The organism is Acinetobacter sp. 22301 (genome assembly GCF_052045285.1).
Lineage (GTDB): Bacteria > Pseudomonadota > Gammaproteobacteria > Pseudomonadales > Moraxellaceae > Acinetobacter > Acinetobacter pittii.
This window is the reverse complement of record NZ_JBQEOR010000012.1, coordinates 1-56754: the sequence shown is the minus strand read 5'-3', so window position 1 is coordinate 56754 and position 56754 is coordinate 1. Positions and strand designations below refer to the sequence as shown.

62 protein-coding genes and 1 tRNA gene (1 of these 63 only partly in view) are annotated in these 56754 nt (G+C 37.9%); 45 read left to right on the top strand and 18 right to left on the bottom strand.

What is annotated here, in order from left to right; genetic code table 11:
* The 14 genes from ACTJJH_RS15660 to ACTJJH_RS15595 all read left to right on the top strand — a co-directional run.
* On the top strand, positions 1–82 hold the end of the coding sequence (locus tag ACTJJH_RS15660) for a major capsid protein (RefSeq protein ID WP_057065992.1). The gene continues 869 nt to the left of window position 1, outside the view; only the last 82 of its 951 coding nucleotides appear in the window; the start codon falls outside the window, past its left edge; its stop codon occupies positions 80–82.
* 42 nt (positions 83–124) lie between these two features.
* Positions 125–451 carry a HeH/LEM domain-containing protein gene (locus ACTJJH_RS15655; protein WP_407323680.1) on the top strand — a complete coding sequence of 109 codons (327 nt, stop codon included), beginning with the start codon at positions 125–127 and terminating at the stop codon, positions 449–451.
* Positions 452–454: 3 nt separating this feature from the next.
* The gene (locus ACTJJH_RS15650) at positions 455–835 is read left to right on the top strand and encodes a hypothetical protein (RefSeq protein WP_440601403.1); all 381 of its coding nucleotides are present in this window, start codon (positions 455–457) and stop codon (positions 833–835) included.
* Positions 835–1203 (top strand): glutamate 5-kinase, encoded by a 369-nt coding sequence (locus ACTJJH_RS15645; protein ID WP_440601402.1) that lies wholly within the window; start codon positions 835–837, stop codon positions 1201–1203. The genes ACTJJH_RS15650 and ACTJJH_RS15645 overlap by 1 nt, the downstream gene beginning before the upstream one ends.
* A 41-nt stretch (positions 1204–1244) precedes the next feature.
* The gene (locus ACTJJH_RS15640) at positions 1245–1841 is read left to right on the top strand and encodes a hypothetical protein (RefSeq protein WP_057069641.1); all 597 of its coding nucleotides are present in this window, start codon (positions 1245–1247) and stop codon (positions 1839–1841) included.
* A 189-nt stretch (positions 1842–2030) separates the two neighbouring features.
* Complete coding sequence (locus ACTJJH_RS15635) at positions 2031–2384, top strand: hypothetical protein (RefSeq protein ID WP_081038649.1); 354 nt, start codon at positions 2031–2033, stop codon at positions 2382–2384.
* Positions 2385–2694: 310 nt separating this feature from the next.
* Positions 2695–3531, top strand: a complete 837-nt coding sequence (locus tag ACTJJH_RS15630; RefSeq protein WP_440601401.1) for a DUF4882 family protein — start codon at positions 2695–2697, stop codon at positions 3529–3531.
* Positions 3532–3590: 59 nt separating this feature from the next.
* Positions 3591–3959, top strand: a complete 369-nt coding sequence (locus tag ACTJJH_RS15625) for an HK97 gp10 family phage protein (RefSeq protein ID WP_320124951.1) — start codon at positions 3591–3593, stop codon at positions 3957–3959.
* 1 nt (position 3960) lies between these two features.
* Positions 3961–4359, top strand: coding sequence for a hypothetical protein (locus ACTJJH_RS15620; protein WP_440601400.1), 399 nt, complete (start codon positions 3961–3963; stop codon positions 4357–4359).
* A gap of 37 nt (positions 4360–4396) precedes the next feature.
* A complete protein-coding gene (locus ACTJJH_RS15615; protein WP_320124953.1) occupies positions 4397–5059 on the top strand; it encodes a hypothetical protein in 663 nt (220 codons plus the stop codon).
* 104 nt (positions 5060–5163) lie between these two features.
* Entirely contained in the window at positions 5164–5517 is a 354-nt protein-coding gene (locus ACTJJH_RS15610) for a hypothetical protein (protein ID WP_440601399.1), read from the top strand.
* Positions 5517–6458, top strand: a complete 942-nt coding sequence (locus ACTJJH_RS15605; protein ID WP_440601398.1) for a phage tail protein — start codon at positions 5517–5519, stop codon at positions 6456–6458. The genes ACTJJH_RS15610 and ACTJJH_RS15605 overlap by 1 nt, the downstream gene beginning before the upstream one ends.
* A gap of 52 nt (positions 6459–6510) precedes the next feature.
* Positions 6511–7428, top strand: coding sequence for a phage tail tube protein (locus ACTJJH_RS15600; protein WP_320124986.1), 918 nt, complete (start codon positions 6511–6513; stop codon positions 7426–7428).
* A 70-nt stretch (positions 7429–7498) separates the two neighbouring features.
* The gene (locus ACTJJH_RS15595) at positions 7499–8008 is read left to right on the top strand and encodes a hypothetical protein (protein WP_320124985.1); all 510 of its coding nucleotides are present in this window, start codon (positions 7499–7501) and stop codon (positions 8006–8008) included.
* Positions 8009–8337: 329 nt separating this feature from the next.
* Here the strand turns inward: ACTJJH_RS15595 and ACTJJH_RS15590 are convergent, their stop codons facing one another.
* Positions 8338–9201 carry a hypothetical protein gene (locus tag ACTJJH_RS15590; protein ID WP_440601397.1) on the bottom strand — a complete coding sequence of 288 codons (864 nt, stop codon included), beginning with the start codon at positions 9199–9201 and terminating at the stop codon, positions 8338–8340.
* A 147-nt stretch (positions 9202–9348) separates the two neighbouring features.
* On the opposite strand from ACTJJH_RS15590, the gene ACTJJH_RS15585 reads away from it, so the two are divergent.
* The 9 genes from ACTJJH_RS15585 to ACTJJH_RS15545 all read left to right on the top strand — a co-directional run bounded on the left by ACTJJH_RS15585 (position 9349) and on the right by ACTJJH_RS15545 (position 21379).
* A complete protein-coding gene (locus ACTJJH_RS15585; protein WP_440601396.1) occupies positions 9349–13689 on the top strand; it encodes a tape measure protein in 4341 nt (1446 codons plus the stop codon).
* 157 nt (positions 13690–13846) lie between these two features.
* Positions 13847–14287 (top strand): TonB family protein, encoded by a 441-nt coding sequence (locus tag ACTJJH_RS15580; RefSeq protein WP_440601395.1) that lies wholly within the window; start codon positions 13847–13849, stop codon positions 14285–14287.
* Positions 14288–14354: 67 nt separating this feature from the next.
* Positions 14355–14753 carry a hypothetical protein gene (locus ACTJJH_RS15575; RefSeq protein ID WP_440601394.1) on the top strand — a complete coding sequence of 133 codons (399 nt, stop codon included), beginning with the start codon at positions 14355–14357 and terminating at the stop codon, positions 14751–14753.
* Positions 14753–15259, top strand: coding sequence for a DUF1833 family protein (locus ACTJJH_RS15570; protein ID WP_057069587.1), 507 nt, complete (start codon positions 14753–14755; stop codon positions 15257–15259). Before ACTJJH_RS15575 ends, ACTJJH_RS15570 begins: the two co-directional genes overlap by 1 nt.
* On the top strand, positions 15256–15618 hold the full coding sequence (locus ACTJJH_RS15565; protein ID WP_240283041.1) for a hypothetical protein: 363 nt from the start codon (positions 15256–15258) through the stop codon (positions 15616–15618). Before ACTJJH_RS15570 ends, ACTJJH_RS15565 begins: the two co-directional genes overlap by 4 nt.
* Positions 15611–19042 carry a host specificity factor TipJ family phage tail protein gene (locus tag ACTJJH_RS15560; protein ID WP_440601393.1) on the top strand — a complete coding sequence of 1144 codons (3432 nt, stop codon included), beginning with the start codon at positions 15611–15613 and terminating at the stop codon, positions 19040–19042. The genes ACTJJH_RS15565 and ACTJJH_RS15560 overlap by 8 nt, the downstream gene beginning before the upstream one ends.
* 117 nt (positions 19043–19159) lie before the next feature.
* A complete protein-coding gene (locus ACTJJH_RS15555) occupies positions 19160–19549 on the top strand; it encodes a hypothetical protein (protein WP_057069867.1) in 390 nt (129 codons plus the stop codon).
* A gap of 118 nt (positions 19550–19667) precedes the next feature.
* Positions 19668–20441 carry a DUF4882 family protein gene (locus ACTJJH_RS15550; RefSeq protein ID WP_440601392.1) on the top strand — a complete coding sequence of 258 codons (774 nt, stop codon included), beginning with the start codon at positions 19668–19670 and terminating at the stop codon, positions 20439–20441.
* A 392-nt stretch (positions 20442–20833) separates the two neighbouring features.
* The gene (locus ACTJJH_RS15545; RefSeq protein WP_440601391.1) at positions 20834–21379 is read left to right on the top strand and encodes a glycoside hydrolase family 108 protein; all 546 of its coding nucleotides are present in this window, start codon (positions 20834–20836) and stop codon (positions 21377–21379) included.
* 98 nt (positions 21380–21477) lie between these two features.
* Here ACTJJH_RS15545 and ACTJJH_RS15540 read toward each other — a convergent pair whose 3' ends face one another.
* On the bottom strand, positions 21478–21744 hold the full coding sequence (locus ACTJJH_RS15540; protein WP_440601390.1) for a hypothetical protein: 267 nt from the start codon (positions 21742–21744) through the stop codon (positions 21478–21480).
* A gap of 81 nt (positions 21745–21825) precedes the next feature.
* Here ACTJJH_RS15540 and ACTJJH_RS15535 point away from each other — a divergent pair, with 81 nt between their 5' ends.
* Together ACTJJH_RS15535 and ACTJJH_RS15530 are read left to right on the top strand one after the other, a co-directional pair.
* Positions 21826–22608 carry a restriction endonuclease gene (locus ACTJJH_RS15535; RefSeq protein WP_440601389.1) on the top strand — a complete coding sequence of 261 codons (783 nt, stop codon included), beginning with the start codon at positions 21826–21828 and terminating at the stop codon, positions 22606–22608.
* A gap of 536 nt (positions 22609–23144) precedes the next feature.
* Positions 23145–23651 (top strand): hypothetical protein, encoded by a 507-nt coding sequence (locus tag ACTJJH_RS15530; protein ID WP_440601388.1) that lies wholly within the window; start codon positions 23145–23147, stop codon positions 23649–23651.
* A 125-nt stretch (positions 23652–23776) separates the two neighbouring features.
* Here ACTJJH_RS15530 and ACTJJH_RS15525 read toward each other — a convergent pair whose 3' ends face one another.
* The 3 genes from ACTJJH_RS15525 to cysS all read right to left on the bottom strand — a co-directional run bounded on the left by ACTJJH_RS15525 (position 23777) and on the right by cysS (position 26566).
* Positions 23777–24790: a tyrosine-type recombinase/integrase gene (locus tag ACTJJH_RS15525; protein ID WP_347750573.1), complete on the bottom strand. Its 1014-nt coding sequence runs from the start codon at positions 24788–24790 to the stop codon at positions 23777–23779.
* A 215-nt stretch (positions 24791–25005) separates the two neighbouring features.
* Positions 25006–25081, bottom strand: a tRNA-Gly gene (locus ACTJJH_RS15520).
* A 63-nt stretch (positions 25082–25144) separates the two neighbouring features.
* Positions 25145–26566, bottom strand: a complete 1422-nt coding sequence (gene cysS, locus ACTJJH_RS15515) for a cysteine--tRNA ligase (RefSeq protein ID WP_440601387.1) — start codon at positions 26564–26566, stop codon at positions 25145–25147.
* Between the two features lie 213 nt (positions 26567–26779).
* Between cysS and ACTJJH_RS15510 the strand changes: the two genes are divergently transcribed.
* The 11 genes from ACTJJH_RS15510 (at position 26780) to ACTJJH_RS15460 (ending at position 37527) form a co-directional block, all read left to right on the top strand.
* Positions 26780–27757: a KpsF/GutQ family sugar-phosphate isomerase gene (locus ACTJJH_RS15510; protein WP_002122342.1), complete on the top strand. Its 978-nt coding sequence runs from the start codon at positions 26780–26782 to the stop codon at positions 27755–27757.
* 3 nt (positions 27758–27760) lie between these two features.
* Positions 27761–28300: a KdsC family phosphatase gene (locus tag ACTJJH_RS15505; protein WP_002122322.1), complete on the top strand. Its 540-nt coding sequence runs from the start codon at positions 27761–27763 to the stop codon at positions 28298–28300.
* Between the two features lie 37 nt (positions 28301–28337).
* On the top strand, positions 28338–28886 hold the full coding sequence (gene lptC / locus ACTJJH_RS15500; protein ID WP_005070181.1) for an LPS export ABC transporter periplasmic protein LptC: 549 nt from the start codon (positions 28338–28340) through the stop codon (positions 28884–28886).
* Positions 28870–29418, top strand: a complete 549-nt coding sequence (gene lptA, locus ACTJJH_RS15495; protein WP_440601386.1) for a lipopolysaccharide transport periplasmic protein LptA — start codon at positions 28870–28872, stop codon at positions 29416–29418. The genes lptC and lptA overlap by 17 nt, the downstream gene beginning before the upstream one ends.
* Positions 29418–30161 carry an LPS export ABC transporter ATP-binding protein gene (gene lptB, locus ACTJJH_RS15490; RefSeq protein WP_002122331.1) on the top strand — a complete coding sequence of 248 codons (744 nt, stop codon included), beginning with the start codon at positions 29418–29420 and terminating at the stop codon, positions 30159–30161. Before lptA ends, lptB begins: the two co-directional genes overlap by 1 nt.
* A gap of 274 nt (positions 30162–30435) precedes the next feature.
* Positions 30436–31902 carry a TolC family protein gene (locus ACTJJH_RS15485; protein ID WP_017481420.1) on the top strand — a complete coding sequence of 489 codons (1467 nt, stop codon included), beginning with the start codon at positions 30436–30438 and terminating at the stop codon, positions 31900–31902.
* Complete coding sequence (locus ACTJJH_RS15480) at positions 31899–34040, top strand: type I secretion system permease/ATPase (protein ID WP_032070621.1); 2142 nt, start codon at positions 31899–31901, stop codon at positions 34038–34040. Before ACTJJH_RS15485 ends, ACTJJH_RS15480 begins: the two co-directional genes overlap by 4 nt.
* Complete coding sequence (locus ACTJJH_RS15475) at positions 34037–35233, top strand: HlyD family efflux transporter periplasmic adaptor subunit (protein WP_262447727.1); 1197 nt, start codon at positions 34037–34039, stop codon at positions 35231–35233. Before ACTJJH_RS15480 ends, ACTJJH_RS15475 begins: the two co-directional genes overlap by 4 nt.
* A 92-nt stretch (positions 35234–35325) precedes the next feature.
* Positions 35326–35925, top strand: coding sequence for an IMPACT family protein (locus ACTJJH_RS15470; protein WP_373883192.1), 600 nt, complete (start codon positions 35326–35328; stop codon positions 35923–35925).
* Positions 35918–36529, top strand: coding sequence for an acyltransferase (locus tag ACTJJH_RS15465; RefSeq protein WP_233731917.1), 612 nt, complete (start codon positions 35918–35920; stop codon positions 36527–36529). Before ACTJJH_RS15470 ends, ACTJJH_RS15465 begins: the two co-directional genes overlap by 8 nt.
* 155 nt (positions 36530–36684) lie before the next feature.
* Entirely contained in the window at positions 36685–37527 is an 843-nt protein-coding gene (locus ACTJJH_RS15460) for a universal stress protein (RefSeq protein WP_002115820.1), read from the top strand.
* A gap of 116 nt (positions 37528–37643) precedes the next feature.
* Here the strand turns inward: ACTJJH_RS15460 and ACTJJH_RS15455 are convergent, their stop codons facing one another.
* The 5 genes from ACTJJH_RS15455 to mutS all read right to left on the bottom strand — a co-directional run bounded on the left by ACTJJH_RS15455 (position 37644) and on the right by mutS (position 43204).
* A complete protein-coding gene (locus ACTJJH_RS15455) occupies positions 37644–38312 on the bottom strand; it encodes an O-methyltransferase (protein WP_238517746.1) in 669 nt (222 codons plus the stop codon).
* A 138-nt stretch (positions 38313–38450) separates the two neighbouring features.
* Entirely contained in the window at positions 38451–39173 is a 723-nt protein-coding gene (locus ACTJJH_RS15450) for a D-Ala-D-Ala carboxypeptidase family metallohydrolase (protein WP_182917432.1), read from the bottom strand.
* Positions 39174–39304: 131 nt separating this feature from the next.
* Positions 39305–39628 carry a ferredoxin FdxA gene (gene fdxA / locus ACTJJH_RS15445; RefSeq protein WP_002051033.1) on the bottom strand — a complete coding sequence of 108 codons (324 nt, stop codon included), beginning with the start codon at positions 39626–39628 and terminating at the stop codon, positions 39305–39307.
* 344 nt (positions 39629–39972) lie between these two features.
* Positions 39973–40503 (bottom strand): GNAT family N-acetyltransferase, encoded by a 531-nt coding sequence (locus ACTJJH_RS15440; protein WP_069031001.1) that lies wholly within the window; start codon positions 40501–40503, stop codon positions 39973–39975.
* Between the two features lie 61 nt (positions 40504–40564).
* Positions 40565–43204, bottom strand: a complete 2640-nt coding sequence (mutS, locus tag ACTJJH_RS15435) for a DNA mismatch repair protein MutS (RefSeq protein ID WP_372539004.1) — start codon at positions 43202–43204, stop codon at positions 40565–40567.
* 403 nt (positions 43205–43607) lie between these two features.
* Here mutS and ACTJJH_RS15430 point away from each other — a divergent pair, with 403 nt between their 5' ends.
* Positions 43608–44948: an aspartate aminotransferase family protein gene (locus ACTJJH_RS15430; RefSeq protein ID WP_440601385.1), complete on the top strand. Its 1341-nt coding sequence runs from the start codon at positions 43608–43610 to the stop codon at positions 44946–44948.
* 152 nt (positions 44949–45100) lie between these two features.
* Here ACTJJH_RS15430 and qhpR read toward each other — a convergent pair whose 3' ends face one another.
* From qhpR to ACTJJH_RS15415, 3 genes are all read right to left on the bottom strand, one after another.
* Positions 45101–46135: an AraC-like transcriptional regulator QhpR gene (qhpR, locus tag ACTJJH_RS15425; RefSeq protein WP_031944714.1), complete on the bottom strand. Its 1035-nt coding sequence runs from the start codon at positions 46133–46135 to the stop codon at positions 45101–45103.
* A 297-nt stretch (positions 46136–46432) separates the two neighbouring features.
* Positions 46433–47758, bottom strand: coding sequence for a haloacid dehalogenase-like hydrolase (locus ACTJJH_RS15420; protein WP_440601384.1), 1326 nt, complete (start codon positions 47756–47758; stop codon positions 46433–46435).
* A 74-nt stretch (positions 47759–47832) separates the two neighbouring features.
* The gene (locus ACTJJH_RS15415; protein WP_440601383.1) at positions 47833–48834 is read right to left on the bottom strand and encodes a phosphotransferase enzyme family protein; all 1002 of its coding nucleotides are present in this window, start codon (positions 48832–48834) and stop codon (positions 47833–47835) included.
* Between the two features lie 181 nt (positions 48835–49015).
* On the opposite strand from ACTJJH_RS15415, the gene eat reads away from it, so the two are divergent.
* A complete protein-coding gene (eat, locus tag ACTJJH_RS15410) occupies positions 49016–50431 on the top strand; it encodes an ethanolamine permease (protein WP_101663739.1) in 1416 nt (471 codons plus the stop codon).
* 86 nt (positions 50432–50517) lie between these two features.
* Here the strand turns inward: eat and ACTJJH_RS15405 are convergent, their stop codons facing one another.
* On the bottom strand, positions 50518–50985 hold the full coding sequence (locus ACTJJH_RS15405) for an Lrp/AsnC family transcriptional regulator (protein ID WP_017399965.1): 468 nt from the start codon (positions 50983–50985) through the stop codon (positions 50518–50520).
* Between the two features lie 118 nt (positions 50986–51103).
* Here ACTJJH_RS15405 and ACTJJH_RS15400 point away from each other — a divergent pair, with 118 nt between their 5' ends.
* Both ACTJJH_RS15400 and ACTJJH_RS15395 read left to right on the top strand, forming a co-directional pair.
* A complete protein-coding gene (locus tag ACTJJH_RS15400; protein WP_440601382.1) occupies positions 51104–51964 on the top strand; it encodes an EamA family transporter in 861 nt (286 codons plus the stop codon).
* A 198-nt stretch (positions 51965–52162) separates the two neighbouring features.
* Entirely contained in the window at positions 52163–52789 is a 627-nt protein-coding gene (locus tag ACTJJH_RS15395; protein ID WP_440601381.1) for a hypothetical protein, read from the top strand.
* A 158-nt stretch (positions 52790–52947) separates the two neighbouring features.
* Here the strand turns inward: ACTJJH_RS15395 and ACTJJH_RS15390 are convergent, their stop codons facing one another.
* From ACTJJH_RS15390 to ACTJJH_RS15380, 3 genes are all read right to left on the bottom strand, one after another.
* Positions 52948–53181: a hypothetical protein gene (locus ACTJJH_RS15390; RefSeq protein WP_024436173.1), complete on the bottom strand. Its 234-nt coding sequence runs from the start codon at positions 53179–53181 to the stop codon at positions 52948–52950.
* 340 nt (positions 53182–53521) lie between these two features.
* Positions 53522–53638 (bottom strand): hypothetical protein, encoded by a 117-nt coding sequence (locus tag ACTJJH_RS15385; protein WP_130118600.1) that lies wholly within the window; start codon positions 53636–53638, stop codon positions 53522–53524.
* A gap of 172 nt (positions 53639–53810) precedes the next feature.
* Complete coding sequence (locus tag ACTJJH_RS15380) at positions 53811–53963, bottom strand: hypothetical protein (protein ID WP_081404189.1); 153 nt, start codon at positions 53961–53963, stop codon at positions 53811–53813.
* Positions 53964–54348: 385 nt separating this feature from the next.
* On the opposite strand from ACTJJH_RS15380, the gene ACTJJH_RS15375 reads away from it, so the two are divergent.
* From ACTJJH_RS15375 to ACTJJH_RS15355, 5 genes are all read left to right on the top strand, one after another.
* Entirely contained in the window at positions 54349–54669 is a 321-nt protein-coding gene (locus ACTJJH_RS15375; RefSeq protein ID WP_068527031.1) for a hypothetical protein, read from the top strand.
* 226 nt (positions 54670–54895) lie between these two features.
* Positions 54896–55105 carry a cold-shock protein gene (locus ACTJJH_RS15370; RefSeq protein ID WP_013198382.1) on the top strand — a complete coding sequence of 70 codons (210 nt, stop codon included), beginning with the start codon at positions 54896–54898 and terminating at the stop codon, positions 55103–55105.
* A gap of 217 nt (positions 55106–55322) precedes the next feature.
* Positions 55323–55472, top strand: coding sequence for a hypothetical protein (locus ACTJJH_RS15365; protein ID WP_013198381.1), 150 nt, complete (start codon positions 55323–55325; stop codon positions 55470–55472).
* 96 nt (positions 55473–55568) lie between these two features.
* Positions 55569–56039, top strand: coding sequence for a hypothetical protein (locus tag ACTJJH_RS15360; protein WP_161281926.1), 471 nt, complete (start codon positions 55569–55571; stop codon positions 56037–56039).
* A 147-nt stretch (positions 56040–56186) separates the two neighbouring features.
* On the top strand, positions 56187–56375 hold the full coding sequence (locus ACTJJH_RS15355) for a hypothetical protein (RefSeq protein ID WP_081309099.1): 189 nt from the start codon (positions 56187–56189) through the stop codon (positions 56373–56375).
* A gap of 293 nt (positions 56376–56668) precedes the next feature.
* Here the strand turns inward: ACTJJH_RS15355 and ACTJJH_RS15350 are convergent.
* Positions 56669–56754: IS3 family transposase (locus ACTJJH_RS15350; RefSeq protein WP_202743106.1), on the bottom strand; the 86-nt coding region annotated here is incomplete at its 5' end.

Genomic DNA, 56754 nt, shown 5'->3' with positions numbered 1-56754 from the left:
TCTTTCTACTGATACCAACTGGGAACGCGTTTACGATCCAAAGCAGATTCGTATTGTGGCGTTCAAGCACAAAGTTAAATAAAGACGGGCGGAATTATCCGCCTTTTCTTTTGGAGATAAATCAATGGGCCTATCCGCATTTAACCGCATGAGAGAACGTCAAATGACACAAGCAAAAGTAACTGAACTTGAAGAACAATTGGCAACGCTGAAAGGTGAGTTTATTGCCTTTCAGAATGATCCTGATGCAATGAAAGCACGTATTGCTGAGCTTGAATCTGGTGAAGATGGTCAGAATCCAGCAAGTGATCAAAAGCCAAGTGAAGTTCAACCAATTAACTATGCAGGCCTTAAAGTTGATGAGCTTCGTGCCGTCTTAACTGAAAAAGGTATTGCATTTGAATCAGGTGCTAAAAAAGACGAGCTTTTAGCATTAATTCCAAAGGAATAATCCATGAGCTTTATCACTGAACAAGAAGCGATAGAACATGTTGAAGGCTTTGATGCTTTATCTGCCAGTGATAAGGCTCAATACCTTCAGATGTCAGAGGCTTATCTATTAGCACGTAATGTCAAACCTTATGAAGATGCCACTCTGGTTCCTGAGCCACTGAAAACAGCCTCATATCAAATCATTAAGGGCATTATTAAAGGTGATTTATATCAAGGACAGGAACAGGCATTAAAGCGCAAGAAAGTAAAGGCTGATACGGTTGAGACCGAAAAGGAATATCAGGACGGATCCGTAAAGCTGAGTGCGATCGAGCAATTCATTCTGGATTTGATCAAGCCGTATAGCAAAAGAAAATCTGTATTTTTTATCAGGAAAATCTAATGGGCCTACGCGAAGAATTACAAGTAGACATTGCTGAAGCATTTAATGATGGTTTAGCGGATGCCGTTCATACTTTTACATGTGAGCGGAACTCTAAAACGAATTGGGATCCTAAAACTGAAACTTATGTTGAAGTTAAAGAAAACTATTCTGGCCGTGGCGTTCTGTTCGGTTCATATAGTCAATATGAGGTCCAAGCACTTGGAGTACTGGCCACCGATAAGAAAGCTACCATACTGCAAAATGAAGTGACTATGATTCCTAAAATTGATGATGAGTGGATAACTGCCTTAGGTTCATTTCGAATCATCCATATTCAGCAGGATCCTGCCTCTACTATTTGGAAATGCCAGTTGAGGAAAATATAGGAAAAATTCTATATTATTAGGCTCGAAATATAGGAATTTTTATGAATAAGAAATTTTTACTATGGAGCATAATTTTATTATCAGGTTGTTCATCTGTTAATAATCCAGTGAAGCAAGAATTAACTCCAACTACTATCTCAAATGCATATAAAGAAATTTCTGAAATCAAGGATTACAAATCTCGCTTATTTTTAAATTATACAAAAGAAATAAAAACAAAATACCCAGAGATGAAGACCTCAACTTATGGTCGTCCAATGTCTATAAGATTTAATCCAGTAAGTTCGGATTACTATTATGAGCATACAAATGATAAAAAATGGTTGAATTTTTACCTATCACAGAGTTTTGATGAAAAAATATGGAGAGATCTTTATGTATATTCAAAACATTCAGGAAATTATCAAGCCTCTAAAGAGGAAGCTATTAAATATTGTAAAGAAATTACCTCACTTATCTCTCCAAGCTTTAGCATTGTAATAGACAAATTAAGTCGTGATTTAGAAGTAAAAGATAAGAAAGGATCTGTACGAGCACTCAGTACTTTCAGTGGAAGATTTAATATCTTATTAAATGGGGAGGAGTTTGATGAAGGTGGGCCCTTTATATGCAATATTACTCAGTTTGAAGATAGTTAGGCTAGTGAAAAAAGACAGCTGAATTGACTGATTTTCTATTAATTAAATATCCCTTTATAAATTTAATGAAATTATATGGCTACAACTACCCATAGCACACTTTATATTTCTCGTCCAAGCAATTACGAGGGTGATGGAACTGACGATAAAGAAGAATTTATTGAGACATGTAATATTCATTTTAAAGATCTGTTTAAAGATCAAAAATCCATCTCTACACTTTCTGAAACTGAAAAAAAATACTTTGATAAATGTGTTTCAGCTTCAAATGATAAATATGCTGCTGAAGAGGTTATTTATGATCTTGGAGTTGGTTTTGCGATACTAATTGTTTTGCTGGGTATAGGCTGGGGATTCTATGAGGCGAAAAAATCTTTAAATACTCCAATGATACTTAATCCCAAGGAAAATCCTGAGAATGATGCCACTAGAGATTATATTTCTGATGGGATTATCATAGTCTTTATTTCCGTAATTATTGCTGCATTTATTTATCTAATTTTTAGTTTTGTTTCCGGAATATGGATATCGATTAAATATTAAAGTTTCGAGCAAGGCGGATAGGGAACCAAAATGTATTCGGACATTCAAATTGTAGTATTAATTTATAGTTATAAGTTCAAACCCACTTCGGTGGGTTTTTTAATGGACACAAGTGAGGAGTTTAGATGATAAGTACTGATTATGTCCCTTTATGGCACATTTCACTATTTTCAGCATGTGCAGTACACGCTGGCTAGAAGTTAAATAATAAAAAGTTTTTAAAGAAGTAAAAATTACCGCTTGTCAGTTTTTAATCAATCTTTTTATATGCTTGGCTATACTGTTTGCTCAAATAAAAAAGGAAGATTACATGAATAAAATTATTTTAGGTTTATTAATCAGTAGTGGACTTTCAGTAAATACTTATGCTGCCTGTACTTATAATTTTGATGCAACTCAGGCTCAAGTCGATGCAAAAAATGCTGCAGGTGGAAGACAGATAAAATTAATGTCTCCAATTAGTATTACTGAGCAAAAGGGGACAGCAACAATTACTTATGTGGGAAGTACACCTGTAGATCAGGTCGTGACTTCTAGCAAACTTATAAGCATAACTTCTAGTCAAACTCCTCTAGTAGATAAAGCCGTTGTGGGAACTAATATTGTTGCTACAGAATTTGTTTTTGATGCTTCAAATCTTAAAAATGTGGTGCTTGGCGACAGCTATGAAACTCAGCAAATGGCCTTTCAGATTTTGGGTGCTTCTAATTTAAAAAATGAAATAAGTATTGATCTAGGCTATGCATTAATAAATAAAGATTCAACACGTGCAGATGGAAGTTATGTCACCCTTATTGGAATTACTAGAACACGAGATTCTTCGGGTTCAGTAGTTGTTAAAGATATCGCTCAAAAATTAATACCTATTGCTTTGCCTTCAGACGGCAAAGTTAGAGTTGGGCTTTACTTTAATCAGGTTAGTAAACAAGTAGGGTATATCATCAATGGTACAAATTATGGATATCTTAATTTAATTGCTGAGAATGCCCTTAAAAATATTGGCTTTAATGGTGTGGGTATACAATCACCAAATCCTAATTCTAAATTTTTAGGTAAAACGGTTTCAGTACAGTTAATTACTAATAAAGCAAATATGCAGTTTACATATCCAACAGGTACCACCGATATTTGTGGAAATGCTAATTAAGAACTTTTTGAAAAAGAAAAAACCACTCTCATCTGAGTGGTTTTTTTATGGAGAAATTTATGGGATGGAAGGGGAAAAAGCCGACTGATTTTAGTTTTGATGTGGTTAAACAAGTAGAAGGTAAAGTAAAGAAAATTACTATGGAAGTTGTACAGTCTTTGGTCGTTTCAAGCCCCGTTGATACTGGCGCTTATCGTGCGTCTCATATTGTTTCGATTGGTTCTGGTGACTACGGTGTGCGTGGACCTGAAACAAACGCTGTGCAAGATGCAGCTATTCAAGCCGTGAAGTTTAAGCTGGGTAATTTAGTCTATATTCAGAATAATCAACCATATGCTGAACGCTTAGAAAACGGTTGGTCCGATCAAGCGCCACAAGGTATTTACAACACTACATTTAATTATATTTGTCAAAAATACGGTGGTTAAAATGGCAATGACTTTAGAGCAGACTAGGCAAGCTATTATAGAGCACATGCAAGCTTTCACAGGCATTGGTCAGGAACGAATTCAGTATCCAAATGCGCCAGAATTTAATGTACCTAAAGATGGTGTATGGTGCCGTTTAGCGATTGTAGGCGGCCCGAGTTTTATTTCAGGTATTGCAGATAAGCCATGTACACGCCGTACCGGAAATATCATGATTCAATGCTTTGCACGTCATCGTAGTGGTGTAAAAGGAGTAACAGAACTCAGTGATGCATTGCTACAGCATTTTGAATACTTCACTCTAGATCATCTTGAGTGTTTACATGGGCAATCAAATTTTATCGGTCAAGATGCTGACTTTATTCAATATAATGTAACGATTGGTTATAAAATCCACTAAAATGCTCGCGTAATTTTTTAATCGAGTTTGTTTTCTTATGGATTTACTAGAATGGATAAAGACTCTAATTTCTGGAGTATCTACAATTCTAATACCTATTTTAATATGGCGATTAAACAGAAATAGTACTGAAAATAGTAAGCTAAAGTTGCATTCGGATATTGATTTGGACATAGAAGCAGCCAAAGAATTTGAAAAAATAAAAAATGATTCAGAATTATCTAGGTTGACCAAGGATAGGTTCTCAAAAAAGCTATTCAATAATTCAGTTATTAATTTTGATGAGGCTTCTTATTTCACTCAATATAGAGATGCTGATAAGCTTGTAAATATTTATGTCCTATATAAAGATAGGATTAAATTAATATATGATTCAAATAGTTTGGTTAATAATTTAGAACCAAAGGCACCCAAAACACAGAGAATTTACTTTTTTCTTTCTTATATTGTATTTCTTAGTTTAGCAGTAACTCCTTATATCTTTTTTGGAGAATATAAGATTTATATTTTGAATTATTATAATGCGCAAAACTATACGGTAGCTGTGGAGTTTATTCTAGGTCCGTTACTATGTTTTATATTTGGCATAATGTGCTTAAATGAAGGCGGAAAACAAAGTAGTGTTATACGTTTTATTGATAATTTGAAAAAGGAAGCAATTAAAGTGGAAACTACTGATAAGGATGAAGAATTGAATTAATGTAAGAAGAATTTATTTTTAGAAAAAGCTGTCTTTATAGATGGCTTTTTTATTTAACTATTACCACCTCATTGGTGGTTTTTTTATTTTTACAGGAATCACTTATGAGCAATTTCGTTTTTAAGCGTGGTGACACATTCAACTTGAATTTGCAGCTGGTTGATATGGATGAAACTTTGCAATATCCACCCGATGATATCCGCCGTGCAATTGATCTAACCGGTTATACCTTTACTTCACAGATTAAAGCTTTAGCCGATGGAGCAGCTGTAGCTACGTTGACTTGTACTGCGTTAAGTCAAAGTGCACAGAAAGGGTGGCTAAACATTAAAACTATTGCAAGCACTGCAGCATGGCCTTTAGGGCTATGTCAGATGGATATTAAAGCAGTTGTTAGCGGTACTACACAGCACACTGAAACTTTGACTTTCCAAGTGATTGACGGGGTAACAGCATAATGGCAAATCTTGTTTTTAAATTTAGTTGGGATCACCGACCATTCCCATATAACTCAGCTCAAGGCAAACGGCAATTCATGCTGCCTTTTGCCTCAGGTATCCCAAACTTAAATCCTAGATGGGACCAAATTCAGGGAGGTGGAAACGCAACGACAGGTACGCTGACTACTTCGCCAACTGATATGACACCTGGTCGAGTATTGAGAGTGGGGGATTATGGTTATGGTACCTTTAGCACACCTGGTGGTTATACTCCGGCGCTGGACATGAGCCGCAATGGTGGAATCTTTGCCATTTTAAATGGTGTTTATGCTGGTTTAGCAATTTCAACTAATGCAACGGATGGGATTATTTTTGCAGGTAGTCCAACTACAACAGCTTATGGTCAATTTATTGGTGTCGTAAGAAGTTCAACCTTACCTAATACTACGCATATTTTTAAAACAGACCGAAATACGACTATAGACGGAAATGGTTTTATTAAAGCAGCGTCACCTATTGTCAAGTTATTTAGTGATCATATTGAACTCAATGATGAAGCTGAAATGCAGCCAATTACTTTAGAGAAATTAGGCATAGGCAATTACTTAATTAAAGGATCACTTGGCTTTGCAAATGAAGGTTGGTATATCGAAATCCCTAAGGACGCTAATGGCAATACTGTAGTTGCAGTAGTTTATGAAACACTTGAGAACGGCGATATTTCAATTAAGGCGTTCAAGCGTAAATTCGATATTGAAACGGCTGCCATTATTGCTGACTTAAGTAGTCCGCTCGATATTCCAGCTGGCCGCTGGATTGATATCCGCCTTTTTGAAGAATCAGTTGTAGTTTCTGATACACCAATGGAATTTCAGCCAACAAATTTATCCGAAGCAGTAGCTGCAGCATTGGCTGGTGTTGAACCGCCTGAAATCTCAGATACAGATGAAACACTTTAATAACCCGCTAAATCAGCGGGTTTTTTAATGCCTAAATTTTGGAGAACAATAAATGAGTTCAGGCGCAAAAATTCGATTATATGCATGTGAAGAAGCTGTGTTGGGAACTACTCCAGCAAACCCAATCTGGTATACAGTTCGCCGTGTTTCAGATGGCTTATCAGAAAACATCTCAACTGAAGAAAGTAGTGAGGTTGTGGATTCACGCTTCCGACAAGGTGGTGTGGTTACTGAAGCTGAAGTGGCTGGTCAGTTAGAGTTTGAATTATCTGTAGGGACATTTGATCTGTTTTTAAGTGCATTGGCATTTAATAACTGGGCAGCAAATGCCCTCAGCTTTGGCGGTACCGTACGTAAATCATTCACTCTGGTTAAAGTCTTTGAAGATATTGGTCAGGTCTTTATTTACCGTGGTGTTCAGGTCGATACGGGTGAAATCACGATTCAGTCCACAGGTAAAATTACAGGGAACTTCGGTTTAGTTGGTAATTCATTTACCCGTCAACAGGTCAATCCAGTTACTAATCCAATAGCTGCCTCAAACCGTCCATTGGTCAGTATGCCAAACGTTGAAAACTTGCTTATTAATGGGCAGTCAATTCAAGGTAAAGCCTGTCTCCAGTCACTAACGCTTTCACTTAACAACAATCTGGAAGCTATCCGCTGTATCGGTTCAGGTAAGTACACGCCAGAGTTTTACTTAGAGAAAATGATGGATATTGAAGCGAATGCTTCATTCATGTTTTCGGCCACAGCTGCTGGTTGGATTGATGCAATCAAAACCCGTGATGTGTTTACACTGACCTTCGACATCAAAGACAGCAAAGGAAATAAATACTCGCTTAATTTCCCTCAATTAGAAGTCATGGAAGCAAATCACCCGGATGGTGGCGGTGATGACATCATTACTTTAGATATCAACTTTGCTCAAGTGCGGACAGCACCAACAATTTTACGTGCTCTTGTGTAATTCAATTCAAATTAATAAAGCCTGTGGAATCTCCTGGGCTTTTTTTATTTTCAAATTTTTCGAGGTAGGTATGGCTTTAAAAGTTGGAATTGTACGAAGCTCAGAAGTATCGAAGTGGTGCACGTTTGAAACTGCAGGTGGACAAGCAGAGTTTAAAATCCGTGGTATTGGTTATAAACCCTTTCAGGTTGCATTAGAAAAGGCAGGAAATCAAATCACGTCAAAAGGTTATGATGTGATGGTAAAAGATGAAGACAGCAAGCTTTACCATGAGCTTTTATTAGATGCCGCAGGTGCCCATTTAATTGAAGACTGGAAAGGTATTGTTTTTGCTGAGATAGTAGAAGGCAAATCCTTTGAAACTGAAAAACCCTATACACCTGAAAATGCGTCAAAGCTTCTTAATCTTGGTGATATAGGTATTGTTATCTGGTCATTTATTAAAGAGCAGGCGCAAAAGATTCAGGAGGAAGCTGATAAGGACAAGGCGACGATTTTGGGAAAGTCATCGAACTCTACAAGTACCAAAAGACCTATGCGTCGAAAACGCCGCACGAAATCGAACAAATCAAGTTCTTAGGCGGACATGTTCCAGATCCACCTGAATATTCTTATGCAGCGGATGCAATACTTGTTGCCTTTAGTACGATTATCAGAGCTAGACGATATGAGCAGGGTGTACCTCTATCTTTAGATCAGCAGGCTATCAATGTATATGCTGAGCATAATGATTTACCTGGTGATGCTCATATCTTTAATGACTGTATTTTTGCTTTGGATAATCTTTTTGTGACTGAGATACATAAAAAAGTACGTAAAATTTGAGATTTAAATTTTAAGATCTTAAAGATGGTAAATGTCTAAACGCTATCTTTAAGATCTTATTAAATAAGATTATTTTAATTCACTCTATTTAGCTTCTTGGTTAATAATTTGAATATCTTCTAATTTAACTAATTTTGTAGTTTGTTCTTTGTTAACCGCTATACATGCTTCTTTATTACAGATATTAGTTAACCGAAATGTATTCTTAACGTTACTTTCTTTTTCATCAATTTTTGGAAAATAATTAAAACTTCTCTTGTCAATATTGAGTTTAGGATCGAAACTCCTCTTAAAGTTATCTTCAGCATCTTGAAATCCAGTATTCTGTAGATTCATACCTATACGAAACATTGATAAAATAATTAAAACAATACCAATTAGGAAAAAATAATATATTCCTAATCTTAGTACAATATAAGAGCCAAGCTCTCTATTGTCGTCGCCATAAATAGTATTTTTAATTTGATAGAAACTCATTTTGTTTTTATATAAAAAATTTTGTGTGAATAAATAAGGTTTTGTTTTAGATAATCTAAATTTACTTGTTTGAGTAGTATGTTCCTTTTTTTTGATTAAAAGGGAGTGGCGGGGATGGGAAGAAAGATACTTATATTTAACTCTTCTTTTGCCATGAAAGATTGGGTATAAAAGAAAAATAATTACAGCTACAGTTGCTGTTGTTATGCAATTGATAGCATAACTTGCATCTCTACTAGTAAAACCAGATAGAAAAGCAACAAAAATTATAAATACTATAAAGTACAAAAATTTATCAATACCAACAATAAGGCCATCTATTAAAGTCATTGGAATGGTCATTTCAAAAAAACTTATTGAAATACCAAAATAATCTGAATATCCGTAATTATACCAATAGCCACACCAAAATAAAAATGAGGTTGTAAGAGTAATTAGTATTGCAGTATCTATATTAAAGCTAAATTTCATAATATTGTTCACTTCAAATATCTAAAAAATATAAATATCTATTTATATCGAATTCTATAATTAGTGTTAGGTTTTAAAAAGTGCTTTTAGATTATTAATTCCCTAACTCGCGTAAGCGGGTTTTTTTATTGCCTAAAGGAAAGTAAAATGGCACAAGAATCTCGTCTGGTCATTGTTATTGATTCGCAAAATGCTGAACGTAACGCGCGTAATCTAGGCAATGAACTCAATAGTATTGAACGTAAAGGTGAGTATGCTTCCAAGTCTATGGATGGCTTATCTGTCTCGACACGTGCACTTACTGGCTATATGGCAGGGTTGTTATCAGTCGGATCGGCCGTATCAAAAATGGATGCCTATACAGGCTTGCAGAATAGATTGAAGTTGGTAACTAACAATCAAGCTGAGTTAAATAAAGCGACTGAAGATACTTTTCAAATTGCCCAAAGAACCTATTCTGCTTGGGATTCGGTTTTACAGGTGTATCAGCGCTTTAGTGATAACGCCAAAACATTAAATCTTACTATGGATGATACTGCCCGTTTAACGGAAACCGTATCGAAAGCAGTGGCCATTAGTGGAGCAACAGCAGAAGCAGCTGATGCAGCATTAGTACAGTTCGGGCAAGCACTTGCCAGTGGCACATTACGCGGTGAAGAGCTGAACTCTGTTATGGAGCAAACCCCAGCATTAGCAAAGGCCATTGCACAAGGTATGGGGATTACCGTAGGAGAGTTGCGTTCAGTAGCAGCTGAAGGAAAAATTACATCTCAAGAAATTGTAAAAGCTCTAAGAAATGTGGAGTCTGATGTAGATGCATTATTTGGTAAAACTGATATAACAATTGGACAATCATTAACTCTTTTAAATAATGAAATTACCAAATTTGTAGGAGAAGCTGGGAAAGGCTCAGGAGCCGCACAAGTACTTTCTGGTTCGATTCAGGTACTTTCAAGTAATTTGAACATACTGGCTGACGGAGCACTTATCGCTGGTATCGGATTAATCACCCGTGCAATTTTACTAAAAGGAGCAGCTGTTAAAGAGGGAATAGTTTCTACATTGGCTAGTCGTCAAGCTTCTATAACTAAGGCTCAAGCAGAACTTGGTGAAGCGGCAGCAACTTTAAATACAGCTAAAGCACACCTTGCTAATGTTCAGGCAACTAATGCTGAGACTCAAGCCAAATATGGCGCAACTGCAGCTGCTTTAAGATACACCCAAGCTCAAGCCGCTGTGACAGCAGCAACCAATGCACAGACTGCTGCACAAACCAGACTGACTGCTGCTACGTCATTAGCTGGTGGTATTGGTAGTCGTGCTCTTGGACTTATTGGAGGTCCTATAGGTGCTATTACTATTGGTATTTCCGCTTTAGCCGCAGGCTATATGTATTTTCAAGAGCAGGCGGGAAAAGCCAATAAAAAGCTAGAGGAGCAAGCAGCGGTTGCAAATAAAACGGCTGAAGAACTTAAAAAATTAAGAGGAGTTGAAAAGCAATCTGCTATTGATGATATGACTAAGGCATTGGAAGCTCAAAATAAGGAATTGAGAAAGACTGAGCTTGCTGTCGGTTCGGCATTAATTAATATTCAAAACTATGCAGTCGGTAATGCGGAACTTGCCAAAATTTCTAATGATGCACGTACGGGTACTATTAGCTATACCGAAGCCATTGAACGATTAAATGGAATGAAAATTCCACCTGACTTATATAACGCACTTAAGCAACAAGTTGAAAAATATGACGAAGGCTATCAAAAGGGTACTAAGTTAGTTGAAGGTTTAAAGAATGTTGGTGTTGAAAGTAAGTTAGCTGGGAATGCTGCGCAAAACGCTGCACTCCAACATCAACAACAAGCGAATGCAATTGGTAATACAGCAACTGAAGCAGAAAAAGCATCGAAGGCTTTACAGGATTATCGGGATAAGCAAAGAGATAATGTGCTTGATTCAATCTATAAATCAGGTTTGCTTGATTCGGGATATACCGTTGCTCAGGCTAACGCGATTCTAGAGCTGCAAAAAGCAAAAGGAATGAGTGCAATTTTATCTAAAGATGAAATTGACAGTGCTTTGCGAAACCTCAAAATTATTGAGGAACAACAGGAGCGCGAAGAGAAACTAATTGATTCCAAACGTAAGCAGACAAAGGAGTTGGAGCAGCAGGAGAAGATTGCTAAACGCCTTGTAGGTGTATCGGGTAAATCAGGGATTGGTACGGGTCCTCATCTTGATGTTCGGTATGGTGGCTCAATGTCTGGCCAGAAAGTATCGAATGAACATCTAGCCCGATTACAGGCAGGCGGCAAACCATTGTCATCCTACAAGATCAGTTCAAATTACGGTCCACGAAAAGCCCCTACCAAAGGGGCTTCTTCATTTCATAAGGGTATTGATTTTTCAATGCCTGAAGGCACACCAATCACGACCAATGTCGCCGTGAAAGATATCAAGACATGGTATGACAGTAAGGGTGGTGGTTATGTTAGCGAGGTGATCTTTGAGGACGGAGTGTCACTTAAGCTTCTTCACCAGTCACCGAGTATGCAAAGCAAGGTTAAAGGTGGGGCAAGTAAAGGGAGTGATAAAGTATCAGGTGATATCCAATCACAACTTGATCGTCAACTAGATGCTCAGCGGTCACTTGAAAATGAAGTGGCCACTGAAGTACAGCGTATCCAGAATAACTTAACGGTTAGATTGGAGGATGTCGATAAAGCAGGATTTTCACCAGAACGCACTAAAGAAATTAAAGCAGAATTACAACGTCGTGCTGACAATGATATTGCTATAGCCAAGCAAGCAACTAGAAGCAAACTAGAGGACTATAAGGAGTTCCAGAAAACCGAGGAACAGTTACTTGAAGAGAGCTTTAACCGCAAAAAGTTTAATGCGGCTCATGATATTGAATTAAGTAAATCTGAAAAAAAGCAGGCTGTGGAATTGCTGGAACAGCAATATCAGCAAGAAAACGCGCTTATGAAATTGGCTCAAGAGCAACGATCATTTCAAGCCCGATTATCTCTGCTTTCCGAAACTCAAGCCATGCAGGAACGATATAGACTTGAAAGAGAGGAGATTCTTAAGAATACAAAGCTTTCCATTGAAGAGCGGCAAAAGTTAGTCGCATTATCTAAAGCCACACAGGACAAAGAGACACGAGACAAAGTTAATAATGCTGTTCAAAACTGGGGCGGTATTCAGGCTGATATGAATGGTACCAGCGAATTTTATAGACAGGATCAGGAACGATTTCGTCGATTGGGTGCTGCTAATGATTTGGCTGAGAGTAAATTTGGTGCTGCTGATTTAGATGAACAAAACTCATTGGAAACACTCAATGCTCAGTTTGAGCAGCAGCTTATTAGTCAGCAAGATTTCGAAAACCAGAAAACTGCCATTATTCAAGCTGCTCAAGAGCAACGAAGTCAAATTTACAGTGAGTATGCTCAGAACACCAAGGATATCGAAGACAAATATCAGCAAGATCGATTGAACACTCAGATTGCTCTTGGTGGGCAAATGATGGGTTCAGTTACCTCGATGTTTGGTTCAATGTTCGGTGAACAATCTAAAGCTTACAAGCTTATGTTTGCAGCAGATAAAGCTTATGCCATTGCTGCTGCGGGACTTGCGATTCAGCAGAATATCGCTGCTGCTTCAAAAGTTGGTTTTCCGTATAACTTACCTTTAATAGCTGGGGCAGTTGCTCAAGGTGTCAGTATTATCGCTAATATTCGGGCAATTAAGGATCAAGGCTTTTCTGATGGTGGTTTTACTGGATCTGGTGGGAAATATGAACCTGCAGGCATTGTTCACAAAGGCGAAGTCGTCTGGTCCCAAGAAGACATTAAAAGATGGGGTGGTGTTGGATTAGTTGAAAATATGCGTAAGAGCTCAGGCCCTGAAGCATTTATCAATAACAATGCCCTGAATAACTCTTCAACTGAGAATGTATTCAATCGTTCTTTCCTCAGTTCAAAAGCATTTAATGATAATCAAATGATCTCGAATATTTTTAATCAACCTATTCGAGAAAATCAGATTATTACTAAAGGCTTTGCGAACGGTGGATTTACTGGAGGAGCTGTTTCAAAGCCTACCGCTTCCGCTCGTTCTGAATTATTCCATGATGGAAAAGTTTACTTCTCTTCAAATGGTTTAGTTCAGGATCGATCAAATCTTGAAGATGTGCAGGATTTTACCTCAGGTCAATCTTCGCGCCCTCAAGCTGAGTTTATGCCTTCATTTGAGCCTATTTCACCGACAATCAATTTCAAAATTGAAGTAATTAATCAGGTGAGTGGAGCAACAGTTGAAGCTGAGCAACTGGACGAGCAATCAGTCAGGATCATTGTTAAAGATGAACTGGATAAGCAGCTTCCAAGAACGGTTCCGAAGCTTGTAAGTGATCAAATTGGGAATCCAAACTCAACTATTAGTCGGTCTTTGACTGAGAATACGACTGCAAGACGTAATCGTTAATCTAGAAAACCATCTTAAGAGATGGTTTTCTAATAAAATTAATAAATTAAAGATTTTTTATTAAAAAATTTGGATAGAATTCATTTTTCTTAGTAGATGAATCTTCACTAATAAGCCTCTTTATTTTTAGAGCTAAATAAAAGCTGGAACAAGCAATATGAATACTAAATTTGTAATAACTATAATTGGATGTGTGGGCATGGTTCTTGCGAGCAATGTTTATAGTTTTGAACCTATTGTTGGTAATGGTGAGCAGAGAAAAAATCATGGGGCTCACGATGAAGTTTTGTTGGTAGAAAGTCATTCATTGAATGAGTCAAATGTAGTGGGGATAGATAAAGTAAAGTGGGAAAGAATGCCTCGTATTCATATTTCACAAACTGACTTGGAAGGAAAGAACAGAAGATTATCATTGAGTGTGGTGGCTAATAAGCAAGGAATTATTACCGATGTTAATGTAAAACAAAGCTCTGGTTTATTAAAACTTGATGAGCAAGTCATATCTGCAGTTAAGGGAGCTAAAATAAAACCTTATCAGTTGAATGGTAAATATTATTCTTTTGATGTGATATTACCCTTCGAGTTTTATATTGAATGAATTGAATTTCTAGTTTTAATTCTTGAGAAGCGCCTTTGGGCGCTTTTTTATTACCTGAAGGAAAGTTATGTACAAGTTAAAGCTAAATCCTCAAACAAATGGCTATGGCGTAACACCAGGTGATGATGTAAAACGTCAGCAGATGGATGGAGGGCGAGGACGCTATTACATCGATGTAAAACGTAATAGCCATATTGTCGATGTGAACTGGAATTTAAGTAAAACCGATTTCAATAAAATGATGGCCTTCTGGCGTGTTTACCAAAACAAGCCAGCCTCGTTTTATGCGGATCTGGTCATAGACCAAGGAACACGTCAGCAATACCAATGCAATTTCATTCCGAACTCGTTCAAGACCAATGAGGTGAATGGAAATCTATACCGGGTAAATGCTCAGCTCGAAGTTGTACAGAACCAGCCGAACCTTACTGCTGATGCAGCATTGATCAAAGATTGGGAGGTCTAATGGATAACGAATACGCCAAGTTCTTTCTCAATCGTAAAGTCGATATCTATCAACTGGAGTGTATTGAGTTATCACATCCATCTTTTCTAAAAACTTATCGGGTTGTCCGTAACGATGATCGGGGTGTCTATGTCCAGCATAAAGATGGAGCAGGTCAGGTCTTTTATGAATACCTACCCATGTCAATTCAAAGATCTGGAATGCTGGGGGATCTGGACCAGACCTTAACAGTTTCAATTTCTGGACTTGGTGATGTGCTGCCGGATGAGTTTGAAAGGGTAATTGAAGGACAGTATTCAGACGTTAAGCCCACCGTAAATTATCGCCTTTATAGTTCAGATAACTTGAATACACCAATCCACTATTTGTTAGGACTGCAGCTTTCAGGTGTATCAATGAATCATAAAGCTGTGACATTCAAGGCTGAATCACCACGATTAAATACCGCGAAGACTGGAGATATTTTTGCATTGGATCGCTTTAGTGGTCTGAAGGGGGCTGTATGAAAAGTCATGATCATTTGCTTGATAAGCAATACGATGAAGAGCAGTACAACTGTGTTCATTTTGCCCATGAAGCTGCTTTAGATTTATATGGAATAGATCGGCGTGAAGCTTTGGATTTATTCATGCAACCTAAAGGCAAAATTACTTTCCTACCATCAAGATTAAAACTCTTAAATCCGCTGCCCATGCCGAAGGAGGGCTGCATAGTCGCCTTCCATCCTAGACAAAGAAATAAGCCCCCGCATGTGGGGCTTTTTCGTTTAGGGCGCGTACTGCATTTAATGGAAGGTGGGGTTACTTATTTAGCTGAAGACGTCATCAAAGCAATGGGGTTTAATCGGGTCAGTTACTATGATTAAGATTATTTATAAACAAGATCCTTTGTCTGAAGAGAAGACAATTGAATATGCTCACACAATAGGACAATGGCTAACTTCCAAATATGAATCTATGCCTGAACATGTCCGTATTTTTCATACATCAAGCAATATGGATCATGCGGAAATTTCATTTGCCAATGAAGTTACACCTAAGAATGCCCATGACTTAAAACAGCTCGATTTCTTACCTGGTACTTTCATTGTGATTGAAAACCCGAAAGGTATGCCAGCGCTCATTGCGGCAATCGTATCTATTGTTTTAAGTGTGGCCGTTGCTTTTTTAATGCCCGCACCATCGATTGCTCAAACCAATCAGAATAACAACCAATCCTCATCTGCAAATAACGAACTTTCAAATCGTGAAAATAAGATGAGGGTAAATGGTCGTATTACAGATAACTATGGTGCTGGATGGAATACACCTGATCTGATTGCTGTGCCTTACAAGGTTTATGAAAACAATGTTGAGGTTGAGCATATTATTGGTTGTATTGGTCGTGGCCACTATCAAATTAATGGCGCGTACGATGGTGAAACCAATATTGTTGATATTGCTGGGGCATCAGTAGAAGTTTTCCGACCAGGTGTCGATATTGTTTCTGGACAACCTTATTTTTCTCTCGGTACCGAAATTACAACACCGCCTTTAACTGTTCAGCATCAAAACTCAGTGAATGGCCAGATCTTGCGTCCAGCAGATACTCAAAGTCTGGAAGGCACTAATTATCTTCTCTTTGCTTATCCAAACGAGATCCTACGAGCAGCTGCAAACAATACTGATTTAACGACAAAGTTTGTTAGTAATGACCGCGTTGAAATCACCAACGCTTCTTTTACGTATAACGGGCAAACATACGATTTAAACGGTACTTATAGCGTCTTATCCGTTGCAGATGAACGGATGGCATTGTCTAACCCAGCAGCAGTTAATCCAAACTGGTTAAAGCTAAAAGAACTCACTAACCAGCAAACTGGAGCTTTATCTCCAAAGCTTTCATCCATTGGTGAAAAGTGGATTGGTCCATTTATCTTGGACAACACTGAGCGTAGTCGTGTCATTTTTAACTTTGTTGCCAGTAATGGACTCTATACAGTGTCAGCAGGCGGCAATCAGGCAGCGGTAAACGTTACGCTTGAAGTTGAGGTTACACCGGTGAATGAATCGGGTGCAGCAATTGGTAATCCAATGCTGAAACAGATCATTCTGAAAGGTTCAGCAAAGTCACGGCAAACGGTTGGGGCAACGCTGGATATGGTCACATTTCAGGGCCGCTGCAGTGTACGTGCTCGCCGTTTAACTCCAACTCCTGGAGTTACAACTGTTGTTGATGATGTGAAATGGCAAGCACTATACGGTGCATATCCATTGCAAAGCACAACGTATGAGCATGAAACGGTTTTCCGTGCACGTACCTATGCAACGACTGGAGCTTTATCCGTTAAGTCCCGCAAGATTAATTTTGATCTTCAGCGGATGTTACTAACCTATAAAAATGGAGCAATGACAACAGAGCTTTTTCCAACATCAAGCTTTGCTGATGCATTGGTCTCAATGGCACTGGATGACAAGATTGGCCGCCGTACGATTGAAGAGATTGATATAGAAAATATCTATCGTACTTATAACGATATTGTTGATTATTTTGGTACACCATTAGCTGCTGAGTTCTGTACAACGATTGATGATACAAATCTTTCGTTTGAGGAGTTGGTTACCAATCTTTGTGATGCGGTCTTTTGTACAGCATATCGGCAAAACAATAAGCTTAAAATCTACTTTGAGCGACCAACAGATAACTCGGTCTTACTGTTTAACTTTAGGAATATCATTCCGGATCATTATAAGCATGATCTGACCTTTGGCTTAATGAATGATTATGATGGGTTGATCTATGAATACACGGATCCAACTGATGATAGCCGTATCAATATCTACTTGCCGGATAAAGGAGCCAAGAACCCAAAAGAGGTGAAATCGGTAGGTGTTCGTAACAAGTGGCAAGCTCACTTTAATGCGTACCGGCTTTGGAATAAGCTTCGCTTTCAGCGTAAATCTATCACCTTTGATGCAGCACCAGAATCAGAATTACTGGTTTTACGCGACCGTATTGCCGTAGCGGATTACCGCAATGGCATCCATCAAAGTGGGGAAGTGGTAAAGCAAGAAGGCTTAATTCTCACTCTAAGCCATGATGTTGATTTCATAGCTGGCAAGAGTTATGTCATTTACTTGCAAATGGGAGATGGTACCGTTGATCTAATTCCTGTTACTGCTGGATCTGCCAAGAACAAAGTAGTTTTAGGGCGGTTGCCAAACAGTGCTCTTAAATTGAGTGCAGATGATTTCATTAATACGATCTATACGGTTGTTAATGATGATACTAAGGACTCTTTACCTTATCTGGTGGCAAAGAAAGATCCTGTTGACCAATTCTCAAATACGATTACTGCAGTCAATTACGATGTGCGGTATTACCTCAACGATAAAGACTTTATTGACGTGCCAGTTGATGATTCACCAATTTACATTCGATATGACCAGTTAGATATTAATCTTGCACGTCTATATCAGATGCAAAGAGGCGACTTGCCAACTACAGGTGAAATTAGTTTCGTGGTTGAGGCGGGTGCTTTAGTATCCAGTTCGAGTTCACTTAGAACGGAAACCAGAATGGTTTATAAGCATACAAATAACTCAGAAACTAAAGAGTTTATTGTTCCTGCTGCTCCTGAATTACCAGCGATCGATACAGGAGAATTTCCTTCAGGTCTTACCGTAAATCTTATGATTAAGGGGGCTGTTGTTGGGCGTGGTGGTGATGGTGGTTTGCCACATTTGGCATTTGGTGCATGGACCAGTGATCCAAATTATAACTTTACCAGAACGCGCCGTGATGGATTCCAAGGCGCACCGGGTTTAATGAACAGGCACAGCAAATTGAACCTGATTATCGATGGCGGAACACTGGCTCGTGGGGGTTCAGGTGGTGGTGCTACACCAAGTGGGATTTACACTGAATTGGGTTATGGAGTTCAAGGTGTTCCTGGTGGAGCTGGGGCACCGTTTGGTAGGGTTATGACGGGACAGCCAATTTACAACGATACTCAGGACTGGCGGTGGTACTTTATTGACAGTTTTATGGTGGTAAAAGTCACTGATGCTGAAGCTGAGAAACCAGGTAAAGGATACCGTACTCAGAATGATCGTTATGGATCTCCATTGTCGGGTGATGGTGGTGGATGGGGCCAGCGCGGTACCAAGTCCACTAATGATGGTACTTGGAACTGGAATTACCATGGAACAACAGAAGGGCAATCGGGTGCAGGTGGTACTGCAATTGTAGGAGTGGCGCCACTTACAACCAAATTGATTAATGGAGGGAGAATCCTACAAACCCTTTAATACTTTGAAACAACATAGAGCACCCATTTGGGGTGCTTTTTTATTATTGGCCCAATGATGGATTGGACAACGAACAACTACCGCTTTCTAGCGGTTTTTCTATTTCTGGAGAAATAAATGGAACCAGTTTCCACTAGTGGTGTAACAGCAATTTTAAAATTTTATGGTGCAGCAATTATGGTGACTTTAGCCGTCGCGTTAGTTGCAGCAGTAGTATTGATGACACGTATGCCGCGCTCACCTCAAGAATGGGCCGTTGGGCTCATTTGTACAGTCGTATCAAGTTTAGCAGGTGGATCATTCATTATCGTGAAGTGGGGCCTTCATGAATGGGTTACTGATGTGTGGGGAATGATTGCCTTAGGGGGCTTCTTCTTCATATGCGGTATTCCCGGCTGGGCTTTAGTCCGGTGGATATTTAACTTCATTGCCAAACAAGAAGGTAAAACAATTGTTGAAGTAATCAAAGAAGTTAAAAAAGCCAAAGATGATATTCAAAATAGTTAACCGCCTTAGGGCGGTATTATTAAATAGTTCACATATATTTCTGTCATCTGTCGGATTTAATTAAATGATTTAAAGACTTGTTTATACTTAATGTTCAAAATAAAAATAGGATTAAGACGTGAAAAAGATAATTTTAGCAACAATAGTGGGTTTCTGTAGTGTAAATAGTGCTTTTGCAGAATGTACATATAGTTTTGATGCAACATTAACTCAGTTACAATCTTTAGGTAATACTTCTGTTCAGAAGTTCCCAACTATTACAGGAAATAAGTTTTCTTATAAGACATCTCAGCAAAGTTCTTTTTACATGGCTTTCAGTCAAGATTACCTTTCACGATTTTTAGCAGCAAATGATTCATCTGCAATGCTATATACAAGAGGGGATAAAGTAATACCAACTTCTGGAATTATAGCATTTGAATATAAAATTAAAGTTCCTACATTAGGGAATATAGGTTATGTAAATATTTTCCCAGCTTTAGCGGCTGGCATTATGCAGAATGGTAAGGCTGTAAATTTTATAGTTGCTTACCAACATGGGCCGACAACTAATAATTTTTATATTCAAACTACATCAAATGATAGTGCGTTAGTTTCTAATGGCTTTAACTTAGCTCCAGAAGCTACTTCTGATGGTTATCAAAAAATTGGTATCTATATTAATCAGAACTCTAATCAAGTTGGTTTAGTTTTTAATGGGGTTAACAAAGGTTATTTTGCAACGTTCCCTTCTAAACTCGATAATCTATATTTTTCATTAACCTCTAATTTTTATGATTTAGCAGCAGCTGATGCGAATAAAGATGTTTCGGTCGAGTTCCTACTGGATCAATCAAAAATTACACAAACTTATCCAACAGGTACTAAGGATATTTGCGGAGTAGCTTTGTAAAAAAGCGAATTAACTAATTTTTCTCAACCGCCGCCTTCGGGCGGTTTTTTATTACATGGAAATCAGGCCGGAGGTAACTCATCGCTAAGTTTTCTATGATCAAAAAGCAAAAACCCCAGTGTTGACGCACTGAGGTTTTTTATCAACTTAACCTGAGCTAGATTAAGGAGAAGATATATCTATATGGAGCATTTTAAACCAATAGTGGAGCTTATGAAAGTGTCTATTGAAAAGTACGGCTTATGGCAAACAATAGTTGCATTTATTCTTTTGTTTTCCATACCAATCTTAATATGGAAGTTGGATGTAATAATTGCTTCTATAAAAGCATAAATCAACTTAAAAAACAGCGCCACCTTCGGGTGGCTTTTTTACATCTATAGGAAAGTAAAATGAACATTGAACAATATCTTGAAGATCTTATTAAACGTGAAGGCGGATATGTGAATAATCCCGCAGATCGAGGAGGGGCAACAAAATACGGTATTACTGAAGCAGTTGCTCGAGCAAACGGATTTAAAGGCAATATGAAAGATTTACCGCTTGAAGTGGCCAAAGCGATTTACAAAAAGCAGTATTGGACAGCTCCGCGATTCGATCAGGTAAATACTATTAGCTCAGCAGTAGCTGAAGAGTTATTAGATACAGGCGTGAACTGTGGTACCGGCTTTGCAAAACCACTTTTACAGCGTGCTTTAAATTTACTGAATAACCAGGGCAAAGCAGGTTGGCCAGATTTATCAGTGGACGGAATTTATGGTCCGGCTACCCTAAATGCTCTAAAAACCTATTTAGCCAAACGTGGGAAAGACGGCGAGAAAGTGCTTGTGCGAGTTCTCAATATCATGCAAGGCCAACGTTACATCGAAATCTGTGAGCGCAATCCAACGCAAGAGCAATTCTTTTATGGCTGGATTGCTAATAGAGTATTGTTGTAGTTCATTAAGAGATTGGATAGGTTTTTTGTAATATTAATATGGTGAATTTACTTTTAGGTAAAAATTCACCATATTTTATTTAATACCCAACGAAAAATCTATAATTTAATCATGTCATCAGAAGTGACTTCAATAATATTCTCTTTGAAATTGAGAGAACAACCAATCTTATCTAGTGAAAAATTATCGCCATTATATTTCACATTATTCTCTTCAAATATTTTAAAAAACAGATCTTTTATTTCTCTCTCTTTTTCTGGGCCAATAGTAGTATTTGCTTTACCAGCAGAAATTCTTAAAAGTAAAAGACTTTGAACTTTGTCTAAATCATGAGGAGACACGTTTAGATAATGTATAGATTTCATTGTTTAGCCTTATCGATTAATAACTTTATATATTAATTTAATATAAAATTGAATATAACTTACTATTTAATCTGAAAAATTATGAATAATTGGAAAAAATTAGAGAAACATGTTCAGGAAGTGTATTCCTTTCTTCTAAATATGAAGGATGAGGGAATTGTGGTAGGACATGATGTCCAAATTATTGACAAGATGGGCCGATCACATCAAGTTGATGTTTTTTACCAATTTGAAAAAGCTGGGGTAATTCATAAGGTTGCAATTGAGTGTAAGGATCATGGGCGGCCAATTGATAATGGTCTAGTTGCCAAGTTTTATGGAAAATTAATAAATGCTGGTGATATAAGAAAAGTAATGATTTCAAAATATGGCTTTCAGAAGCTAGCTAAGGAAATTGCTGAAGATAATGATGTTATATTACTAACTATTGATGAGCTTCCTAAATTAAATGAGTTAATAGCAGGGCGCATTAAATCAGTAGCTTTGCCAGATGATACAACTATTGGTGAACCATTTTGGACTATCATGGAATTACGAAATGGGAGTGTTAGTGGAAGCTATTACGGAATTGATAATCATTTGACTAATCGTAAAGAATTTGTTCTATTTTACTCTAGGGACCATGCACAAAGATTTTTTAGAGAAGAAGAACTTGATAGTAATAATTGGTGTATTAGAGGTATGCCTCAATATGTATTTAGGGGTTTTCTGCTTATGCTTCAGTTTTTTGAACGCCGAGGTTACGGGGCATCAATTTTTTTTGTTTTTCCAGAAATATCTGAGAGAGATCGATTTTATCCTGTGAGTATTTCAAGTGAAGTACTGGGTGAACAATACTATTTGGGTGAAATGCCAGTTCTTTAAAAGGACTAACGGTGTAGTGTTTAATTATAGCTAATAGAGTAAGTATCGTCGGATAGTGTGTCATGAATTAGCATTTTATTTCATCTTTCCAAGGTTGGCCAATCATTCTGCAGAATTTGGCCAACTTCCCGATATTAATTTAAGTAACTGAAAAATAATAAGAGGAATAAAAAATATTAAAAATCGTGAGTGGCAATTTATATCAAAAAGTCTTTAGACCATTTCTCAACTTTATTTGCGTACCATTGCATTAGTTTCTGGCGCTAATTGAAATAAGTAGCTTTGTTATAAATACCTTTTGTACCCCGCACCGCATGTGCCAGACTCATTTCAATAGCATCGTCCCGCCACAACTCAGACTCATAAGCTGAAGTAGAAAATCTTCCTCGTAACCCATGAACTGTTTGTTTACCTTTGTACGATGTTTTATTAGTCGCATTAATAAGACGGATTGAGTACATTGGTTTATTAATATCTTTTTATTTGAAATTTATAGGATTTTTTGTAGACTAGTTTTTTTAGGATTTTAAAGTTAAATGAAAGAAAATAGCTATTTAAATAAATTAATTGCCGATTGTGAAACAGCAAAAAATGCAGTTCCTATAAATAAAATTATTTTAAATAATTTATTAGAAAAAAAACATATAGATGATTTTAAAGAAATAAAAAATATTAAGTCTGGAATTTATATAATTAGCGAGATTGATGGAAATCCAGAACAGACATTTAAAGATTTCAATGCCTTTAAAAATGATGAAAAATCAAAAGCTAGTGACGGACTTTGCTGTGCTAAATTAAATAGCCCATCGAAAGTTTTATATGTTGGTTCTTCAATAGGCTTTTTAAGGACAAGACTAAACAACCATATGTTTAATGCGTCTAGATCAACCTATGCTCTAAGATTAAATAAATGGTTTAAAGGAAAATATCAAATTGAAATAGAAGTTTTTGATGTAAAAAGAGAAATTCTACAATTGATTGAAGATAATAGAGCATATGAACTTCAGCCAGCTTTTGGAAAAAGAGGACCAAATAGTAAATAGATTTAGAAATAGTTTTAAGTTCTAGATCTGGTGCGGATTCTGTTTTCAAAATACACAGCCCATATGATCAATAATAATGTAAACGTAACACTTTAGAAACAGCCCTCAGTAGAGGGCTGTTTTTTCTACGCAGCACTTAACATCTTAGCAATTTCAGATGCAGTAGGATTGTAATAAGTATTCACCAAAACACTAATCGTTTTATGGCCAGTAATCTTCGCTAGAATCTCTACTGGTAAACGATAGTCATGAACAAAACGGGTAATAGCTTCATGACGTGTGTCATGGAACGTAATAACTCCATCTAAACCAACTCTGCGTAAATTACGTTGCCAGATTAATCTAAAAGCATTAGATGTAAGAGGAACCATACGGTTATCTTCAAGATCGTCTGGTAACCAAGAAAGTAATTCTTTTGCTTTGGTAGTTAAAGGTACATCACGAGAAGTACCATTCTTAGTATCTAATAAGCGAATGAAATCAGGAAAGATTAATGATTTCTCTACACTGAGTATTTCACCTTTGCGCATTGCAGTTTCAAGTGCGAATAGAAAGGACCAAGCAACTCGGTGTCTTGGCTGAACAGGCACTTTTCCCCATTCATAATCGAGCCCAGCTAAAACAGCATCTATATGGTTCTGATAAATCCTTTGGTTACGTGGAGGAGGAGCAGTAGGTTTTGATATTTCTTTGAATGGATTTTCTTTCGTTAAAAATAGCTCTTTCCGGGCAAAGTCAAAAACTGAACTATACATAGCCATTTCACGAATGACTGTTGCACCTTTGACTTGCTTTAACCGTTTATCACGCCATTGTTTAACTAATGCTGGTGTTAGGTCATGAATTGATTCATCTGCTAATTTTCCCCAGTTTTTCTTTAGGCATTTAAGCATTTGAACAATTAAGCGGGCACTCTTCATTTTTCTGCCTTCTTCTTGATAGTACTGTTCAAAAAGGGCGTAGAAGGAGATATGGATTTTTTCAGGCTCAGGATTAGCCTGTTGAGATTGTAATTCTAATAATTTTTTAGCGGCCCATTGTTCACACTCACTCGCAGTATCTCGAGTAGCTGTATAACGTTTGCCTAAGTAACGAACAGTAATGCGCCACGCGTCCCCGCGCTTAACCGGCTTTTGCATAATAACACTCCAAATTTCGTGGTGTCGCCGCGACACCAAAATTCGCGAATGCCTAAAAGACATCCACTTTTTTGGTGTCGCAACGGAAATATAAAGCGTTTTTTAATGCGAATTTTGACTATTTTGAGTAGTCAAAGCTGACCGATCGGCAATAAAAAACAGGCCACATAACTAGTTAAAGTTATGCAGCCTATTGATTTTAATACATAAAATCTTGGAGCGGGAAACGAGACTCGAACTCGCGACCCCAACCTTGGCAAGGTTATGCTCTACCAACTGAGCTATTCCCGCAATGTGAGCACATTATAGAGTGTTTCATTAAAGTGTCAACACTCTTGTGATCTAATTGAACGTTTAATCAGCACGACGCCAAACTGTACCTTGGCGAGTGTCTTCAAGTACCACACCTTGGTCGAGTAAAGACTGACGAATACCGTCTGCTTTAGCAAAGTCTTTTGCTTTTTTCGCATCAACACGTTGTTGAATAAAATCTTCAATTTCAGCATCAGACAAAGCAAGCGCTTCTTGTCCAATATCTGATTTTAAGAAATCATCTACATTGTGTTGTACTAAACCTAAAATGTTGGTGAGGTGACGTAAAGTTGAATAAAGCACAGTCGCTTGGTCAGCTTGCTCTTCTTTTACAGCACGATTTAACTCTTTATTGAGTTCAAACAATACAGCCATTGCTTCGGCTGTGTTGAAGTCATCACGCATTGCATTGTTAAAGCGTTCAATAAAGCTTTGATCAAGCGTTTCAGTTGTCGTTTGACCATACACTTGTTGGTAAGCTTTAAATGAATGGTAGAAGCGAGTTAAAGAAGTTTTCGCTTCTTTAAGTGCTACATCAGAGAAGTTCACAGGACTACGATAGTGTGAAGATACAATAAAGTAGCGGATCACTTCAGGGTGGAATTTCTCCATCACGTCACGAATCGTAAAGAAGTTGCCTAAAGATTTAGACATCTTTTCGCCGTCAACGTTAATGAAGCCAACATGCATCCAGTAGTTTACATATTGCTCACCAGTCGAAGCTTCACTTTGCGCAATTTCATTTTCATGGTGTGGGAACATTAAATCTGAACCACCACCATGAATATCAAAGTGATTGCCTAAGCAGCAAGTCGACATTGCAGAACATTCAATGTGCCAACCCGGACGGCCATTACCCCAAGGAGACGCCCAAGATGGTTCATTTTCTTTGGCATGTTTCCAAAGTACAAAGTCAAAAGGATGTTTCTTTTCAACTTCTACATCAACACGCTCACTTGCGCCAGCTTGCATATCATCAAGCTTACGACCAGAGAGGCGACCATATTTTTCAAATTTGGTCACTTCAAAATAAACATCGCCGTTTGAAGCAGGGTAAGCAGCGCCTTTATTCACCAAATTGCCAATCATATTTTGCATCTGGTCGATATATTCAGTCGCTTTAGGTGCTTCATCAGGAGCTAAACAGCCTAGGTTCGCTGCATCTTCATTCATTGCATCGATGAAACGAGTGGTGAGTTGTTGGATTGTTTCACCATTCTCATTCGCACGTTTGATGATTTTGTCGTCAATGTCGGTAATGTTGCGAATGTAGCGAACATTCCAGCCCTGACTACGTAAGAAACGAATAATGTAGTCAAATGCAACCATAACTCGAGCATGCCCGATATGACAGTAGTCGTAAACGGTCATACCGCAGACGTACATATCGATGTGACCTTCTTTGCGAGGTACAAATTCAACTTTTTTTCGTTGCTCAGAGTTATATAAAACAAACGGTTGCATAAGGGTTTTCAAACACTCAACAAAAACAGTGTTACATCATAACTGATGCATCATTTTTCACAAAGGTTTATGCAAGAATTTTATAAGCTTGTGAAATCTTATACATTTAAAAACGTGTAGATGATTGAGTTATGTTAGAATGCCCCCAAATCTTTTGATTAAAATCACCGATCTTCACAAGAGATCAGATCAATTATTTTGAGTCAAACTCGTATGCCCAATCCTACAGATTTCCAAAGCAGCGCATTAGCAACATTGCGTATTGAGCAACAAGCCTTAGACGTGTTAGCAACACAAATTGGTGACAGTTTTAACCGAGCTTGTGAAATATTGTTACAGTGTAAAGGTCGTGTTGTGATCACTGGCATGGGTAAGTCAGGGCATATTGGCCGTAAAATGGCTGCAACTTTTGCCTCAACTGGTACACCATCTTTCTTTATGCATCCGGGCGAAGCTGGACATGGCGATTTGGGAATGCTGGTTCGTGGTGATGTTTTAATTGCGATTTCCAATTCTGGAAAAAGTGATGAAATCATGATGTTGATGCCACTCATCAAACATCTTGGCGTTCCTCTTATTACCATTAGCCGTGATGATAAAGGCCCAATGCCGCAAAACGCAGATATCGCTTTAACTTTAGGCGAGTCTGACGAGGCATGTCCATTAGGTTTAGCACCTACGTCGAGTACTACAGCAACTTTAGTATTGGGTGATGCACTGGCTGTTGCTTTACTTGAAGCGCGTGGTTTTACTGCAGATGATTTTGCTCGTTCGCATCCAGCAGGTGCGTTGGGTAAACGCTTACTTTTACATGTAAAACATCTGATGCATACAGGCGATGAACTGCCAAAAGTTTCACCAGATACACCAATGAATCAAGTGCTTTATGAAATTTCTAATAAACGTTTAGGCTTGACGACAATTGTAGATGAACAAGAACATTTGCTTGGTATTTTCACCGATGGTGACTTGCGCCGTTTAATTGATAAACAGCAAGGTTTTGATGTGAATTTGCCTGTTTCAGAAGTGATGACAAAAAAACCATCAACGATTTCTCAAGAAGCACGTGCGGTAGAAGCTCTACAACAGCTGAACCTGAAAAAAATTAGTCAGTTTGTGGTGGTAGATGACCAAAACAAAGTGATTGGTGTAATTAGTATGCATGACCTTATTCAGGCAGGGGTAAATTAATCAATGGCATCTTATGCATTGTTAGAACAAGCACGTCATTTACAGGCATTGGTTCTGGATGTTGATGGTATTCTGAGTGATGGCTTCGTAACCTTAACCAATAGTGGCGATGAAATTAAATCATTCGATATTCGTGATGGTTTAGGAATGAAGCTTGCGCAGCAAGCAGGCATGAAAGTTATCATTATTACTGGCCGAAAAAGTAATATTGTTGAAAAACGTATGTCTGATTTAGGTGTGGACCTCGTTTTTCAAGGCCGTGAAGACAAAGGCTCAGCACTTCGTGAAGCATGTGCGCAGTTTAATATTTTGCCGTCTGATTGCTTATATATGGGCGATGATTGGCCTGATTTATCTGCTTTTGCAATCGCAGGTATGAGTGTTACTGTGCCAAATGGTCACGAAGAAGTACGTCGCCGGGCGCATTTGGTTACGCAATCGATGGGTGGGCGTGGTGCTGTTCGTGAAGTCTGTGATATGTTGCTGATCGCAAAAGGCATTTACCAAGAACTTCTTGAAAAATATCTTGCAGTACCGCATTAATAATAAGATTACTTAAAAAGGTAGGCTATTCCTGCTCATGGATACCAGAGTTTTATCAATTGTTGCTGTAGTGGTTGCTGCTATAAGTGGTGGTTACTACTACTATAGTGGCAAGGCAAAAAAACTAGACATTGGTTCTGCGAAGAATATGACATATTCAGCGCAGGGCGTCCATTTGACTCAAACTGATGATCAGGGCAATTTGTATATCCGTGCTGAAGTTCGTCAGCTTGAACAGGATATGCAACAAAAAACATCAAAGTTGGATCAACTTAATGCCTCGATGTATAAAGATGGCAAAGTTGATGCGACGTTCTTTGCAAAACAAGCAAATGGCTACGATGATAACCGTAAAGTTATTTTATCGGGTGATGTGGTCGCCACTAAACTGGCGCCACAAGGGAAGATTGAATTCCAAACTGATGAGTTAACTGGATATCCAAAAACCAGAGAAATTGAAACCGATCACCAAGTGGTTGTTCAATCTCCGCAAGCCGAGTTTGTCAGCAAAGGGTTAAAAGCTAATTTGAATAATGGTCAGTACGAATTTTTTAATATTCGAGGAAAGTATGCACCAAAGTCTTAATTTAAAACGTTCTTCAGCTTTCCTAAAACAAGCTGCGGTAATTACATTCGTTGCTTTATCATCTGCTTCGACTTTTGCTTTACCGTCTGACCGTAATCAACAAATTTCGTTAGTGGCAGACCGCGCAACTTATAATGAGAAAACGGGTTTAACGACTTATACGGGTAATGTTGTGATTGAGCAAGGTACGATGAAGCTTCAAGCCGACTCAATAGTTGCTACGCTAAACTCTAAACGTGAAATTCAAACGATTACTGCCAAAGGTAGACCGTCTAAATTCCAACAGCAAATTAGTGCTGACAAAGGCGTTGCACGAGGCGAGGGTCAAACCATTGTTTATAATGCAGATACAGGCATTATTACTTTGACTGGTGGTGCATATCTATATCAAGATGGTTCAAGCATCCGTGGTAACTCATTAAAATATAGTATGAACAAAGGTGATGTTGAAGCTCAAGGTTCATCATCAAACCGCGTTCAAATTATTATTCCGCCATCAAATTCAAAAAGTTTCCCAGGAGCGCGTGACTAATGCAACAAGCTCTTCAACCCCAAACTTTGTGTATTAAACACTTAGCAAAAAACTATAGTAAACGTTGGGTCGTCAAAGACGTATCTTTTAGTATGCAAAGTGGACAGATTGTTGGTTTGCTTGGCCCTAACGGTGCAGGAAAAACAACAAGCTTCTATATGGTTGTTGGGCTAGTGCGTATGGACAAAGGTGAAATTCACCTTGATGATCTTGATATGTCCGATTTGGCAATGCATGAACGGGCACGTAAGGGAATTGGATATCTTCCGCAAGAAGCTTCTATTTTTAGAAAGCTCACAATTGCTGAAAATATTATGTCTATTTTAGAAACACGCAAAGACTTAAATAAGCAGCAGCGCCAACAACGTCTTACTGAATTATTGAATGACTTTAAAATCAGTCATATTAAAGATTCATTAGGAATGAGTGTGTCTGGTGGTGAGCGTCGCCGTGCTGAAATTGCACGTGCATTGGCTGCTGATCCTAAGTTTATGTTACTTGATGAACCGTTTGCCGGTGTCGATCCAATTTCGGTGGGTGATATTAAAGATATTATCCAGACCTTAAAAGATCGTGGTATTGGTGTGCTTATCACAGACCACAACGTACGTGAAACTTTGGCGATCTGTGAACGCGCGTATATTGTGAGCGAAGGTGCGGTAATTGCAGAAGGCACTCCACAAGAAATTCTGGATAACGAACAGGTACGTAAAGTCTACTTAGGTGACGATTTTACAGTTTAAATAAAAAAGTTAATCTATTTGGCTAAAAAGAGGTCAATGCTTCTTTTTAGCTTTTTTATATTTAATTATTAAAAAACAATAAATTACACGGCTCACTTGATGAAAAAATAATGTGTGAATTATTCCTGCATTTATGCTTCTTTATGCAAAAAAATATGTAGAATGTAAAAGCTTTTAAACGATAACAAACAAGATCAACAAGACAAGCATGATTGGATATAACCAGAGAAGAGTAAAAAGGACATGTAAAAAGCCAGCTTTCCTGAAAGGGTTGATGCTTTTAACTTCACTGCATGTACCTATGGTGATATATGCCGCTAAACCAAGTGAGCAATATCACACATTAAAAGACAACTTATCACAACTTTTTGCCCCTAAAAGTAGTGATGAATTTAAAGTCGCTAAGATGCAAGAGTTGAGTAATTTTAGGCTAGATCGTTCTAGAGTGCAGGAGTTTCCGACTGTTCAACTCAATGATAGAGCAGCTTCATCTTATTCAAATTTGCCATCAAGGAAAATGACTCTGCAGGAAGCGGTGAAAATCGCCATCCAGCGTAACCCTGATATTTCCCAAGCTATTTCAACTTTAGCTGGCCAAAACGCTGGTATTGATGTTGCGAAGGCAGGTTATTATCCTCAAATTTCAGGTGGTATTACCACAGGTGACTTGAGTAGTGGCGAGCGTGGTCGGCAGTTATTGACTTTAAACGCAACTCAAATGCTTTATGATTTTGGTAAAGTCAAATCAGGTGTATCGGTTGAGAAGGCCAAACTCCAAGTCGAACAGGCGAATGTGTTGGTCAGTATTGATGATATTGCACTTGATGTGGCTCAGTCGATTATCAATATTCAGCGCTATCTCCAATTAAATAAAATTGCCGAGCAGCAAATTGCGGGTATTCAGCGAATTCAGGAAATCGCTAATTTACGTGCAAATGCTGGTATTAGTAGTCAGGCTGACCCGATCCAAGCTCAGTCTTATTTACAAGCTGCTCAATCTGGTCTGATTGCACAGCAATCTTTATTACGTCAGTACCAACAACATTTAAGAACATTATTGGGTGCTGATGTTTCGCGTACAGGTTGGATTATTTCAGATGATTTGGTGAAAGTATCTGATTTATATGGCGAACCTGAGTTTAATACCATTCCAAAAATGATCGCTGCACAAGCGGGCATTGAAGTGGCTAAAGCTCAAAAGGAACAGACCCGTTTAACACGTTATCCAACTTTGGCAGTGAAAGGCTCGGTGAGTCAGGCCATTAATGGAAAAAACCCAAACAATGATGAAGACGACGGTTTATATAGTTCCATCATGCTTGAAGCCACCAGTCAGTTTTATCAAGGTGGGGCAGTCTCCTCTCAGGTAAAAATGGCAAGTTATGCAGAAGAAGCCGCTAAATCTAAAGTGAACTCTGTGTATCTGGATGTGCTCGATCAGATCAGAACCAGCCGTGAACAAATTGAAAATAAACAACGTCAAATGCAGGTTTTAGCCAACCGCCAAGCGACGACAGTTCGTACACGCGAACTTTATCAAGAGCAGTACAAACTCGGTACCCGTTCATTGGTTGACTTATTGAATGCTGAACAAGCCATTCATAGCGCCAATTCAGAACTTGAAACTGCACGTTATGACATCTACAGCAGTATTGTTCAGTACATTGCAGCAACAGGACGTTCCCGCCAAGCTTATGACTTAAATAATATTTCAATTCAGGGGTTCGAAGTACAACCATGATGACAAAAATAAACTACCAGCCCTGGTTACAGGCGGTCTTAACGATTGCTAAACATTATAGAATTGAGCCTTCAGAAGAAAGAATTCGTTTACAACTTGACTGGAACCAAAATCAAAACCTTGATGATGTTTTGCAGTTAATGACCCGTCAGGTTGGACTCAATTTACGTAAAGTACCTTTTTCATTAGATTTACTTAACCCATGGCGTTTACCGGTCATGGTCGAGTTTAATGACGGACAAGTTGGTGTAATTGATAAGGCCGATACTCAAGGAAATGTCAGTATCCAGTTTAGTGGAGATCACGGCCTTTCCCAAAATTTAAGCTTAGATGTCTTAAAAACAACAATTAAGAATGTCTACATCCTACGTCCTGAAACGTCTATTCCCGATGCGCGTATTGACGAATATATCAAACCATACGAAGCAAGCTGGTTCTGGTCGATTGTTTTAAGAGACTGGAAACGCTACGTTGACATTATGTTTGCCTCACTGATTGCCAATGTGTTGGCACTGGCAACCATTATTTTCTCAATGCAAGTGTATGACCGTGTTGTTCCATCTCAGTCTATCCCGACCCTATGGGTATTGGCAGGCGGTGTACTGATTGCAGCACTTTTTGAATTTACCTTACGTATATCACGGGTATATTTATCCGATATTATTGGTAAACGTGCTGACTTGCGGGTGTCTGACCGTGTATTTGGTCATGCCTTACGCATCAAAAATAAAGACCGTTCAAAGTCTACCGGTAGTTTTATTTCCCAAATTCGTGAGCTCGAAGGTGTGCGTGAACTGGTGACTTCAACCACCATTAGTGCAATTGCCGATTTCCCATTCTTTTTCCTGTTCCTGATCATTTTTGCGATTATCGGTGGGAAACTGTTTTGGGTGATGCTGCTAGTTGTGCCACTTATGCTTTTGCCGGGTATTCTGGCACAGAAGAAGTTAGCGCAACTCGCACAAGAGGGCATGAGAGAGTCTTCAATCCGTAACGCTATTCTTGTTGAAGCGGTGCAAGGCATTGAAGACATTAAGCTATTACGTGCTGAGTCTCGCTTTCAGAACCAGTGGAACCACATGAACGAAGTTTCAGCCGATATCGGGATGAGACAGCGTAAAATTGTCGGTACCTTAATGGCATGGACTCAAATGCTTCAAGGTTTGACCTATGCAATTGTGGTGTTGGTAGGATGTTTTGCCGTAATGGACGGTGAAATGACCACAGGTGCGTTAGTGGCTTGTTCAATTTTATCTTCACGTATGTTGGCACCGATTGCACAGATTACAGGTGTTTTAGGTCGTTTACAGCAAGCAAAAGTTGCCAAACAAAGCCTTGATGAGCTCATGCAACGCCCGATTGATCAGGCTGACCGTTCGCATCTGGTACACAAAGCAGTTTTAAATGGCGATTACGAATTAAAAAATGTCTTATTCCAATATGGAGAAGAAGACCCGAAACCAAGTTTGGCAATCCGTCATTTAAAAATTCGTGCTGGTGAAAAAATTGCCATATTGGGACGTAATGGTGCAGGTAAATCGACACTGCTCCAGCTTCTATCTGGTATGCAAGTTCCAACTCAAGGCGCGGTACATTTAGATGGTCTCGATCTTTCATTAATTGATCCGTCTGATGTACGTCGTGATATGGGCTTACTTAACCAGAATGCGCATCTTTTCTACGGTACGATTCGTGAAAACCTCACTTTAGGCGCGCCGCTTGCAACGGATGAAGAGATTCTTCGTGCATTAGTAGTGACGGGTGCATTACCTTTTGTTCAAGAGAAAAAAGAAGGGCTAGATCACCTGATTTTAGAAGGTGGTGTTGGTTTCTCTGGTGGTCAGAAACAAGCATTGTTACTGGCTCGTTTGTTGATTCGTCAACCTAACATTTTATTGTTAGACGAACCGACAGCAGCAATTGATGACGTGGCAGAGAAACAACTGATTGATCATTTAAAAGGTTGGCTAGCACATCGTACTTTGGTCGTTGCGACCCACCGCCGTGCTGTTTTAGAACTGGTGGACCGTATTATTGTCGTGAACGAAGGCAAAATCGTGATGGACGGTCCAAGAGATCAGGTCCTTAATCAATCAACAGCCCAACAAAAACAAGTGAGCCAAGGGGGTAATTCATGAGCGAACCACAACAAGAACAACAACTCACCCGTTCAATGAATGTCTCTTATAGTGAGCCACCCTTACCACGTGCCAGTTTAGTGATCTGGATTGTGGGCATTGGCTTGGTTATTTTCTTTATCTGGGCGTGGGTATTTAAACTTGAAGAAGTTTCTACCGGTACAGGTAAAGTCATTCCATCTTCTAAAGAACAGGTCATCCAGTCTTTAGAAGGCGGTATTTTAACCAAGCTGAATGTACAAGAAGGTGACATCGTTCAAAAAGGCGAAATTCTTGCACAGCTTGATCCAACCCGTTTTGCATCAAATGTTGGTGAATCAAAATCTTTACTGATCTCTGCTCAAGCGACAGCAGCGCGTTTGCGTGCGGAAGTAAACGGCACACCTTTGGTTTTTCCTGAAATTGTGATGAAAGAACCAAAGTTAGTACAAGAAGAAACTGCATTATATCGCTCGCGTCGTGCTGATCTTGAACAAACGCTTGCAGGTTTAAGACAGGCGTTGCAACTTGTGCAACAAGAACTGGCGATGACAGAACCGCTGGTGGCTAAAGGTGCAGCAAGTGAGGTCGAGGTTTTACGTTTACGTCGTGAAGCAAATGATTTGCAAAACAAAATGAATGATGCGCAGAACCAGTACTATGTGAAAGCGCGTGAAGAGTTATCTAAAGCGAATACGGATAGCGAAACGCAACAACAAATTGTACTGGGTCGTAGTGACAGTTTAGACCGTGCAGTGTTCAGAGCACCGGTACGTGGTGTCGTCAAAGAAATTGCAGTCACTACTCGTGGTGGTGTTGTTCCACAAAACGGTAAATTGATGACGATTGTACCGATTGATGAACAACTACTGATTGAAGCGCGTATTTTACCGCGCGACATTGCCTTTATTCGTCCAGGACAAGAAGCACTGGTTAAGATTACCGCCTATGATTACTCAATTTATGGTGGTTTAAAAGGTAAGGTTGCGGTTATTTCACCCGACACAATTCGTGATGAAGTGAAACAGGACCAATTCTATTATCGTGTTTATATCCGCACTGATTCCGACAAGCTTTACAATAAAGAAGGTAAAGCGTTTGGTATTACACCGGGTATGGTGGCAACAGTAGATATCCGTACTGGTCAAAAAACAGTACTTGATTACTTACTTAAACCATTTAATAAAGCCAAAGAAGCGTTACGAGAAAGATAATAAAAAAGCCCCGAGATTCGGGGCTTTTTTTATAGGTTTGATTCTATTAAATTCACGTTATAATTTGATTTTTATTATGCTTTATCTTATTTATGGCTTTTACGATTGCATCACAGATTACATTTGAAGAAGAAATTAAAAAAAGTAGATTTCAGGCGATTGCTGCGCCAGTAGAAAATGAACAGCAGGTTAAAGAATTTTTAGAACTGAACAAGGATATCTCGACCACTCACCAATGTTGGGCTTGGAAAATTGGGCATAACGTACGCTTTAACGATGATGGTGAACCGTCAGGAACAGCAGGCCGTCCAATCTTGGCGACTATTGAAGGGAATGACCTGACGAATATTATTGTGATGGTTAACCGCTGGTATGGCGGTATAAAACTGGGAACGGGTGGCCTTGTTAGAGCATACGGTGGCTGTGCTGGACAATGTTTATTATTGGCTGAACGTATTGAACTGATTGCAAAGAAGACGATTCACTTTTCTTGTCATTTTAATGAGTGGGCGATATTTCAATATGAATTGACTCAACAACAGATTGAATATCAGGAAACCTACACGGCAACAGGTGTAGATATCGAAGCGAGACTACAGATACATCAAATTGAACCGCTTGCCTTAAAACTCAGAGACGTAACACGCGGTCGTGAAGAATTAAAAATTGAAGAGGAATTAACTGATGACTGATTCCTTATTGAAATATCGTGAGCAACATAAGCACCGCTTAAACTATATGCCGTGGTTATATTGGACTCTAAAACCTAAAAACCGTGCTTGGGCTGAAGAGTGGCAAAAGGAATATCAAGCTTATTTAATGGATATGGAAACCGTTGAGATTGGTGAAAACTGTTTTATTTCACCCTTAGCACACATATTTGCTGAGCCGGGACGCAAAATTATTATCGGTGATAATAGTTTTATTGCGGCTGATTGCACATTGCATGGACCGCTGGAAATCGGCAATGAAGTCGCGATTAACCATCATTGTATTTTAGATGGTGGGCGAGCGGGCATAAAGTTGCATAACCAAGTCCGAATTGCAGCATATTGTCACTTATATGCATTTGACCACGGGATGCAGTTAGACCGTCCGCTTTACCAACAGCCTGTCACTTCTAAAGGAATTGAAATTGAGCAGGACGTTTGGTTGGGTGCGCATGTGGGGATCAAAGACGGTATTAAAATCGGTAAACATGCTGTGGTCGGGATGAATAGTATGGTGACTAAAGATGTTGAGCCGTACCATATTGTGGGCGGAAATCCAGCAAAATTTATTCGTTTAAGAGAATAATGCAGTCTTAAGAATGTAATAAAATGTTTGATCTTTAAACAAAAAAGTTGATTTTTATACATAAACCTTAACATACCAATTTTTATCTATGTTAAGTTAAAGCTAAGTTTTAATAATAATCTCCAAGGCAATAGACCTGAAGAAGAGAGGCTAACATGAACCGTGTTATTGCGTGTATTGACTCATCACCGTGTATTAATGCTATTGCAGATGCAGCAGCATGGGTTGCTAAAGCAACCGGACGGGAACTTGTATTATTACAAATTCTGGACTATTACCCAGCCAGTTATCATCTTGGTGAAATTAGTGGGGTAATCGGCTTTGAAAGCAATGCAATGCTGCTAAAAGAGTTAGCTGAGCTAGAGCAAAAACAAAGTGAACTCGCGTTAGATTATAGTAATAATTTACTCCGCCATATTTCTGATCTTATTCAAGAAAAACACGGAATTACCAGCTCAAAAATTCAAGAAAAAGGCGATTTTTTAGAACAAAGTTTTAATCTCTTACATGAAAATGACATCGTTATTTTAGGTCGAGTCGGGGAAAGAGCAGCCGAGAAACATAAACCAATCGGTAGCAATGTTGAAAACTTCATTCGTGGTGCGAATTGTACTGTGTTGACCATTGGTGAAAACTTTAAAGTACCAACACGATTTATCTTTGCTTATGAATATTCGCCAACTTGTCAAAAAATGATGCGCCGTATTGCCCAAAGTGACTTATTGCGAACACTGCAATGTCATTTGGTGTATGTAGGGGATCATCCAGAAATATTAAATGAACCAGAGCATTATCTTAAACAAGCGGGTCTAGATGTAGTCACCGTTTATCGTTATGGCGATGTTGCACAAAATATTCTAGAGTACCAACAAGAGCATGGTATTCAGATCATTGTGTTAGGGGCATTTAGCCATAGCAAAATTCACCAGTTCTTCTTGGGAAGTATTGCGACAACCATATTCCGAAACGCGACTGTACCGTTACTCGTAGCTAAATAATGAGATTTGCATATAGTTATCCGCAAATCTTGTGGATAACTATATGGAAAAGCAACAGTAATAAAAGTAATTAATTGATTATAAATAATAAAATAAAAAAGATGATTTTTTAACCATTATTTCACAATTGCAATTGCGAAGCCATCATGACCTTTTGAGCCAACCGTTTGCAGAGCTGTACAAGACAGAATTTTTGGATGATTTTCTAAGGCTTTAAACATTTCACGGATGCCTTCAATACTCGGTTTTTTATTCTCAGGATTTAAAATATCACCTGCACGAATTACATTGTCGAGCACGATAATAGTACCTGATCTTGAGAATTTCAGACTCAATTCTAAATATTCAGGATAACCCTGTTTATCTGCATCAATGAAAATAAAATCAAAAGGCGCGATAGATTGAGGATCAATCGCAGAAAGGATATCTGCAGCACGGCCAGCTCGAAGATCAACTTTTACAGGAAGATTGGCATGATCGATATTTTTCTGCGCCATTTCGGCATGAGTAGCACGGCCTTCTATTGTGAGTAAATAACCATCTTCAGGTAAGGCACGGCCTAACCAGATGGTACTATATGCAGCAAAGGTTCCGATTTCTAAAACTCGTTTGCATTTATTCATTTGAATAAGCATCTGCAAGAACATACCTTGGTTAGGAGCCACTGCAAGATGATTTGAAAAGCCGTGTTCGTCGGTATTCTTTAATGCATATTCGAGTCGCGGGTCTTCGGGAATTAAATGTGAATCGATATATTGGTCAATGTCTGTCCACATCTGCTGCATAATCAAATTTACCTATATGTTGATCGGGCTATTTTAAACGTTTATGCATAGAGTGCAAAAATCTTCGTTTCAAGAAATTTTGGTTGATTGGGAAATGAACAATAAAAAAAACTCCTTTCAGTTGAAAGGAGTTTTTTATTAGAAATTACACATCGAACTGTTGCGGGTGAGGTCAGGGCCCCAAGTACGATAGCCTTGAGTATCAATATGAATTTGCCCGGAACTATATAGACCAATACCCATATTTAAGCTTTGACCATGCTGAGCCCAGAACTGACAAAGTTTAAACTTGGTATTTTCGATAAATGCATAATCTTGAGCTTGGGGGAACTCAGGACCAATACGGAAATCGATTGCCGAGTTAAATAAATGTTTAGATGAGCTTGCACCGCCTGCACATTCATTTAAAGGTAAATCTCGGTAAACCGAGGTCACTTCAAAGTCGGTGAGAACTTTTGCTGCAACTAAATATTTAAATACGCGTAGGGTAGATAAAGAATTTCCCCATAATTCGCGATTAGGTACAGCATATTCAGAGCGGCCACATTTTTGCCAATCACGTGCTGAACGTAATAACTCAAAGCTTGGCACAATGCCTGCAACATTATTTCGGGTTAAGAATTTTTCGTATTCCCGAACACGTTGGTAATTTTCACCAGAACTTAACCAACTTCGATAAGATGCAGGCTCAACTTTAGGGGGAATTGGGCGCTCGATAATAACGCGCTCTTGTGGAATAAAGATTCGTTTACCACTTGGAGAGGTTTTGCCTGTTGTTGTGTGTTGGGGAGAGCTGACACAACCTACCATAACCGCTGGGATTATGCATAAGGGCACCATACTCTGCAAAAACTTCCGCATAAGAAAAATTAAGCACTTATAAATATTGCGGGTATTTTAATGCAAAACAGTGCACAAATTACGAGGAATTTGCAATGAAATGTTTGAATAGGGTATAAAAAAAGATCAGCAGTTGCTGATCTTTTTTGAAATTACTTTTCAAGATATTGTAATTTATCAGGTTTGCCGTTCCATTCTTCACGGTCAGCTGGTTGATCGCCAATTTGAGTAATGTTAGGCCATTTTTGAGAAAGTTCAGCATTTAATTCAATAAATACTTCTTGGCCTTCAGGTAACTCATCTTCAGAGAAAATTGCATTTGCCGGGCACTCTGGTTCACATAATGCACAGTCAATACATTCATCCGGATTAATCACTAGGAAATTCGGACCTTCGTAAAAACAGTCTACAGGACAAACTTCTACGCAATCTTGGTATTTACATTTAATACAATTTTCAGTGACAACAAAGGTCATGGCGACAGCTACCTAAAAAATATGGTTTCATTTCGAATAGCTTATTTTAGGCAAAAAAGGGGTAAACAAACAATTGCTTTTATTGATATTCTTTATTCATGCATATGAAGATAAGTTAATACGTTGATAATCAAACATATCTTGTAAACTTAGTAGAGCGCAGTCTATAAAATTAAAATAATAATATATTTTATAAAACAATAACTTAAAAAATATTTTATTTAATTATTTAGATGTCATTTAAGTCAAGGCATCTATTTTAATAAATACCTTAACTTTTCATTTTTTGTTTTACAAATTTTGATTTACGGCTTTTTTGCTTAGAAAACCTTAAATTTTTAGAGCTAAAGCTTACATAGTAAATGAATATCTTCAGGTTCGAGCTGCCAAAGTTGTTGATCTGGAGCACTTAACGGTTGCGCGCCATGCTTCATATAGAAGTCTACAGTGCGTCGACTTGGGGTTGCTGAAATATACAGTTGATTTGCACCGAGTTGTTTAGCGGACTCTTTTGCGGCTTGCATTAGCTTGGAACCAATGCCTTGACCTTGTTGGTCAGCATCGACATAGAAATAATGGAGTAATTTCGCTTGGGGGTAATTCGCTATAAGTTGATTTGAGACTACACTCACACCAACGAGTTTTTCAGAAGCATCAAATGCACCTACAAATATTGAACCTTGTGCAAAGAGTTGTTTGAGTTTAGGTGGGTCATTTTCTAGATGGTATGAGTCCCAATTTTGTACATCAAAAAAACAATCAACCAGTTCTAACTGTTGCTGTTTTTGTATGTAGTTTTGAGTAATTAATTCACGGCGGCTAATCTGCTGCCAAATAAGATCAATTTCTGAACTTTGCAAAGATCTTAAGATCATATAAATATTATTCTCCAATATGAATAAGCAGACCTAAGCCTGCTTATTCGAACGTGCTTTATTAAGATTTGAGTGCAGCTTTCAGCTCGTAGAGTTGTTCAAGTGCCTGACGAGGCGATAAGTTATCGACTTCAATTTGCTTAAGTAAATCTAGAGCAGGGGACGAAACTTCGATCTCGACAACTTTCTCTATGATTTGTGAACCAGAGTTCGCATCTGGTGGAGCAAACAAATCATTTTGAAAGCTGGTTTGTAGATGTTGCTGCTGCTGTTTTTCTAAAATGCGCAAACGTTTCTGCGCTTCTTTAATAACATTGGCAGGAATACCTGCTAATTTTGCGACCTGTAAACCATGACTTTGACTCGCAGGGCCTTGCTGAACTTTATGCAATAAAATCAGATTGCCATTCAGTTCTTGCGCCGTGACATGATAGTTATCGATTCCTGCTTCACTACCAAGTTCGGTCAACTCAAAATAATGAGTCGCGAATAAACATAAACATTTTACGCGCTTGGTTAAATCGACCACACATGCCCATGCTAAAGATAAACCGTCATAGGTACTGGTTCCGCGGCCAACTTCATCCATTAACACCAACGACTGGTTGGTGGCATGATGCAGAATTTGCGAAGTTTCAGTCATCTCGACCATAAAGGTTGATTTGCCTGTAGATAAATCGTCGGCTGAACCAATACGTGTAAAAATTCGGTCAATTGGACCAAGTTTGACGGCTTTAGCCGGAACATAGCTACCGCAATAAGCAAGTAAACTGATTAATGCTGTTTGGCGCATGAAGGTTGATTTACCGCCCATGTTTGGACCGGTAATAATTGCCATGCGGTGCTGAGCATCAAGGAAAGTGTCATTTGGGGTAAATGGTGCTTTATTTAATGCTTCAACGACAGGATGACGACCTGCCTGAATTTTAATGCCCGTTTCCGGAGTAAATTCAGGGCGCGCCCAATTGTTTAAACGTGCTTGATGAGCAAAGTTTGCAATGACATCAATTTGAGCAATTGCTGAACTCATCATTTGTAGATGAGCGATATTTTCGCGAAGGTTTTCAAGCAAAGCTTCGAATAATGCTTTTTCACGTGACAGCGCACGTGACTCACTCGACAGGACCTTATCTTCAAAACTCTTTAGCTCAGGGGTAATGTAGCGTTCAGCATTCTTTAAAGTTTGACGACGGATATAGTCGGCTGGCGCTTGTTCTGCTTGAGCACGAGTGAGTTCGATGTAGTAACCGCTTACACGGTTATAGCCGATTTTAAGGGTATTAATGCCTGTACGTTCACGCTCTTTAATTTCTAAATCAATTAAGAATTGACCTGCATGATCACGAATTTGGCGTAATTCATCAAGTTCAGCATCATATCCTTCTGCAATTACATTACCATCACGAAGTAATACCGGTGGGTTTTCAACAATAGCTGCCATTAAATGTTGATGAAGTGCTTTGAAGTCTCCAAGTTCTTCATCTAGTTGAACTAATAATTTAGATTTCTTCGCTTGAATGACTGGAGTTAACGCCGTTCTTAAAGCTGGAATTTGTGCGCATGCATGACGAAGTTGCACCAAATCACGTGGTCGCGCACTGCCTAGTGCAACGCGGCTAAGCACACGTTCAATATCACCAATTTCTTTAAGCACTAACCGAACTGGGTTTTCGTGATATCCCTGAATGAGTTGCTCAATCGCATCTAAACGAGCATCAAGCAATGCAGTATCACGCACAGGTTGCATGAGTGTGCGGCTTAATAAACGACCACCCATTGCAGTTTGGCAATCATTTACCAGTTGAAATAATGATGTTCCGTGTTCAAATAATGGCTCGATAATTTCTAAGTTGCGACGTGTAATTGGGTCGAGCGCAATAAAGTCGGTACTTTGTTCAAGCAGGATTGAGCGAATATGTGGTAATGCAGTTTTTTGGGTTTCTTTTGCATAGTGAATAAGTGCAGCGGCAGCAGCTTTGGCTAAAGGTAATGGGTCTAGACCAAAACCTGAAAGGGTTGATACCGTAAACTGATCACATAAGGTTTTTTGTGCATTATTTAGGTTGAAGTCTACATTTGGACGTTTAGTAACAGGGCAATCTAAATGCTTTTTAATTTGTTCGATAATATTGGTGTCGACCAAGTCTTCATCAATCAAGATTTCACTTGGCATTAAACGTGCAAGTTCAATAGGCAATTGTTCCGGCTTGTAATCTTGTTGTTGAACTTTAAAAATGCCCGCACTCAAGTCGAGTAAAGCAAAACCGATCTGGTTTTGATGAATGCACAATGAAACGAGATTAGATGATTGATAACTGCTGAGTAATGCATCATCAGTTAATGTGCCCGGGGTCAGAATACGAACAACTTTACGTTCAACAGGGCCTTTGCCTGTTACTTCTCCAACTTGTTCGCAAATGGCTACCGTGCGCCCAGCTTTAACAAGACGCGCCAAATAACCTTCTGCCGAATGATAGGGAACACCTGCCATTGGAATAGGTCGGCCACTGGCTTTGCCACGATGGGTTAAGGTAATTCCTAAAAGTTTGGCTGCTAAATGAGCATCTTCAAAGAAGAGTTCATAAAAGTCACCCATACGGTAGAACAGCAACGCATGTTGATAGTCCGTTTTAACTTTGAGATATTGCTGCATCATAGGTGTGTGAGAAGATAAGTCAGCCATGATTTCAGCGCTATTCATGCGTATTAAACCCTTAAAAAATCAGTAATATTTTACGTTTGGTCATCTAACCAATTTCAAGTCTTTTAAAAATGAATGTCATTCAAGAAAAGAACACAACTGGATGAACTTTAAAAATTGGCATCCATAGTATAAAGCGAATTGGAGTCACTCCAGATGTGTAATGGTAACAAATTTGAGTTATTGAAAAAAAGAGTAGTGGAGCTCTGAAGTATAAGACCAATAAGTTGACTTCAAATTGTGGCTTAAGTGGTCTGAGGTCAAGTTTTTTTCAAGATACTTAAGCAATATGGTTTGCGTAACTTCAATCAAATACTGAAATATTTCGAATCAGAGTATGAATTGCCTACGTCAGTTATCGTCTTGTGCAAAAGTATGCTGAATATAAATAGAGGAGTCATTCATGGGTACGCGTTCAACCATTATGGATACCAATAGCTTTCGTCCAGAACATGCTGCTGAGCTGGACCATGCTACCCGCAAACTGACCGATAAAAGAAATAAAATTTTAGGTGAATCCTATCGCTTGTTTTATCGTAATCCCGTGCATCTGGTGAAAGGACAGGGGCAATATTTATGGGATGCAGCAGGTCATCAATATCTAGATGTTTACAACAATGTTGCCAGCATTGGTCATTGTCATCCTGCGGTGATTGAAGCGGTAAATGAGCAAATGAAAATGCTCAATACCCATACCCGCTATTTACATGAAAATATTTTGGATTATACCGAAGAACTCTTACAAACCACTCCCGATGAAATTGACCGTGCCATGTATATGTGTACAGGTTCGGAAGCGAATGATTTAGCGATTCGTATTGCCCGCGAATATAGCGGTGGTACAGGAATTATTGTGTCTCAAGAATCGTATCATGGAACCAGTAGTTTAACATCAGGATGTTCTCCAGCACTTGGAACTGAGCAGCCTTTAGATGCTACAACTCGCCTAGTTCCGGCACCTGATTATTATCGGATTCAAACTGATGATTTAGGTGAATGGTTCGCACAGCAGATTCAACAGCAAATTGACGATATGAACGCAAAAGGCATCAAGTTTGCAGGTTTTTTAGCGGACTCAATATTTTCTTCTGACGGTGTCATGCCTAATCCTGTTGGGTTCTTACAAAAAGCGGTTGATGTCGTGCATGCCAATGGGGGAATCTTTATTGCTGATGAAGTACAACCGGGGTTCGCGCGCACTGGCGATTCTTTCTGGGGCTTTGGCCGTCACAACGTTGTGCCTGATGTCATTACAACAGGTAAACCAATGGGTAACGGTGTCCCTGTGTCAGGGCTTTTAGCCAAGAGTGAAGTCCTCGCTGCTTTTAGCGATAAAATTCCATATTTTAATACCTTTGGCGGTAATCCTGTTTCTATGGCAGCGGCACAGGCTGTACTTAAAGTGATTCAGGAAGAAGAATTGCAAACCCATAGTAAATATGTGGGAGGGCTACTTCTAAAAGAACTCACTAAACTTATGGATAAACATGAGGTGGTTGGCGATGTCCGTGGCGCTGGTTTATTTATAGGGTTTGAACTGGTTAAAGATAGAGGCACTAAAGAGCCGAATAAAGCATTGGCTTTGAACCTTATTGAAGAGCTCAGAAATACTCATCGAGTTTTAACCTCAGTTGCAGGTCCTTATGGCAATGTATTGAAACTGCGCCCACCTTTGGCCTTCCAAACAAAAGATATCGATTGGTTAGTCGGTGCTTTAGATCAAGCCTTAACAAAATTAAAGTAAGTCACTCTAAATATAAAAAATACCCTTCAAGTTGGATGCTAAATCTAATTTGAAGGGTATTTTGTTGTTCAATTATTTTGTGGCTGTAAAAGTTATTTAGAATTGCTTAAATAATAAAAAGGCCTTTATTCAAGGCCTGTATTTGCGATGTTTTAGTGTCTTAATTGACGTGGGGTAACACCAAACCAACGTTTAAATGCACGAGATAAAGCACTTACTTCTGAGTAACCTAATAAGAATGCCATTTCTGAAATTGGAATATTTTTCTGCTTAATATAATGTTCGGCCAACTCACAACGAACCTGATCGACTAAATGGGTAAAGGTGAGTCCTTCATTTTTTAGACGACGGGTAAGGGCACAACTACTTAAACCAATATCATGAGCGATTTTTTCAAGGTTTGGTTCACCTTCACTGAGTTCAAGTTGGATGTGAGAGCGTACTTGATCAGCAAGACTTTGACTTTGAGACGAGCGATTGAGTAGGTGCAACGTATCTAGAATCACTGTTAATAAAATAGAATCACGCCCCGGCATACTATGCTGGACGTCTTTTTTTGAAATGATGATGGAGTTAAAAGGTTGATCAAAATAAACAGGCGCATTAAATAATTTGCTATGTTCTTGCCAGAATTCAGGTCGAGTATGCTCAAAGTGAATCGCGCGTGGAGAATAATGAGGGCCCATCACTTCACGGATCACATTCATAAACATGCCCATGGTCAGTTCAGCATCTTGGCGACGAGTTAAAATCGCGCCGTGTTGAACCTGATAATCTATGCGCCAGCTATCTCCTAAATCGACCATTCGATTGAGGGTATCTTTCTGATGCAAATAAAAATTATTGGTCATGTTCATGAGTGCAGACTCTAATGTGTTTGAGCACAGACCGATGTAACCAATAAGCCCTAATGATTTCGGTTGAAACTGTTGACCATAATGCAGACCAAAATTATCACAACCTGAAACCAATGCTGCCTGTTCTAGCACCTTGCAATAATTGGGTAGTTGTAAGCTCAACGTTGGGCTGATTAAAAGTTCAGGATTAATACCACTAATACCTAAAACGCGATCAACATCTGCACCTTTTTGACGAATAAACTCGCTTAATCCAGAGGCGGCTGCAGACAATACACCTTGATTACACATATTTGAATCGACAAGATGAGCTGGGTTGAGATGTAACATGTCAAGTCTCATGATATTTATTCCTAACTATTATTATATTAAGCAAAAGCCATACCAGTTTTTGCTTACGTCCATGATTTTGTGTGGTTAAAAGTACTTATAAAATAATGGTTTATATGTTGCTGTTTTAAGTTTCAGGTTTGATTCTTTAAGAAGATATCTTTAGGTTGGGTAGCGAACTAAAAGAAGGCAGAAAATGCATTAGAGATAGGCAAAAAGGGCAGAACTAAAACAAGAAATTAAGCGGCTTCTCATGCATACAACATGTATTGTAGGCATGAGAAAATAAGTGAAATACTAATTTTTTGTAGTTTTTGCCGTTTGAGCACCATAACTTAAACTGGCCATTGAAGGTCTAAATTGACCTGTATTGGCATCGCGGCCCTGTAGTAAAAACTTAGTATTGGCTTGACCATAGCCCTGCACAGCCTGCTGAGAAAACTTGCCGATATCAGAACTCGGACTGCGCAATCGGTTGATGATCAGAACCTTCTGAGTCGCCGCAAAATCTTGCATCATATTTTGATCGCCTTCACTGTCACCTGCGATAAAAATTGGTCCGTAACCATATTTAGAGACTAAAAAACGCTGGATGGTTGCGGTTTTGCCTTTACCTTGAGTTTGCGCATAGCCATGACGAAACTCGGGTAAAATTCGATTTTGTGCATCTCGTTCCAACTCCATGGCGTAGGCATTTTTTTCATTAATGTTATAGCCGATGTCTGGATTAGAAATAATTTCCTTAATCACATCAATAAAAGATGCCGAACAGACATAGACATCAATGCCATTATCCTGAAAGGCCTTAAATAGATTTTGCATTTCACGGTATGGTCTTAAACCATTTTCCCAAGTGGTTTTCACAACGCCTGCTTGACCCGAAAGTGCAGCGGGAGAGGTCCATGTCACAGGTCCAATCGGTTGCTGAATTTGCCAAGCCACCGTTGCTTTTACCAAATTACGGACTTGTTGTTCGGTAAGCCCAGTAAATAAATAAGTGACCCACGGATATGCGACTTCATGATCAAAGGTGTCTCCAATCGCCGCATATAGATATCTCATTTTAGTAATGAAATCGAGATAATGCGGATCTTGTTTAATTTGATCCAGACTTTGTTTGCCTTTTAGACCGCTATAGTGGTGATAAAGCCATGTGTAGCTGGCAATAATATCTGGGGCAATTTTATCAATATTGACGACTTGGCCTTGCTGGTTGTTGTAGGCTGCTTCAAAATTTTGCGGGCTAATTCCTTTGCGAATAATCTGATTAAGCTGCTCTGGCGTGACATTAAAGGCTAAATGTTCAAGTTGATAAATTAACGTTGCTTCTTCGATGTCTAAAAATACCGAAGTATTGTCAAAGTCAGTGACAATATATGGGCGTTTTTCAGGATTATAATTAGGGCTATCTTTTCCATAAGTAGCAATCAATTGGTTAAGTTGGTCAAAGTTAAAAGTGTCCCATTGACCTTTTTGTATATATTCCTTTTTGGGAATAGCGATTGCGGGAGATGTGCTTTGTAGAGGGGTGTAGTTACATGCGCTTAGAGCAAGCATACTTGCCAGACTACTGGTGAGTAATAGTGCTTTGGCAACTTTGCTCAGTTGATGGGTAGCTTGCATAAACCCTTCCTTTAAATTCTATAAAATTTAAAAACTAAAAATTGAAAATGAAGAAAAGCGATCTAAATCACTTTTCAAATTCCTACAGGCATTTGACCGTTTAGATATTTTTTACAAAGACGCACAGTTTCATTGGACCATTGATCACCAAGACTTTGAGCCATTTCTGTTTGTGCGTGAGAACCATTCCAAGCCATCATTTGAATGCGGCGTTGCATGATAAAAGTCGGGATCATTTCATATTCTTCAGACTGAATATGACCTACGCGCTCGTAGCCTTTTAACCAGTAATCAACCCAATGAGGTGCATTTGCATAATGTTCATTGAAGCTAATTGCAGCAGCGAGGTCATGCATAAACCAACTCATGCCGCAGTCATCAAAATCGATCACACCGATACGTTCTTGTTGTAGTAATAAATTGGTTAAACGCAAATCGGCATGAATCAGGCCATAACGTTCTTGGGTTTTGCCAAAGAAATTTAAATCTTTCGAAATTTGTGCAATGGCTTCTTCAATCACGCCGTGATCTTGAGGTCTTAAATGAGGTGCATTTTTCCAGTTTCCCCAGTGTCCATCCGCACCGATCATGGTTTCATGATTCCACACAATACGTTGAAAGTTTTCAGGCGCTTGCCATGTCTTACTATGTACATGTAGCTTTGCGGTAATTTGTCCTAGTTGCTCAAATGCAGTGGGGTCAACTTCAACAGTCGGCATATCGCCCTCAACCCAGTTGAAAAGGACTGCATAACGATAAATATCATTCGATAGTTTTAAAGTAATGACGCGCTCACCCCATTGATCTGCAATCGCAACAGGAACTTGAATACCACTCGCATTTAAGGCATCTAACCATTCAAGCTCACTTTGTATATCGAGTTTGCTGTGGTAGTTGGGGCGGTGAATTCGAAGTGCATATCGGGCAGATCCAGTTGAAATCTGAAAGGTTGCATTTTCAGACTGACACAGCAGTTTGACCTGTCCTTGATATTCCGAGGGATATTGCTTAATTGCTTGTTCTGCCAGTATTTGTAATTGAACTTGGCTTAAAAATTCATTTTGTTCTACAGACATAACCCATCTCCTCAATTTAATTTTTAAACACGTTCTGTGTTGAGATGCCGTCGATCTTATAAAAGAAAAAATGAATCAACTTGACTTCAAGTGGTCGGGGAGATGTTTTGCTGTCAAGTTTTATGAATATCTTTTGCGCAACTATTGGTGGTGTAAATTTAGTCGATAAGGCAATACGACAATGAAAGAGTCTGAATTAAGCGTAGATGTTGGTGCTCTACAACAGGACGCAGAGTATTTTGCAAAACGTCAGTTAAAAAAGGGGGCAGTAGGTTGGTTACTTTTAGTGGGGCTGGGTGTTTCTTACGTCATTTCGGGTGACTTTGCGGGTTGGAATTTTGGGCTGGCACAAGGCGGCTGGGGAGGACTCTTTATTGCAACAGTCATCGTCGCGTTTATGTATCTCTGCATGAGCTTTGTGATGTCTGAGATGTCAACGATGTTACCTACCGCTGGCGGTGGCTATAGTTTTGCCCGCGTTGCATTTGGTCCTTTTGGAGGATACCTCACAGGTACTGCGATTTTAATTGAATACGCAATTGCACCTGCTGCCATTGCCGTATTTATTGGTTCATATTGCGAATCACTCTTTGGAATTGGCGGTTGGGCTGTTTATTTAATTTGCTATTTAGTTTTTATGGGCATTCATCTTAAAGGTGCAGGTGAAGCGCTTAAAATTATGTTTGGAATTACCGCGGTTGCTTGTATTGCACTGGTCGTATTTATTGTCGCGATGCTTCCACATTTTGACAGCGCACGTTTATTTGATATTCCAGTCAGCACTCATGCAGGTGCAAGTAGCTTTTTACCGTTTGGCTATATGGGAATATGGGCCGCAGTACCGTATGCCATCTGGTTTTTTCTTGCAGTTGAAGGGGTACCACTAGCTGCCGAAGAAGCAAAAGATCCAGTACGTTCATTGCCACGAGGCTTGATTGGTTCAATGTTAATATTGGCATCGTTTGCACTTTTAATTTTATTTTTGGGTGCAGGCGCTGCGGGTTCAAATGCTTTAAAAAATTCAGGGGCACCTTTAGTTGACGCACTCATTGCGGTATATGGTCAGCACACATGGTTGGCAAGCTTTGTTAACTTTGTAGGTCTTGCTGGTCTGGTCGCAAGTTTCTTCTCAATTATTTATGCATATTCGCGTCAGATTTTTGCATTGTCACGTGCGGGATATTTGCCAAAAAACTTATCGCTTACCAATGAAAATAAGGCGCCATATTGGGCCATTATCATTCCGGGCATTATTGGCTTTTTACTTTCTTTAACAGGTGAGGGTGATTTACTCATTTTAATGGCAGTATTCGGCGCAACAATTTCTTATGTGTTGATGATGCTTTCACATATCAAGTTGCGTTTATCTCGCCCTGAATTACCACGCCCTTATAAAACGCCTGGTGGAATATGGACATCTTGTATTGCCTTGATTCTTGCTGCTGTTGCTGTAGTAGCAGGGTTAATGGTAAATCCAAAAGTTTGGTTATTGGCTGCGCTGATTTATGTCGGATTTATACTCTATTACTTGTTATATAGCCGTCACCATTTGGTGAAAGGTACGCCTGAACAAGAGTTCGCGATGATTGATGACTGAGTTTGATTGCGATAAAAATAAAGAGGCTTCGGCCTCTTTTTAAGCTTTATAAGAGTATTAAAACGTTTAAAGACAAAATAGAAAAGTTAAATATTTAACTCAAAGTTTACTTTTACACGGTCTAAAACAATTAAGGTTCGATATGTTTTAACATCTTCATTATCAGCAAAATGTTTTCTAACCAAACTTTCAAAATGAGATAAGTTATTGCTCAGCATAATAATGATAAAAGAGACGCCTCCATTTACAAAGTAACACTGTTGAATTTCTTCAACAGAAGCAAAGTATTGCTTCGCTCTATCCATCACTACAGAGCGGTCTTCGCTAAGGCGGACTTCAATAATAGACGTAATTTTTTCACCAAATTTAAGCGGATTTAAAATAGCGCAATTTTTTAAAATTATTTCCTTTTCTTCCATACGAGATATACGTCTTTGCACGGAAGCAGCTGATAAGCCAATTTTTTCAGAAATTTCTCTATGAGAAGTCTTATTGTCTTTTTGCAGTATTCTTAAGATTGCGTAGTCAAAATTATCTAAAGAAATATCTGACATGAGTAAATCTCTCATTAAGCTTTAAATATAGAGTTATTTAATCGTTTTATTGAGGGAAATAGAAGAAATATATTGATTATATAGAATTAAAATTTCAATCATTCCCAAAGCGGTAAATATGATGATTGAGACAAACTCCAAGCAAGGCATGGCATTTGCAGCCGCATTTCTATCTTTAGTTTCTGTGCAAATAGGAGCATCAATAGGAAAAGCCCTTTTTCCAATTCTGAGTGCAGAAGGAGTGACCTTAACTCGACTTGCTTTAGCAGCATGTTTCTTGTGGATTGTTTATAAACCTTGGAGAGGCTGGAACAGACAGACTAATTGGAAAAATCTAATTATTTATGGGGCCATCCTCACATTAATGAATACTTTAATTTATAAAGCATTTTCTTATATGTCTGTTGGAATCGCTATTTCCATCGAAGTGTTAGGGCCGCTTACGGTCGCTATTTTAATGTCCAAAAATAAATTAGATTATTTTTGGGGAGCATTATCTCTTATTGGTTTGCTTTTTTTACCTATGGGCAATTCAAATAATAACTTTAGCTTTATTGGTATGGCGTATGCGCTTGTGGCTGCCGTGGGTTGGGGACTGTATATTATTTATGGCTCTAAAGTTGCGCAAGGTGGTGGTAGCTCAGTTGCAACAGGAATGTTCTTAGCAGCTTTGTTTGCAACGCCTTTAGGGGCATCTCACATTGTCCATATTTTTGATAGTTATACGATTCTTTTGACATGTTTACTCATGGCGATGCTAGCAAGTGCGATTCCCTTCATATTAGATATGATTGCGATGAAAAAACTGCATCCACGTGTTTTTGGAATTTTATTGAGTGCATCACCTGCGGTGAGTGCTTTGGCTGGATGGCTGATTTTAGATGAACGATTAAACAGTTTTCAGATCATTGGAATAACAATTATTATGGCATCGTGTGCGGGTTGTTCTTATTTTTCTTATAAACGTAATGCTGCATAAACCTGTTCTTCTATGATGGCTTATATCTAAAGCTGGATGAGTCATTTAAGGGGGAGAGAAATAATAAATAGAGCCCCCTTAAAAAGGCCGCCTCTGTACAAAAATAATATAAAACAGTAAGTAACACTTACTCAAGTATCATTTTAATCTGATTGATATTTATACAATATAGTTACCAGATCACAAGGATATGAACTCATGAAATTTCTAAAATTTCTAACTTTTAGCACCATTCTTACTTTATCCGCACATAGTTATGCGACAGTGGGCGGTGGACAAAAAATTGAAGTATTGGGCTATCAGCAAAAAGAGAAGAAACTTTATGTATTACGACATTACGAAGATGGTCGAGGGCGTCTACCACAACTCTATTATTATCTATTAAATAGTAAATCGCCTGATAAACTGATTGAAGTTAAATCTCTCTATATCAATCCAAAAACACATAAGATTGATTATGACCAAGATAGTAGAGCATTTGATAAAGCTCTAAATAAAATTAAAAAGAATTTAACCCCATTAGCCGTAAGTAATAGTAAGACCGTAAAAATTCAAACATTAAAAACTCATCAGAATCAAGTATCGTCTTGGTTTGATCCTTCAGGAAAGATCACGCAATATAAAACAGAATATGTTGTAAAATCGCCGTCCTTACAAAGTAAGAACCATGTTGCGGTTCATTACACCAAAGCAATAAAAATTTCCCAAAATTATAGCGTGCCTAAACACAATAAGAGGTTGGTTGTCATTAAATATCTGGGGGTTCCAGAAGAAACTGGTTACGATATTGAAGACCCTGTTTTACTACTTCCTGTGAAAAAATAAGTTTAAGAGCAAATTATTTTCTTGGTTCAAAGCGTCAGCAGTAGGGCATCATTATCTAGATGTTCACAACAATATTGCTGGCATTAGTCATTGTCATTTTGCGGTCATTCAAGCGCTAAATAAGCACAAGGAAATATTCATTTGTTACTTAGATTGATTCATTCAAGGTCGAGTTGGTCGTCATCTTTGGTGACTTTAATTTTTAACTTCTTATATTTCCGTTTGTTGGGGTCAATTGCAGAATTTATAACTTCATCTGAAAAAGCTGAACATAACATCAATTTTGCATATGCTCGGTAACCTATCAAAATTCTTCGTAGTGGATAGTCTGTTCTTGTAGAGTAATAGTCGATTCTGGAGTTCAATTCTTGTAGCAGAGTCTGCTGTGACATTGGAATAATTTCTGTAAGAGGTGTATGCAGCATATAGTGATTTATCTACTGTAAGAAGAATTATTTTGAAAATGTTATAAATTTTAGATAAATCAATATTCATATTACATATCAAAGCATTTTAGATATGCAAAATATATATTTATTCTCTTTAAATTTAAGGAGATATGCTGCAAACATAAATTTTTGATGATGCTGTAAAGATAATAGTAACAACTCTTTTTAAAGCCACAGTGCACTATGTGTTATAGTCAATTTCGATTAATTATTGGCATTAAAATGGATATCTGTATTGGCGGTATACTTGATGGGAAAAAAAGAAAAGACGATCAAAATCATTTCAGAGTAGATAGTCATTATTCTGATCATGGCTCCGAATATAATAAAGAGCATTTTCATCTACATGGGCAGCTTCATACATTTTGGATAAGTGAAGAGATTGATTTTTGTGATGCACAAAGAAGAGTTGAATTAATATTAAATAAAAGATTAGAACTTGTTTAAATTAAAAATAAATATATGTATTAGCGTTTTTTAGGTTCACTGTGGGAAATGAATAAAACGTTTTAATTAATATGATGTTAAACAAAAGCTCTATTTAATATAGAGCTTTTGAGCTATCAATTATTTTATTCCTTTTTTTCTTCATTATTATTTTCTTTAGGATTATTTTCTTCTTCAGGCGATTGTACAGGTTTTTCAGTTTTATCCTCATTAGGTTGCACATTGGAATCATTTTGGTTTTGTGTGGTTTTTTTTGAAAATTCTTTGAAATCAGACATTTTAAACTTCTTAATAATAGTAAGGAAGCTTTATGGTAGGCCTTTAATTCGCTTACATTGCGGTGATTATGAGAACTCTATGTAGAGATATGTGCCTGAAAGTGCTTAATTCTCGACATAATGTTTCTTTGAATCAAATAGACTGTTGATATATAAGTGGAAGAAAATTTTAATCAAATACAAGAGTTAACATATAGCTAGAGAGCTATTGTTTTCAATGGTTTTTTGATAATTATAATTTATTTAAATATATTATTTTAATTTCTTAATTGGAGGAAATATTTTTAATTAAAGTGGGGGATTCGATCTGTAAATATATTTATACAACATAAAGATACAGTTTTACATGCATACTCAATCAAATTAATTAAAAAATGAGGGAAATATGGATGATGAAATGAAAAAATATTTTGATGTGGCTGAAAGTGTTTACAATAATATTCACTTTAAAAATCAGTCCTCTAAGGATTTAATTGACTGCCTGAATAGACTGTTAATTGAAATTAAAAAAGAAGCAGCTATAAACAATTTACAATTAAAATATCCTGTTATTGATTTTGAAAGTTGTTTAAATAGGCCAATGAAAGAGCGTATTGTTAAAATTGATTTAAGCCTTCTCCCTAATTTTGATAATGAACATGAATTTATTCTTTGGTTGGCGGGTTTTGTAAAAAGTATTTCTGTATCTAGGAGTTATTGTTTTTAAATAACGGTCGAAAATAAATATTTTTTAAATGTGTTGTATAAATATTTATTTGGCGTATACTCAATTTAACTAGAAAAATAGACTTATTAGTAAATCCTCTTTTAGTATCGTAGTTTTATTCATAATCCTTCGTTTTTTAAGATCTTAAACTCAATTTGTTATTATTTTCAAAGTTCAATGAGTCATAAAATATGGCTTTATATTATTAAAAATCAAAGGATATATTATGTCTAATACAGCAATCGGTACAGTGAAATGGTTTAATGAAACTAAAGGTTTTGGTTTTATTCAACAAGATGCAGGTCCAGATGTTTTTGCACATTTTAAAGAAATTAGTAGTTCAGGTTTTAAAACCTTATATGAAGGTCAACGTGTTAGTTTTAATATAGCTCAAGGACAAAAAGGTCCTTCTGCTATTAATATTGTTGTTCAATAATATAATTAGAAAAAAAGCACCTCAGGTGCTTTTTTTTGTTTTTTAAGTATATTAATTTCTAGATAATTTATAAATTAATTAAAGTGTTAATAATTATGATGTTAAACAAGGGTATCACATTCAGATACACTTGCATTGTATCTATATAAAGGTAAAAGGACTATGTTAACTAAGTGCTAGATAATCATCTACACAACATTAAATAGGAGAGACTCTAATGTCTCAACAAAACCAAGTTAAAAACGATCAAGACAAATCAAAAGAGCAACAACAGCAACAGCAAGACGGTAAAGAGTTTGAGCCTAAAAGTCCTGATCAGAATGCTGTAGAAAAAGTTGATCAAAATGATAAAATTGAGAAAAAATAATAATATAATAAATTTGTTTTTTCTTAAATGATGGGTTGGTAGAAAGAATAATGATTCTTTTTGCCAATTTATAAAATTAAGAGGAATGTTTTTAATATGTCTTTTATTATAATAACTTTAATTTTGTTTGTTTTTGCTTATATTTTATTTAAGGTTTTTTCTACAGTTAAACTGGAGCTCCCCGAAAGTACTCTAAAAATAGCTGGAAAAATATTTACAGAGAATAAGAACTTTTTCGAACATGAAATAATTGTAACTTTATACCAAGAAGAATTGATAACTTTAGTCGGCAATCAAAATAGTGATAGAACTAAGGTTTTTAAAAATGCTGTAATATGCCTTGAAAAAGAAACAAATAAAATTGCAGTGTATATAGATACTTTAAGAGTTGGATATCTTAATAAAATAAATTCTTCCAGTTTTGTTAATTTTTTAAAAACAAAAGGTTTTAGTGAGCGAGATGCTTTTGAAGTTGATGCCGTTATAATGAGTGAAAAAATAAACCAATGGAGTGTGAAATTAGACATACCATACGATATGGAAAAGTTTAGGTTTGATAAATATTAAATTTACGATAACTATTTAATTGATATTTCTATAAGATATATTTTGGTACATTTTTTTTAGTATTGAAAATAAAAAGAGATCATAATAATTATATTGATAATAAAAAGGAGAAAAGATATGGAACTTAGAGCTGTAAAAATGCATAAAATGTTTAGAGATTTTCATGAAGAAAAGGAACTTGGCTATGTAGGGGAATATGATGAAAAACATAACCTTATAGCGATATATGATATTTTTAAAGAAAAGATGCAGAAAATAGAAGGAACTTATCAATGGGTTTTACCCTCATCGGGTGAGGTGTTTTTTGTTGAGGAAGATCCGCTATATAGTCGTTAGTGAATTTTGCCTCCTATTTTAAGCAGGGAAAGGCCTGTTTATAAACCCCAATTTAACAATAACTTATTCATTATTTAGCCTTACTTTTTCAGTGATCTATTTTAAAACAAATGGCATTTTGTGTGCTTGACTGCAAAAGGGTTGGACACTATCCTTTGCCTGCTGGCCTACATCGCCAGTCGGTTTTGACGGACCGTATCATAGAAGCATTAAAGGTTTTATATCTTTAGTGTCTAGCCCCTCGTGCCCCCTCTACGGTGGGATGATCTGACCCCATAAAGTTGGACAGTTAGTTAAGCAGTTTTTAAAAACTGGTTTCTATATTGTACAGGGGATAAACCTTGTAGCTTCACCTTGATTCTCTCATGATTATAATAAT

Excerpts from the sequence above, each read along its gene's own strand:
- ACTJJH_RS15655 (WP_407323680.1), top strand. The coding sequence starts at position 125 with ATGGGCCTATCCGCATTTAACCGCATGAGAGAACGTCAAATGACACAA.
- ACTJJH_RS15650 (WP_440601403.1), top strand. The coding sequence starts at position 455 with ATGAGCTTTATCACTGAACAAGAAGCGATAGAACATGTTGAAGGCTTT.
- ACTJJH_RS15645 (WP_440601402.1), top strand. The coding sequence starts at position 835 with ATGGGCCTACGCGAAGAATTACAAGTAGACATTGCTGAAGCATTTAAT.
- ACTJJH_RS15640 (WP_057069641.1), top strand. The coding sequence starts at position 1,245 with ATGAATAAGAAATTTTTACTATGGAGCATAATTTTATTATCAGGTTGT.
- ACTJJH_RS15630 (WP_440601401.1), top strand. The coding sequence starts at position 2,695 with ATGAATAAAATTATTTTAGGTTTATTAATCAGTAGTGGACTTTCAGTA.
- ACTJJH_RS15625 (WP_320124951.1), top strand. The coding sequence starts at position 3,591 with ATGGGATGGAAGGGGAAAAAGCCGACTGATTTTAGTTTTGATGTGGTT.
- ACTJJH_RS15620 (WP_440601400.1), top strand. The coding sequence starts at position 3,961 with ATGGCAATGACTTTAGAGCAGACTAGGCAAGCTATTATAGAGCACATG.
- ACTJJH_RS15615 (WP_320124953.1), top strand. The coding sequence starts at position 4,397 with ATGGATTTACTAGAATGGATAAAGACTCTAATTTCTGGAGTATCTACA.
- ACTJJH_RS15610 (WP_440601399.1), top strand. The coding sequence starts at position 5,164 with ATGAGCAATTTCGTTTTTAAGCGTGGTGACACATTCAACTTGAATTTG.
- ACTJJH_RS15605 (WP_440601398.1), top strand. The coding sequence starts at position 5,517 with ATGGCAAATCTTGTTTTTAAATTTAGTTGGGATCACCGACCATTCCCA.
- ACTJJH_RS15600 (WP_320124986.1), top strand. The coding sequence starts at position 6,511 with ATGAGTTCAGGCGCAAAAATTCGATTATATGCATGTGAAGAAGCTGTG.
- ACTJJH_RS15595 (WP_320124985.1), top strand. The coding sequence starts at position 7,499 with ATGGCTTTAAAAGTTGGAATTGTACGAAGCTCAGAAGTATCGAAGTGG.
- ACTJJH_RS15590 (WP_440601397.1), bottom strand. The coding sequence starts at position 9,201 with ATGAAATTTAGCTTTAATATAGATACTGCAATACTAATTACTCTTACA.
- ACTJJH_RS15585 (WP_440601396.1), top strand. The coding sequence starts at position 9,349 with ATGGCACAAGAATCTCGTCTGGTCATTGTTATTGATTCGCAAAATGCT.
- ACTJJH_RS15580 (WP_440601395.1), top strand. The coding sequence starts at position 13,847 with ATGAATACTAAATTTGTAATAACTATAATTGGATGTGTGGGCATGGTT.
- ACTJJH_RS15575 (WP_440601394.1), top strand. The coding sequence starts at position 14,355 with ATGTACAAGTTAAAGCTAAATCCTCAAACAAATGGCTATGGCGTAACA.
- ACTJJH_RS15570 (WP_057069587.1), top strand. The coding sequence starts at position 14,753 with ATGGATAACGAATACGCCAAGTTCTTTCTCAATCGTAAAGTCGATATC.
- ACTJJH_RS15565 (WP_240283041.1), top strand. The coding sequence starts at position 15,256 with ATGAAAAGTCATGATCATTTGCTTGATAAGCAATACGATGAAGAGCAG.
- ACTJJH_RS15560 (WP_440601393.1), top strand. The coding sequence starts at position 15,611 with ATGATTAAGATTATTTATAAACAAGATCCTTTGTCTGAAGAGAAGACA.
- ACTJJH_RS15555 (WP_057069867.1), top strand. The coding sequence starts at position 19,160 with ATGGAACCAGTTTCCACTAGTGGTGTAACAGCAATTTTAAAATTTTAT.
- ACTJJH_RS15545 (WP_440601391.1), top strand. The coding sequence starts at position 20,834 with ATGAACATTGAACAATATCTTGAAGATCTTATTAAACGTGAAGGCGGA.
- ACTJJH_RS15540 (WP_440601390.1), bottom strand. The coding sequence starts at position 21,744 with ATGAAATCTATACATTATCTAAACGTGTCTCCTCATGATTTAGACAAA.
- ACTJJH_RS15535 (WP_440601389.1), top strand. The coding sequence starts at position 21,826 with ATGAATAATTGGAAAAAATTAGAGAAACATGTTCAGGAAGTGTATTCC.
- ACTJJH_RS15530 (WP_440601388.1), top strand. The coding sequence starts at position 23,145 with ATGAAAGAAAATAGCTATTTAAATAAATTAATTGCCGATTGTGAAACA.
- ACTJJH_RS15525 (WP_347750573.1), bottom strand. The coding sequence starts at position 24,790 with ATGCAAAAGCCGGTTAAGCGCGGGGACGCGTGGCGCATTACTGTTCGT.
- cysS (WP_440601387.1), bottom strand. The coding sequence starts at position 26,566 with ATGCAACCGTTTGTTTTATATAACTCTGAGCAACGAAAAAAAGTTGAA.
- ACTJJH_RS15510 (WP_002122342.1), top strand. The coding sequence starts at position 26,780 with ATGCCCAATCCTACAGATTTCCAAAGCAGCGCATTAGCAACATTGCGT.
- ACTJJH_RS15505 (WP_002122322.1), top strand. The coding sequence starts at position 27,761 with ATGGCATCTTATGCATTGTTAGAACAAGCACGTCATTTACAGGCATTG.
- lptC (WP_005070181.1), top strand. The coding sequence starts at position 28,338 with ATGGATACCAGAGTTTTATCAATTGTTGCTGTAGTGGTTGCTGCTATA.
- lptA (WP_440601386.1), top strand. The coding sequence starts at position 28,870 with ATGCACCAAAGTCTTAATTTAAAACGTTCTTCAGCTTTCCTAAAACAA.
- lptB (WP_002122331.1), top strand. The coding sequence starts at position 29,418 with ATGCAACAAGCTCTTCAACCCCAAACTTTGTGTATTAAACACTTAGCA.
- ACTJJH_RS15485 (WP_017481420.1), top strand. The coding sequence starts at position 30,436 with ATGCTTTTAACTTCACTGCATGTACCTATGGTGATATATGCCGCTAAA.
- ACTJJH_RS15480 (WP_032070621.1), top strand. The coding sequence starts at position 31,899 with ATGATGACAAAAATAAACTACCAGCCCTGGTTACAGGCGGTCTTAACG.
- ACTJJH_RS15475 (WP_262447727.1), top strand. The coding sequence starts at position 34,037 with ATGAGCGAACCACAACAAGAACAACAACTCACCCGTTCAATGAATGTC.
- ACTJJH_RS15470 (WP_373883192.1), top strand. The coding sequence starts at position 35,326 with ATGGCTTTTACGATTGCATCACAGATTACATTTGAAGAAGAAATTAAA.
- ACTJJH_RS15465 (WP_233731917.1), top strand. The coding sequence starts at position 35,918 with ATGACTGATTCCTTATTGAAATATCGTGAGCAACATAAGCACCGCTTA.
- ACTJJH_RS15460 (WP_002115820.1), top strand. The coding sequence starts at position 36,685 with ATGAACCGTGTTATTGCGTGTATTGACTCATCACCGTGTATTAATGCT.
- ACTJJH_RS15455 (WP_238517746.1), bottom strand. The coding sequence starts at position 38,312 with ATGCAGCAGATGTGGACAGACATTGACCAATATATCGATTCACATTTA.
- ACTJJH_RS15450 (WP_182917432.1), bottom strand. The coding sequence starts at position 39,173 with ATGCGGAAGTTTTTGCAGAGTATGGTGCCCTTATGCATAATCCCAGCG.
- fdxA (WP_002051033.1), bottom strand. The coding sequence starts at position 39,628 with ATGACCTTTGTTGTCACTGAAAATTGTATTAAATGTAAATACCAAGAT.
- ACTJJH_RS15440 (WP_069031001.1), bottom strand. The coding sequence starts at position 40,503 with ATGATCTTAAGATCTTTGCAAAGTTCAGAAATTGATCTTATTTGGCAG.
- mutS (WP_372539004.1), bottom strand. The coding sequence starts at position 43,204 with ATGAATAGCGCTGAAATCATGGCTGACTTATCTTCTCACACACCTATG.
- ACTJJH_RS15430 (WP_440601385.1), top strand. The coding sequence starts at position 43,608 with ATGGGTACGCGTTCAACCATTATGGATACCAATAGCTTTCGTCCAGAA.
- qhpR (WP_031944714.1), bottom strand. The coding sequence starts at position 46,135 with ATGTTACATCTCAACCCAGCTCATCTTGTCGATTCAAATATGTGTAAT.
- ACTJJH_RS15420 (WP_440601384.1), bottom strand. The coding sequence starts at position 47,758 with ATGCAAGCTACCCATCAACTGAGCAAAGTTGCCAAAGCACTATTACTC.
- ACTJJH_RS15415 (WP_440601383.1), bottom strand. The coding sequence starts at position 48,834 with ATGTCTGTAGAACAAAATGAATTTTTAAGCCAAGTTCAATTACAAATA.
- eat (WP_101663739.1), top strand. The coding sequence starts at position 49,016 with ATGAAAGAGTCTGAATTAAGCGTAGATGTTGGTGCTCTACAACAGGAC.
- ACTJJH_RS15405 (WP_017399965.1), bottom strand. The coding sequence starts at position 50,985 with ATGTCAGATATTTCTTTAGATAATTTTGACTACGCAATCTTAAGAATA.
- ACTJJH_RS15400 (WP_440601382.1), top strand. The coding sequence starts at position 51,104 with ATGATGATTGAGACAAACTCCAAGCAAGGCATGGCATTTGCAGCCGCA.
- ACTJJH_RS15395 (WP_440601381.1), top strand. The coding sequence starts at position 52,163 with ATGAAATTTCTAAAATTTCTAACTTTTAGCACCATTCTTACTTTATCC.
- ACTJJH_RS15390 (WP_024436173.1), bottom strand. The coding sequence starts at position 53,181 with ATGTCACAGCAGACTCTGCTACAAGAATTGAACTCCAGAATCGACTAT.
- ACTJJH_RS15380 (WP_081404189.1), bottom strand. The coding sequence starts at position 53,963 with ATGTCTGATTTCAAAGAATTTTCAAAAAAAACCACACAAAACCAAAAT.
- ACTJJH_RS15375 (WP_068527031.1), top strand. The coding sequence starts at position 54,349 with ATGGATGATGAAATGAAAAAATATTTTGATGTGGCTGAAAGTGTTTAC.
- ACTJJH_RS15370 (WP_013198382.1), top strand. The coding sequence starts at position 54,896 with ATGTCTAATACAGCAATCGGTACAGTGAAATGGTTTAATGAAACTAAA.
- ACTJJH_RS15365 (WP_013198381.1), top strand. The coding sequence starts at position 55,323 with ATGTCTCAACAAAACCAAGTTAAAAACGATCAAGACAAATCAAAAGAG.
- ACTJJH_RS15360 (WP_161281926.1), top strand. The coding sequence starts at position 55,569 with ATGTCTTTTATTATAATAACTTTAATTTTGTTTGTTTTTGCTTATATT.
- ACTJJH_RS15355 (WP_081309099.1), top strand. The coding sequence starts at position 56,187 with ATGTTTAGAGATTTTCATGAAGAAAAGGAACTTGGCTATGTAGGGGAA.